Raw genomic sequence first — 57,671 nt, forward strand, 5'->3', positions numbered from 1 at the left:
TTCCTTTCACGGCAGCAGATGTCGCGGCATGAAGGAGCAGGCGCCGAGAATCGAGATTGTCGGCAATGCCGCCGCCGTCGCGGAACGCGCAGCCGCGCTCGTCATAGCGCGGCTGCACGATCGGCGGCCGGTTACCCTCGGTCTTGCGACCGGAGCGACAATGGCGCCGCTCTATGCCCGCCTTGTCGCCGCGACCCGCGCCGGCCTCATCTCATTCCGAACGGTGTCGAGTTTCAACCTCGATGAATATGTGGGCGTCGCACCCCAATCGCCCGGAAGCTTCCATGCCTATATGCAGCAGCATTTGTTTGGGCATGTGGATATGGATGCCGGTCGGGCAAGGATCCCCGATGGCACGGCCGACGACGTCGCCGCCGAGGCCGCGCGCTATGAGGCGCAGATTGCGGCTGCCGGGGGCATCGACCTCCTGCTCCTCGGCATCGGCGCCAACGGCCATATCGGCTTCAATGAGCCAGGTTCGGATTTCGCCTCACGTACCCGCGAGGTCAGACTCGATGAAGCAACCCGCATCGCGAATGCCATCAATTTTCCTGATCCGGCGTCGACTCCCGAACGTGCGATCACAATGGGCATAGCGACAATCCTGGAGGCTCGGAGCATCCTCCTTGTCGCCAAGGGACCGGAGAAAGCAGCCGCCATCGCAGCCGCGATCGAGGGTCCGATCACAGCAGCTTGCCCTGCCTCGGCACTCCGCCTGCACGGCAACGTCGATATCCTTTGCGATGAACCGGCTGCCGCAGCCCTCGCCACGCGGCCCCATAACAACAATCGGAGAAGGGCATGAGCTGGGGACAGCGCGATTTCATGGTGCCGGGGCGCTCGCTGGCAGTGGGCGACCGGGGCATGGCCGCGACCTCTCATCCGGCTGTAACGCTCGCTGCGGTCGAGATCCTGCGCAGCGGCGGTAATGCCGTCGATGCCGCCATTGCCGCGATCGCCCTGCAGGGTGTCATTGATCCGCATATGACCGGCATCGGCGGCGACTGTTTTGCGATCTATGCTCCCGCCTCCGGCAAACCCGTCGCTGTCAACGGCTCGGGCCGAGCGCCGGCGAAGGCCGAGCTCGGCTGGTTTCAGCAACGCGGGCTGGCGTCGATCCCGGACGATTCACCCCATGCAGTGACAGTTCCGGGTGCGGTCGATGCCTGGTGCCGCCTCTCTGGCGACTATGGTTCAAAAAGCCTGGACGAGGTTCTGGCGCCGGCGATCCGCGCGGCCGAGACCGGCTTTGTGGTGACGCCCCGCGCCGCGCTGGATTGGGCACGCTATGCCGATCGCATCGAACGACATCAGACTGGCGTACCGGTCTATCTGCCCGGTGGCGCTGCGCCCGCCGTCGGCAGCAAGCTCAATCATCCCGCACTCGGCGCGACGCTGCGCCGGATTGCACGCGAGGGCCGCGCCGCGTTTTACGAAGGTGCCGTCGCCGAAGAAATCGTCGCGACATTGAAGGCGCTGGGCGGAATGATGCAGCTTGAAGATCTCGCAAGTGCCCGATCGGAGTACGTTGAGCCGATCAGCGCCGACTACCGCGATCATCAAATCCTGCAATGTCCGCCTAACGGACAGGGCGTCGCGGCGCTGCTGATCGCCCGCATCCTTGCCGGCTTCGACATGGCCAGTCCGGCGCTCGGCGAGGCGGATCGCATTCACCTCCTTGCCGAGGCAACCAAGGCGGCCTACCGGCCGCGCGACGCGCTGGTCGCCGATCCGGAATTCCGTCCGCTCGATGTCGACTCGCTACTCTCGGAGGCGTCAGTCGCAGCATTGCGCTCCTCTATCGACCGGAGGCGTGCCAGCGCATCAGCAGATTTCGACATGCCTGTTCATCGTGACACGGCTTACGTTGCAGTCGCCGACCGCGACGGCAACATGGTATCTTTCATCAATTCGCTTTTCTTCGCGTTCGGCAGCGGCATCTACGCCCCTCGCGCGGGCGTGCTATTGCAGAACCGCGGTTCGGGATTCTCCCTCTTCGAAGGACATCCCAATGCCATTGCGCCGCGAAAGCGTCCCTTTCACACCATCATTCCGGGTCTGCTGGCGAAGCACGGCAAGCCGATCATGGCCTTCGGCGTGATGGGTGGACAATACCAGGCGGCGGGACATGTGCAGATCCTGAGCGGCGTGCTCGACCGTGGGCTCGACATTCAGCAATCCTCGGATGCGCCGCGCAGCTTTGCGTTTTATGGCACACTGAGTCTCGAACCCACGATTCCCGGCTCCGTCGCCGACGAATTGATTGCGCGCGGTCATCGCGTGATCTGGGCGGACGAACCGCTCGGAGGTTGTCAGGCCGTGCACGTCGATCATTCCAGGGGCGTCATTCTCGGCGCGTCGGACCATCGCAAGGACGGCGTTGCACTGGCGGCGTGACCAGGATGAGAATGACGTGATGTCGGATCGGGCAGCATGAGCGAGACAACAGAGGCGATCCTGTCGATCGAACGGCTGACGCTGGCGCTGCCCGCCGGCGGGGATCGCGCCTCTGCCGTCGAGGATGTTTCGCTTGCTCTGCATCCGCGACAAATTCTCTGCGTCGTCGGTGAATCCGGCTCCGGTAAATCGGTCTGCGCCTCTGCTGTCATGGGCCTGCTGCCCAGGGCCATTCGCCCGGTTGCAGGGGCCATACACTTTGAGGGGCGCGATCTGCTGAACCTCCCCGCAGCAGAATGGCGGACGTTGCGCGGGCGACGCATCGCGATGATCTTCCAGGAACCGATGACAGCGCTCAATCCCGTGATCAGGATCGGCGACCAGATCATGGAAGCGTTCGAGGCACACGGACAATTCACGCCGACTGAGCGGCAAACCCACTTGCGCGCCCTCCTCGAAGAGGTCGGCATGCGCGACCTCGAGCGGATCATCCACAGCTACCCGCATCAGTTGTCGGGTGGCCAGCGTCAGCGTGCCATGATCGCAATGGCCCTTGCGCTCGAACCATCGATCCTGGTCGCGGACGAACCAACCACGGCACTCGACGTCACGACACAGGCACAGATCCTTCGATTGATCCGGGACATTCAGCAGCGGCGCGGCATGGCGGTGCTGTTCATCACCCACGATTTCGGCGTCGTCGCCGACATCGCGGACCGCGTCGCGGTCATGGAGAAGGGTCGCGTCGTCGAACAGGGGTCCGTGGAGGACGTGCTCGAACGCCCGCAGCATCCCTATACGCGCCGGCTGCTCGCCGCGGTGCCCGGCGGGACCCCGCCGGTCCGGGTCCGGGTCGAGGACGAACCGATCGCCTGCGCCGCGACTGGACTTGCGAAGATCTATCGTGGCAGCGACTGGTTCAGCTCGCAGACCGAGGTCGCAGCCGTAAAGAATGTGACCTTCGAAATCCGGCGTGGCGAGACGCTCGGCCTCGTCGGAGAGTCCGGCTCGGGCAAGAGCACGATCGGTCGGCTGGTGATGCGTCTCACCGACGCCGATGCGGGCGTGGTCCGTATCGGCGAGCTGGATTTCTCGGAGGCTCGCGGTGCCGGCCTGCGGGCCGCCCGCAAGCACGTCCAAATGGTGTTCCAGGATCCCTTCGCCTCGCTCAATCCGCGTCGCCGCGTCGGGCGAATTATCGCCGACGGGCCGATCGCGCACGGCGTCCCGCCGGCGCAGGCCTTCGCGCGTGCCGAGGAACTGCTGGCGCTCGTGGGTCTCGACCCGAGCGCCGCGCGACGCTTTCCGCATGAATTCTCCGGAGGTCAACGCCAGCGGATCGGAATTGCGCGTGCGCTGGCGCTCGACCCGGAGGTGCTGGTGGCCGACGAACCGGTGTCGGCTCTCGACGTCTCTGTCCAGGCGCAGGTGCTTACCTTGCTCGAGACATTGAAGGTACGGCTGCGGCTGGCGGTGCTGTTCATCACCCACGATCTCAACGTCGCGGCCCAGGTCTGCGATAGGATCGCAGTAATGCGCCTCGGAGAAATCGTCGAGATCAGGCCGACGGTAGATCTGCTGGAACGGCCGGAGCATCCCTACACGCAGGCACTGCTGGCCGCGATCCCGGGCAGGCAACGCAGAACGCCCACGTCGGTCTGAACCACCACATTTTCATTGAAGGAGGTCTCTGACATGCAGAAGCTCACGGAACTTCCACTGCTGCGCATGGGCCTTGTCGGCAGCGGCTTCATCGCCGCGTTCCATCTGCAGTCCATGCTCGGCGTGCGCAACGTCAGCGTCGGCGGCGTCTACAGCCGTTCCGCCGAACGGCGGACGCGCATTGCCGACAAGGCGCGCAATCTTGGCCTTGGGCCGGCGCATGTGTTTGACAGCATCGAGGCGATGGCAATGTCCGGCGAGGTCGACGCGCTTTGGCTGTTGACGCCGAACGACAGCCGACTCGACATCATGCGCGAGATCCACCGCGTGACCAAGGCCGGGGCTCCCCTGCGCGCCATTGCTTGCGAAAAGCCGCTCGCCCGCACGCTTGCCGAAGCACGGGAAATGCGCAGGCTCGTCGAAGATGCAGGCCTGCTTCACGGTTATCTGGAGAACCAGCTTTTCTCGACCGCGGTGATGCGCGGCAAGGACATCATCTGGCGGCGGGCCGTACCCGGAAGTGGACGCCCCTATCTCGCGCGTGCCGCCGAGGAGCATTCGGGACCGCACGAGCCGTGGTTCTGGCAAGGCGACAAGCAAGGAGGGGGCGTGCTCTCCGACATGATGTGCCATTCAGTCGAGGTCGCACGCTTCATGCTGACCGCGCCAGGCGCAAAGCGTGACTCCCTACGGCTGCTCAGCGCCAGCGCCACGACGGCCAATCTCAAATGGACGCGCCCCCACTACGCTGCCGACCTCAAGAGGCGAATGGGGGTCGATTTCACCAAACGTCCGGTCGAAGATTTCGCGCGCGGGATACTTACGATGGAAGATACCGACGGGCATCAATTGATGATCGAGGCGACGACCTCATGGGCGTATGTCGGCGCGGGCTTGCGCATCCAGCTTGAATTGCTTGGTCCCGAATATTCGATGGAGTTCTCCTCGCTCTCGACTGGCCTCAAGGTCTTCCTCTCCCGCGCGATCAGCGGATCAGAGGGCGAGGATCTCGTCGAGAAGCAGAATTCCGAGCAAGGTCTGATGCCGGTAGTCGAGGACGAAGCCGGCATCTACGGCTACACCGACGAGAACCGCCATATGGTGGAGGCATTCAGGCGAGGCATGAGTCCGACAGAAACCTTCGATGACGGGGTCGGCGTCATGGAAATGCTTATGGGGCTCTATCGCTCCGCGGAGCTTGGCCGGACGATCCATTTCCCGGATCCCGAACTCGAACACTATGTTCCTCTCGTGGCTCGCTGACGGCATGAAGCCTTGTCCTCCAGGCCGAGGAGTCGAGATCACCGACGAGAAGCTCGGCTTCAACATCGTGTCTTCCCGAGGATGGCGCGCTGCTATTTCGCCAAGCGGAACTTCCCACCCTCGACCTTGATCAAAAAGGCTGAGCGTTCATCATAGCCGTTGTGGTCGGTCTTGCTCATGTTCGACAGCCCGTTGTTGAGATAGACGTTCTCCCCGCGCTCGAGTTCGTCCCGCAGAGCTGCACGAAACTCGGGCGTGCCCGGCTTCGTCGTCTTCAGCGCGTTCGGAGCAGCTTTCCCGATCAGCGCGACGACATCCCAGAGGTGAGCCGCGAACATATTGGGCTTCTGACCGTTCACCGCCTCATAGGCGGTCACGAACTGCTCCGTCGCGTGACGGAACGGGTCTCCCGCCGGAAGATCGGCCGCAATGGTAAAGGCCTCGCCGGCGAAAATAGCGCCTTCGACGGTCGCGCCTCCAAGCTTGATGAACTCCTCGCTGGCCACGCCATGCGTCTGAAAGATATTTCCGGTGTATCCGCGCTCACGGAGCGCCTGTTGCGGCAGGACCGCCGGGGTACCTGCAGAAGCAATGAAGACGGCGTCAGGATTCGTCGACATCACCTTCAACGCCTGGCCGGTGACGCTGGTGTCCGCACGCGCGTAGACTTCATGCGTCGTCACCGTCAGGTCCAAGGTTGGCGCAAGGCGGCTCACCTCCTTATAGTAACCTTCGCCATACCCATCCGAAACACCGATAAAGCCAAGCGTCTTCGCGCCGGATTTCGCGATGTATTTGAGAATGGCGCTCGCCATCAGGTCATCGTTGGGGACGACCTTGAAGGCCCAGGCGCGTTTGTCGTCCAGCGGCTGAACGATGGCGGTGGCGGCCGCCAGCGATAGCAGCGGCGTCTTCGACTCCAGCGCGACGTCGAGCATCGGCATGGTCACCGGCGTCAGAGAAGACCCGACCAGCACATCGACCTTGTCCTGGATCACGAGCCGGCGCGCGTTCTGGATCCCTTTGGTGGAGTCAGACTCGTCGTCCAGGATGATGTAGGTCACCTTCTCTCCGCCGATCTCTTTTGGCAGAGCTGCGACAGTCTTGAGCTGGGGTTGCCCCAACGCAGATCCCGGGCCGGTGGCCGAAATCACAATTCCGACTTTAATTTCCGCATGCGCCGCGTATCCATAAAGTACGCAGGCCAAAACAAGACAAACTCGCGTGAAACCGATCGTCATGCAGCTCCTCCTTGTCCGCCCCGGTACTTCGGCCGGTTGCATCGGCCCCCGCGGGCAGCATCGAGGACCCGGAGGAGATCGTCCGATGTTCAAGCCCTATCCCGGGGTTACGAGCAACCAGGCGAGCGACCCTAAGCGGATCGCAGGGCCGTGTCTGTCCCTATGCCTAGGGACAAGGACCAGCGTCTCAAGCCAGGCGCCGGCCCAAGCCGCAGGAGTACGGTTCGTTGCGTATGTTTTGCTTCGGACTATTGGCCTAACAGCTTCCTGATACCTGTCAAACCGGCACGCAGGAACGGATCTGAGTGGATGTAGAAATATTTGACGCCGCGCTCAAGCGGCTCGGCGCGATGCGAGCGCGGCGCGCCTCGATCAGGCAGAATGGGCACGCGACCTTACCATAGTCCATGGCGGCGGCCGCCGGATGCGGTCAAGCTATCGGCCCGATCGTGCGATCAGGCTACTCAGCCGAGGCGATCATCGATGTAGCGCCTGAGCGCGGACGCGGCATTCAGCATGTGCGCACGCATTCGGCGCGCGGCGGTCTCTCCGTCACCTTCCGCGATCGCCTGCATGATGGCGTCATGCTCGTCGCGGGACTTGCGAATGCGATCGCCCTGCCGCAATTGGGTGCGGCGGAAGGCGCTGAGCCGCGAACGCACGTCCTGCGCCTGCTCGGCGAGAAATGAGTTGTGCGTTGCGCGGTAGATGCATTCGTGGAATTCGCGGTTGAACGCATCATAGGCATCGACATCGTTGGCCTCGACCATCTTGAGCGAAGCGTCATGGAGCTCGATCAGATGGCTGCGCTCGAGCGGCGTCATGCGGTAGGTCGCGAGCCTGACGCACATCGCTTCCACCTCGGCGCTGGTCTCGAACATGTCCATGATGCGCTCCGGCGTCATCCGCGCAACGACGAGGCCGCGGCGGCCGCGCACCTCGACGAGGCCGCTGACAACGAGCTGGCGAAGCGCCTCCCGCACCGGCGTGCGGGAAGCTCCAAAACGATCGGCAAGCTGCTGCTCTTCCAGGGCCGAACCGGCGACGAGCGCACCTGAGGCAATCTCGTCCGTGAGCGCGTTCCGGATGCGATCGGAGAGCAGTCCGCCATCGTCCTCCGCGTCGACTGCGACCTTCAATACTTCTGCCATTCAGCCTCCCGTGATCGCGCGCACCGCGAAGTAAAGGATCGAGGGCGCGACCAGGCATCCGAGCCCGGTGTGGAATGTCGCCGTCAGCGCGCCATAGGGCACCAGACGCCGGTCCGTCGCCGCCAACCCTCCAGACACGCCGCTGACCGTTCCCATCAAGCCGCCAAACACCATCGCACTACGCGGATTGTTCAGGCCGATCATCTTCGCCACAAAGGGCGTGCCGATCATGACGATCACCGCCTTGAATACACCGGTCGCGATCGAGAGCGCAATAACCGGTGAGGATGCGCCGATCGCCGCGCCCGTGACCGGGCCCACGATGTAGGTGACCGCACCGGCGCCGATCGTCGTCAACGATTCCGCGTCAGTGTAGCCAAACGCCGCGGCGACGAACACGCCGAGAATGAACGGCACCACCGTTCCCAGTCCGAGTGCGACCGCACCGATCACCCCGGCCTTGCGTGCATGGACGACATCGACCTCGAAGGCGGTGGCGACGATGGCGAAATCGCGCAGCATCGCTCCGCCCATCAGGCCGATCCCGGCCAGGGCCGGCAGGTCGGCCACGCCCTTCTCGCCGCCGCTGGAGATGCCTCCCCAAAAGGCCAGCGCAAGGCCCAGCATGATCGCAATCGCCGAGGCGTGAATGCGCCCGAAGGTGAGATATTTCGAGATCGCTCCGGAGATCCACATCAGGATTCCGACGGCCGCGAACGCAGTGATCAGCGCATTGGCGGCGAGAATGTGAGACATCATGGTCATCCGATCCTCCCGGACTTGAAGTGGGGCACAGGTGCAGCAAGTGCCTCGGCCTCTCGCGCCTCGATCTCGTCCATGGTCTCGACACGACCGCTGAACCGCCCGATCAGGGCCACCATCGCGAAACACACCGCGACCGCGCCGATCCCCGCAATGACGACGATCGGACCGCCCTTTGCCGCGGCGACCACGTTCTGCTGCGCGGCCATGGCGACCACGATCGGAATGTAGAAGCTGCCCCAGAACTCGACGCCGGTCTTGAGCCCGTGGCTGAGTATGCCGTGCCGCATCAGCCAGAGCCGGGCCGCGATCAAGAACATCATGGCGATGCCGACGCCACCGACATTGGCCTTCACACCGAGGGCGACGCCGAGCAGGTCCCCCAACAGGCCCCCTAAGAGGGTGCAGATCGCGAGCAGCGCTACGCCGGAAATGGTCACGGGCGCCTCCCCTCGGCGAGCAGGGCACGATCCCCAGGACTTGGACTATCTGCATGCATTCGCATCGTAAATTCCCTCCTGTGTATGCGAATATCCATCGCTTATGAGTTTGTGCATACACTAATTGACATTCGAGAGCAATACGCATACATTAAGGCAATCGAAAGCCAACCCCGCATGCCAAGGAGCCGAAATGAGCGATTGGGGTATGCAAAAGGCCGCCCTGGCGGAGCGCCTGGCGGCCGGCGGCCAGCACGCGAAGGGCAAGATGGTGCCCATTGCGAACCTGCCTGCATTCCTGAGGGCGGTGATCCGGTCAGGGGACCGGGTGTGCCTGGAGGGCGATAATCAGAAGCAGGCCGACATCCTCGCCTCGGCGCTCGCGAACCTCGACCCCCAGGATGTCCATGACCTGCACATGGTGCAGTCGGGGGTGGTCCTGCCCGCCCATCTCGACATCTTCGACAAGGGAATCGCGCGACGGCTCGACTTCTCCTATTCGGGCCCGCAAGCGGCCCGCATCGCGCGCATGCTGTTCGGCCGCAAGATCGAGCTCGGGGCCGTGCACACATACCTCGAGCTGTTCGCCCGGTATTTCATCGATCTCACGCCGAACGTCGCACTCATCGCGGCGGTGAGCGCCGACAAGGACGGCAATCTCTATACGGGGCCGAACACCGAAGACACGCCGACGGTGGTCGAGGCGACGAGCTACAAGAACGGACTCGTCGTGGCGCAGGTCACCGAAATCGTCGACAAGGTGCCGCGCGTCGATATTCCCGGCGACCTCGTGCATTTCGTGGTCGAGGCCGGCCGCCCCTTCTATGTCGAGCCGCTCTTCACCCGCGACCCGGCCGCGATCACCGAGACCCAGATCCTGACCGCAATGCTCGCGATCAAGGGCATCTACGCACCCTACGGCGTGCGCCGGCTCAACCATGGCATCGGCTTCAACACCGCCGCGATCGAGCTGCTGCTGCCGACTTATGGCGAGAGGCTCGGCCTCAAGGGCAAGATCTGCACCCATTTCGCGCTCAATCCGCATCCCACGATCATTCCGGCGATCGAATCCGGCTGGGTCGACCAGATCCACTGTTTCGGCTCGGAAGTCGGCATGGAGGATTACGTCGCGGCGCGTTCCGACGTCTTCTTCACCGGGCCCGACGGCTCGCTGCGATCGAACCGCGCCTTCTGCCAGACAGCGGGCCTCTATGCCTGCGACATGTTCATCGGATCGACGCTCCAGATCGACCTCGAGGGCCACAGCTCGACGGTGACGACCAGCCGCATCGCCGGCTTCGGCGGCGCGCCCAACATGGGCTCCGATCCGCGCGGCCGGCGCCACCCGAGCGAACCCTGGCTCAAGGCCGGCGCCGAAGCCGATCCCGACTCCAACGCGGCGCTGCGCCGCGGCCGCAAGCTGGTGGTGCAGATCGGCGAGACCTTCGGCGAGCGCAATGCGCCGCTGTTCGTCGAGCGGCTCGATGCGCTCGATCTGGCACGCGAGCTCAACCTCGATCTCGCGCCGGTCATGGTCTACTCGGACGACGTCACCCACATCGTCACCGAGGAAGGCATTGCCAACCTGCTGATGTGTCGGAGCAAGGACGAGCGCGAGCAGGCGATCCGCGGCGTTGCCGGCTACACCGATATCGGCCGCGCGCGAGATGCGAAGCTGGTCGAACAGCTCAGGCAGCGCGGCGTGATCCGGCGCCCCGAGGATCTCGGCATCGATCCGCTCGACGCCGACCGGCGCCTGCTGGCGGCCCGCTCGATCAAGGACCTCATGCTGGCCTCCGGCGGTCTCTACCGCCCGCCCAGCCGCTTCCGCAATTGGTGAGGAGTTTTGCATGGAAAAGCTCAGCTTCAGACTGACTGCCCCGAGATGCGCCAGCGGCACCCGCACCCAGGCGATCGTCGGCGTCGTCGCCTCCGGCAATCTCGAAGTCCTGCTGGAACGCGTCTCGCCGGCAGATGTCTGCACCATCGACATCGCAACGGCTGCTCATGGCTTCGGCATGGTCTGGGACGCCGTGGTCCGCGACTTCGTCGCCCGCCGCTCTGCCGGGGGCTTGCGCATCTCCATCAATGACGGCGGCGCCAGGCCCGACACAGTGGCGCTGCGCCTCGCACAAGGCGTCCGCAAGATCGAGGAGCCGGAACGATGACAGCGGCCACAGCCAACAATGTCTCGCTGAGCTGGTACGAGGCCAGCGCCCGCCAGCGCATCGACGCGCTCGTCGACGCCGGCAGCTTTGCCGAACTCATTGGCCCCGAGCTGCGCGAGATGAGCCCGCATCTGGCGATCTTCGACCTGCCGGAGCAGTTCGACGACGGCATCGTCGTCGGCCGCGGCCGCCTGGACGGCGCGCCCGTGCTCGTCGCGGCGCAGGAGGGACGCTTCATGGGCGGTGCCTTCGGCGAGGTCCATGGCGCCAAGCTCACGGGCCTCTTGCGCGCCGCGCGTGCGCTTCATCAGGACGTGGTGATCCTGTTCGATACCGGCGGCGTGCGGCTGCAGGAAGCCAATGCGGGCGAGCTCGCCATCGCCGAGATCATGCGCGCGGTGATCGAGGCGCGACGCGCCGGCATCCACGTCGTCGGGCTGATCGGCGGCCGTGCCGGCTGTTATGGCGGCGGCAGCCTGATCGCCGGCAGCTGTTCGCACCTGATCATCTCGGAACAAGGCAGGCTCAGTGTCAGCGGCCCCGAGGTGATCGAAACCAACAAGGGCATCGAGGAGTTCGACTCGCGCGATCGCGCGCTGGTGTGGCGCACGATGGGTGGCAAGCACCGCTACCTGATCGGCGGCGCTGATGCGTACGTCGACGACGAGGCGCAGGCGTTTCGTCAGGCGGCGGTCGACGCGCTCAAAGCCAACAGGCGATGCGACGTGGTGGTGCTCGAAGCCGAGCAGACGCGCCTCGAGCGGCGATTGCAGCGTTTCGGCGAGGCCGAGGACGCCATCGAGATCTGGCAGACGCTTAGCATCGATCAGCCGACCCAGATCCCCGCACTTCCGACCGGCGCATTTCTTCGCGCGGCAGACAACAGGGAGAACGCCGATGACGCTCGATGAAATCCTGGCCAGTCTCTTTCCGAACGGCAGCAAGATCGCAACCACGGGCGCGATAATCGCGGGACAGGCGATCCTTCCCGATGGAGGTCGCGTCCACGTGCTGGGCATCACGCAGGGTCAGCCGCTCGGCGTCGACGAGGCGATCGTGCTAGCAGGGCGCGTGATCGAGATCGTCAAATCGGGTGATCGCGCGCCGATCCTGGTCCTGGTGGATTCCGCCAGCCAGCGCATGAGCAAGCGCGACGAGTTGCTCGGCCTCAGCGAGTATCTGTCGCATCTCGCCAAGACCCTGCTGCTGGCCGAAGCCGAAGGACACCGCACCGTCGGCCTGCTCTATGGCGGCAGCGCGGCCGGTGCGTTCATCGCCACCGCGCTCGCCACGGCTACGCTGGTGGCGCTGCCCGGAGCGCATCCCGCCGTGATGGATCTGCCGTCGATGGCGCGGGTCACCAAGCTGCCGATCGATGTGCTGAAGGCCAAGGCGGAAGCGACGCCGGTGTTCGCGCCTGGCCTCGACAACATGGTGCAGACCGGCGGCATTCACGCCGTCTGGGATGAAAATGCGCCTTTGGCGCCGCAGCTTGCGGCCGTGCTGCAACGGCCGCAGGGAGAGGACGATCGCGCGCGGTTCGGCGCCGAGCGTGGCGGCCGGCGGAAGGCGGCCGAGATCGCCGATCGGGTTGTCACGCTCGCGGCAGCCGCGCATCAGGGGGCGCCACATGGCTGAAACCCTCCAGCGCCATACGATGGTGACGGCCTCGGCCACCGGATGGGCGGCCGCGATGAGCCGAAATCCCGCGCTTGCCAGCGAGCCGATCATCGAGGGCTGGGCGCGCGCCGGCCGCCCGCTCGTGGTTCGCAGGCCGGCCTGCAACGATCTCGCAGGCATGATTCCGCTTGGCCTGCCGCTGCCGCCGAGCCACGGCAAGCGGCGTATCGCCGTCGCGCTCGCCCCCGGCGAACTCATCACGCATGCTCCGCCGCCATTGCTGGCGGATGCGGCAACATCGGCGCCCGCGTCGTGGCGCCAGACCATCGACCTGCTCGTCCGCCTTCTGCCGGAGACGCGCACATTCGGCAGTCTGGCCTGGCAGCATCTCACCGGCCTGCCCTATCTGTCCGATGGATCGGACCTAGACCTGCTCTGGCCGCTGTCGTCGGCGGAGCACGCGAACACCCTGCCGTCCGACATCGCGCGGATCGCAGAGACGGCACCGATGCGGCTCGACGGCGAGATCGTCTATCACGCCGGCGGCGTGCAATGGCGCGAGCTGACCGCCCTTGACGAGGACGAAGTCCTCGTCAAGGGCGCGGCCGGCGTTCATGTCACCACGCGTGCGGCGTTTCTCGCGGGTGGCGCGTCATGAATGTCGCGCTGAGATGGCAAGCGCCGCCGCAACGCGCGCTCCGCGCGGAGCAGCTCGGTCATCTCGCATCGCTGTGCCTAAAGCTCGAAGTCGAGACCTATCCGAAGCCGGGGCTCGTCAGCCACGTCGACAACGGTGCGCATCGCGATATGGACGCCAGGCTCCTGTGCCGAAGTGCCGACACGCTGGCTCCGTTCTTTTGCGACCTCGCAGCCGCGGGCGCCGAGGGCGCCGGCATGGACCGGTTGCGCGCGATCGGGGTTGCGGCGGAGCGCGCGATGTTGGCGGCGACCTCAGGTGTGAACACGCATCGCGGCGCGATCTTCGGACTGGGTCTGCTCTGCGCCGCGGCCGGGTATCGCGGCGCTCTCGGCATTCGCAAGCCGCTCGGCGAATTGGTGTCGCAACGTTGGGGCGACGCCATCTACGCAGGCCCGATATCCCTGCGTAGCCACGGCGCCGTGGCGTCACGTCGCTACGGCGCCGGCGGCGCCAGGGCGGAAGCGGCTTGTGGCTTCCCCTCCGTCTATGACATCGCCCTTCCCGCGCTGCATGCGGCGCGGACGCTCGCGCCTCGGGATGAGGAGGCGGTCCGGGTTCAGACCTGCATGGCGCTGATCGCAGATGTTGCCGACACCAATCTGTTGCACAGGGGCGGAGTTGACGGATTGCGCTTCGCGCAGGCTAGCGCATCCGCATTCCTTGCCGCAGGCGGAATCGGTTGCCCAGGCTGGCGCAAGTACGCCGACGGCATTCACCAGGCGTTCGTCGCGCGCAATCTCAGTCCGGGCGGATCGGCAGATCTGCTCGCCATGGCTCTGTTTGTGGACGCTCTCTTCGTCGATCGGCTGGCCCCCTGATGCTTGCACTGCTCTGCGGCGGACAAGGCACCCTGTCGGACAATATCTTCGATCTCGTCGCCGATCGGCCTGCTGCGGAATCGGTCTTCGCCGCTGCGACCGCTTGTCTCGGCGAAGATCCGCGGAAGTTCATAAGGACGCGCCGCGCGGACGAGCTGTCCGCCAACCATGCCAGCCAGATCCTAACCGTCACATCGGCGCTCGCGATCCACGCCTGTATCGCGGACTTGCTGACTGAGGGCACCGCTGTCACGGGCTACAGCGTCGGCGAGATGGCGGCCTGGAGCGTTGCGGGAATATGGACCGCCGCCGAAGCGTTGCGACTGACCGATATCCGCGCCCGATTGATGGACGGCGTGGCGGGGCCGGATGGGCGGCTCGGCTATGTCCGCGGGCTCGAACGAGCCACGCTCGAACACCTGCTCGAGACGCACCGCTGCGAGATCGCAATCAGGAATCCCGGCCTTCTTGTCGTGGTTGGAGGCGCGGAGTGCGATGTCATCGCCCTCTGTCAGGAGGCGACGACACAGGGCGCCGCCCGCGCCGGTCTTCTCGCCGTTAAAATCGCCTCGCATACGACGCGTCTCGAACCGGCCTGCACGCCCTTGCAGCAAGCGCTTGCGACCAGCAGACGCGCTCCTGTCGCAGACCAACGAACCCTCCTCGCAGGGGATGGCGGCGAGCGCATCTTCTCCGTGACCGATGCGACAGCAAAGCTCGCATGCCAGATCGCGCGCCCGATCGACTGGGCGGCGACGCTGGAGGCTCTCGTAGAGCTCGGGGTCGATCAAGTCCTGGACCTCGGTCCAGGACACGCGCTTGCCGAGATGACGCAAGGCTTCCATCCATCGATCCGCTGCTACGCCGCCGACGGATTTCGCACGATCGATGGTCTGCGAAACTGGGTTGTTTCCGAATAGGCAGGGCGCCCGGCGGCTCGCGATTGAGCGAACGCATGAAATTTCTCGAGAGAACTCGCCCTCGACAAGAGAAGCCTCCAGATACTCACCGCGATCGGTGCTGAAAGCTGTGGTGTTGAGCGACGCCAGGCATTGCCCCATAAGCCCTGTTGGGCCCAAACCAGGGAGCCGCGCCGCCAGGGAGCTCGAGGCCCATTCTGCCTGCTGGCGTCAACTCGCCGCTGGCAAGCGAATAATAGCTGGGGCAGCAGCGCGGCCCACCGAATGGTTAGACTCGCGCTCAAGACGGAGACAAGCCCCAAAGCCATCAGCAGCATGCCAAGCCAGGTCCAAACCCGTCCGTCATCGCCCGCCTCTGCGGCGGAAAAGGCGAGCGGCGCCGCCGAGGCGGCAACCACGTCACTGGCGGCTGGCGCCGCCGCAAGGAGTGCCTCCACGTCGACCTGGCGCGGCGTGAACTCGTCGGCCGTGAGCCGGTCGCGTTTGGAAAGGGGGGCCGGCGACGCGCGGGTTGCGATCCCGGTGGCGAGGACGGGATTGGCATCAACCACCTGCGCGGGCACGGACGGGCTCGGCCGGGACGTATCCGCAGGTGCGGAGCGCGGCAGCTCCGCGCGCGCATCCACCACCGTCTTCCGCTTGCGCGCCGCGGTCTGGTTCTCTTCGGCCGCGGCGACACGATGTTTGGTGGCGCGTTGCTGAACCAGCTTCTTCGCCCTCTCAGTTCCTTCGGCGATCTGGAACCAGCATCTGCGCTGGCCTTCCACCCGATAGACCCAGTGCTGGCCATCGGCGGTCGACTTGCCGGGCCGCGTCAAGCACTCTGCTTCCGCGGAAGCGGGCGCAGGGGCTGTGGCGGGACCGGCATTGAAGAGTTCGGAAAGAGGCGTCGAAAACGCGGATGATGTCGAGAGACCTGCAATAAGCGTAAAAGCGGCGCAATAAACTCGCAAATGACCGGACATGGAAAACCCCGGTGTTGCGCCCCTGCCCGGACGGGAGCGTTGGCCGTGACCTAGGTCGCAATGCGACTTAAATCCGGCAACGCCGTGGATTCATTTTGGCCGCAGGCGATCTGGCCGTCAGCTCGATTGTCCATTTTCGCCATCCCCTCAAGGTCGCACTTTCAAGCATCGGCCCACGCAAAGTTGCAAAGGCTGTTTACCCGAACGGATGTAGCCGATGTTACGGGTGCCAGACGAAGCGCTATATCCGAACTGACGACTGGGCATTCGACCTTCCCGGGATGACAGTCTGTCCGGAGTGCAGAACCCGTCCGATCGCGCGGAGCGATTGCGATGAGGGAGGCTACGATGGATTTTTCGCGGATGTCGGATGGAATCCGGCTGCATCACGCCTCCCATCGCCACGATGGGTACGATGGTGACGACGAAGCGGGTCCGGCACCGAGCGCACCGTTCCTGACTGACGCGGTTGGCGGTGGCGCCCTGGTCCATGGTCCCCGCCCGTTTGCAGGTCAATTTGCAGATTCTGGAGCGCACCCCGCGAGCGCGAACACCCAGCACAATGACTCCGACCCGATTCAATCCAAACATCCCACGTCGGTGGGCGACACGGGCGGCCACGTCGGCAACCACGCTGCGGCGGGCCTGGATGCTTCGTCCACCACGCCCGCTTCCGGCGCATCACATCCCGGGATGGGCATTGCTGCGGTCGAGAGCGGAGCCAACACGGCCGGAAACGGCGGAGATGGCTACTTCTACGGAAGCATCATTCACGCGTCCCTGTTGATCTATCAACCGATCAACATCTCGGTGAGCTTGGGATACGGCTCGGTCGCCCTGGCCAACCAGTCCAACAATTTGAATGTCGATCAGTCCGCTTTTCAGATGGCCGGCGTCGGCGGCCATGGCGGCAATGACAACATTGCATCAGGCGGCAGCGTCAGTACGTCCTTAGGCGCCGGCCTGATCGCGAGCGGCGACAACGGCGCCGGAAACGGCGGCAGCGGCTATTTCTCGGGTGCGATCGTGGACGCTCCCGTGGTGATCTATCATCCGATCAATATTGCGGTGGCAGCCTCGAGCGGCACTGCGCATGCAAGTCAATCGAACACGGTGGACATCGATCAATCCGCCATTCAGATCGCGGGCGTCGGCGGAAGTGGCGGACATGGCAACGTAGCCGTCGGCGGCAGCGTCATGACGCTCGACCCCGGCTGGGGATCAAGCAACGGAGGCGGCGTCTCGGACGTTCAAACGGGCGGAAGCCAGGCCGGCAATGGCGGCGACGGCGTGTTCTACGGTGAACTCGTCCATACCTCGTTTGTAGTGTACAACCCGATCAACATCGCAATCGCGGGCTATGGCTCCAGCACTTACGCGGTCCAGATAAATGATGTCTCCGTGGATCAATCCGCGGTTCAGATCGCTGGCATTGGCGGGCACGGCGGCAACGACAACGCCGCAGCGGGCGGCCATGCAAGCCTTCTCTCCCATAATCTGTGGGGCGGCTCCGATACGATCGCGACCGGTTCGAACAGCGCAGGCAATGGCGGCAACGGCCATTTTGCCGGCAGTCTGATCGACGTCAGCGTCGCGATCTATGCACCCATCAACATCGCAATCGCAGGTCCCCATTCGACGGCCGTAGCCGATCAGGTCAACAACGTGGACATCGACCAGAGTGCGGTCCAGATCGCCGGCGTTGGCGGGGACGGCGGCCACGGCAATCTCGCACTGGGTGGCGATGCCGCGCATCTCTTGTCGGATCTTCACCTGGTGGCATAGCGAAACGTCGCATCGCTCGCATAGCCGATCGCATCGCGGCACGCGCCGTCGCCACTCTTCGCATGCAAAGCCCGCGCAGAGGCGCCGCTCCTGACGAAATGTCGTACTTTCGTACGTAGGCCCACCAAACCGGATGGTGTCCGATTTGACATCTATCGCCATCGCGCGTGGGCGGACCAGACTTGCCGCGCGCGTCCGCCTGATCGGGATGGATGTTGCACGACAGCCAACAAACCGACGGAGGCCTCAAATGATGCCAAAGGCAATCAACATCTCGGATACGATCAAAGTCAAATCGATCGACACCGGTGGTCAAAGTGCCGGAAATGGCGGCGACGGTACTTTCAAGGGAGCCATCATCAGCAAGCCGACTGTCAACTACGATCCGACCAACAAGGCGGAAGGTGCCGACGTGCACGTGAACACCGGCGATCACGTCAAACAGACGGCGGATTGGGATGCCGGCGGCGCAAACGCCAAGGCCTCGTATTTTTCGAAGGCCCATGGCGGAGACGCCGAGTCGAACGGAAGCCAAAAATCCTACAGCGGCTACGATACCTCCAAGGTCTACGCCAATACGGATGCCACCCAGATCAACAAGGTCATGGTGGACCAGCACCAGGAAGTTGTGGCCGGCATCGGCGGCGATGGCGGAGACGGCAACTTCGCATGGGGTGGCGGAGTGACCTTCCATCTCGATACGCTCTAACCAGCCGCTCGTCCGACTGGCGGGACCGGCGGCCGCGGCCGCCGGTCCTGGATTTCACGCCAATGATCTACCGATGCCGTTGCCGGATTGCGTTGGCCATCGGTCAAGTGCGCCGGACCTCGATTTCAGGCGGTGACGATCATGCTGATGCCGCCCATTCGGTTGCCTATCCTGCCGCAGATCAGGACGCCACTGCACGCGGCCCTCCGGTCCTGCGCGGGACCGCTCGGTCTCGTATTCGCGTATAGCTGCAGCTACAACCTGCTCCTGTTTGCGCCCTCGATCTATCTTCTTCAGATCTACGACCGGGTGTTGTCGAGCCGGAGTGGCGACACCTTGCTCCTGCTCACGCTCATTGTCGCGATCACAGTGGTCGTCGGCGGCGTGTTCGATGCGTTGCGGCGCGCCGTCCTGGGACGCCTTGGCGCCTGGCTCGACGATCGCCTTCGTCCTTGCGTGCTTTCGGCCGGCCTCGAATCGGCGCTTCGCAGCGATTGGACACAAGCGTCGGGCGCATATCGGGATCTCACCGTGCTGCGCCAGTTCGTCGAGTCCGGCGCATGTCCGATGCTGTTCGACGCGCTCTGGGCGCCCCTGTTCCTCCTTGTCCTCTTTCTGATCCATCCCCTGCTCGGCGTGGTGGGCGCCTGTTGCGTCGCCTTCCTGTTCGCGCTCACGGTTGCCGGAGAGCTGGTCACCGAAGACGTTCTGCTCAGATCCGGCGCCGCGCTGTCCAGAAGCTGCGGCCGCCTCCAGACTGCAGCGAGCAACATCCACATGATCCGCGCCATGGGAATGTTCGATAGCGCTGCGCGCATGATCCATCGTGACGCGCAGCACGCCCGCAGAGAGCACGATGTGGCACTCCGGCGAGGCGAGATCGTCTCGCTGGCCACCAAGCCGGTTCGCGCGCTGTCGCAGGTCCTGATCATGGGGGCTGCCGCGTGGCTCGTCCTCGATCACGGGAAGAGTCCGGCCATCATCTTTGCTGCCACGCTGATGTTCGGCCGGGCGCTCGCGCCGGTCGAAAGTGCGGTCGCAGGCTGGAAATCACTCGTGACGGCCGTGAGCGCCTGTCAGCGGCTCGGCGCACTTCTCGCCGCATTCCCCGCCGCCCGGCAGCAGAGCGCGGAGGTTTCTCCGCTGCAGGCGCCAAGCGGCCTCGTCGTCGACAATGTCGGCGTGAGGCTTGCGGGGACCAACCATCTTCTGCTGAACGGTGTCTCGTTCAGCCTCATGCCCGGAGAATGCCTTGGCATCATCGGTCCGTCCGGATCAGGCAAGTCCTTGCTCGGCCAGGTGATCGCCGGGCTGTCGATGCCAACGCATGGCCGTATCCTCCTCGACAATACCGACGTCTCGCTGCTTCGCGAGGGCCGAAGCGGCGACCGCCTCGGATATCTCCCCCAGGACATCAACCTGCTCGGCGACACGATCAACGACATCATCGCACGCCTTGAAGATGCCGACCGACGGAAAGTCATCGAAGCGGCCAAGCTCGTCGGTATCCATGGGGCGATCATGGGCCTGCCGCTTGGGTACGACACGGTGGTTCAGAGCGAAGCAACCTTCTCGCGCGGGTATCGGCAGCGCCTCGGTCTTGCCCGCGCCTTTTTCGGCAGTCCACGCCTCGTCGTTCTCGACGAACCCAACGCCAGCCTCGACTATGGGGGCGAGCGAATGCTCCTGGATGCCATCGAGCGCATGAAGCTCGCAGGCGTCATCCTTGTCGTCGTCACCCACAGGATGGGTCTCCTCGCCGCCACGGACAAGATTGCCATCATGGAGGGCGGTGCGGTCGCCGCGTTCGGCGACAGCGAGGACATCTTTGAACGGCACCTGAGCCGACCCCAGGTTACTTCGCAGATAGCGCCATGATCTGGAACTCTCTCACCATATGGACGCATCCCGCCGTCTCGAGACTTCCCATGGTCTGGGACCAGCTCATGCGAGCGCCGGCGAGCCCCCCGCCCGCCCGGCGATCTGGCGTCGTGGTGACCGCAATCGACGATTTCGAGCCTCTGGAATTTCCATGGTGTTCGACGCCCACGCCGACCTCTCCGCGCGGAAGGCTTCGCGGTATCACCGTCGCGGGCAATCTGCTGGTGCTCTGCTTCATGCTGGGGCTTGGGACATGGGCGAGCCTCGCGCCGCTCGAGAGCGCCGCGATCGCCTCCGGCGTCGTGGAATCGGAATCGAGCCGCAAGACGATTCAGCATCTGGAAGGCGGCATCATCAGGAAGATCCTGGTTTCGGATGGCGATATCGTGCGCAGCGGCCAAACGCTGATCGAGCTGGACGACACCCGGGCCGGCTCGGAGATGCAAAGCCTCCAAGGCCAATTTTGGGATGCAGCTGCTCGTGCCGCACGGCTTCAAGCCGAGCAGCAGAGATTCGAGAGGATCGCAATCCCGGACGCGCTGGAACAGGACAGCAGGCAGAGCGAGGTGGCGGCCGCTGCGGTGTCGGCGCAGCAGTTCATTTTTCAGGCACGCCTCCAGGTTCACGAGTCGCAGCTTGCGGTCATTCGCGAACGAAGGCGTCAAGTCGAGAAGGAGATCGAAGGTCTCAAGGCTCAGGAAACCGCCACCGGGCAGCGGGTCGACATCGTTCGGGAGGAACTGGATATGGTCGCGACCCTCGTCAACAAGGGACTCGAACGGCGGCCGCGGCTTCTGAACCTGCAGCGGGAGCTGGCCGACGTCGAGGGCCGCCGCGGCGAGATCGCCGCGCAGATTGCCCGCGCCGGGCAGGTCATCAGCGAACAGCAGGCCACCTTGTTCAAGCTCGAGAGCGAGAGGCAGAACGAGATCGCACAGTCGCTTCGTGAAGCACAGAACCAGATATTCCAGCTCCGCGAGCGGTTGCTTGCGGCCAGAGATCAGCTATCGCGAACGGAGATCAAGGCGCCCGAGGACGGCGTGATAACCGATCTGCGGATTCATACGGCCGGCGGCGTCATCGGAGCGGGCGCTCCGCTCATGGACCTGGTGCCCCGGCAAGACCGTCTCATCGTGACCGCGCGCCTGAGGCCCGAGGACATCGATGTGGTTCATCCCGGCCTCAATGCCGAGGTTCAACTCGTACCGTATAATCAGCGTCGCGTGCCTCGCCTGAAGGGAACCGTCGTGCACGTATCCGCAGACCGGCTGCTCGACAAGCGTACCGACCAGCCATACTACGCGACCAGGATCCGGATCGACGACGGGCAGATCGTCGCGAACGACATCCAGATCGTGCCCGGCATGCCGGTTCAGGTGTTCATCACGACGGGGCGCGGCACCGTGGCTCTCTACGCGCTCAGGCCCCTGCTCGACAGCTTCCGTGGTGCATTCAGAGAGGACTGAAGCGCGATGAGATTGGGGTGAATCGTCATCGCGCCTTCCGGGTCCGGATCATGCATTAGGTCTCCGGCATGAGAGCCACGCCGGGGACGTGATCGCGACTCGGCGCGGGCAACCGGCCGCGCCAGCGGAGCACGGCCTCCGTGCGATTGTGCGCGGCACATTTCCTCATGATATGCTGAATGTGCATTTTGACCGTGCTTTCCGACAGGCCCAATTTGGCGGCGATCAGCTTGTTGGGCAGGCCGAGCTCCAGTTCCGCCAGAACCTGTTGCTCACGAGGCGTGAGATCGGTCACGCTCCTGTCGATAGCCACTCTGGCTCCCTCGTTCATCAGATATGCGGGCGTGAGTCCGCGCGCATCCGGCGGCTCGAAATCCGGTATCCTGTTCATCCCGGCCACGGGCAACGGCCTGTAGGCGCCGCCGACAAGAACTAGGCGCAGGCCGGCTATGGCGATCTCGATCGGTAGCGAGGAGGAAAGAAAGCCGCGCACGCCCCGCTGCATCGCGGCCTGCACGGTCGGCTCGTCCTCGTGGTTTGACAGGACCACAGTGGCGGCGTTGGGACAACACTCCGCAACGAAGGCGAGATCGTCCTCAACCGAGGGATCGCCGATGGGCTTGTCCGCGATACTCAGCATCACCAGACGAACATCGCGGGCTGACGTGCAGTCCAGGCCTTGGACCGATGCCATGTCGAGGATCTCAAGTTCGTCCAACTCCCGCCTGAGGACGTGCAGAATGCATGTACGAGGCAACAGGAGCGGCTCGATGATCACCAGAACCGGCAAGTGAAGCGATTCATTGAGCCGTTTTGAAGCGTTGGTTATGTCGTGCATGATGTCCTCGAGATGAAAAGAACTTCCGCGATATTCCCATTCCGTATTGCGTCTCCCCTGCTGCTGCATTCATCCTGAATGCATCATCACGAGAGCGGCGCAGTGCCGCGTTAGTGCCGTATCCACTGCGGGATCACTCGACACCTGGGGGAAATTCTTTCCGCTCAAATCATCTGGGCGTGTACCGCGCGGTGGCGCAGTCGACGCATCCCTAATTGCAGATATTTCGATACGCCGTTGACGCCGCCGACCCTGACTTGCCGTCGACGACATATGCTTCATCCTCCTTCACGAGATACAGAAACGGCCTCTCGCCAGTCTCGCCGCCTGACGCGCTTCTTCCTTTCACACGGCCGCAAATCGTATCCACGGGGCGTCCAAACATGTTCTTTCGCATTGCGCGCTTCACGTCGCTGAGTTCGACCGTTTCCGGCCCCCTCATCTGCGTCGCGATCGCAACCTTCGCCTTGTCCAGAGCAGGGTCCGGCATTTCCGCGGGCCGTTCGGATGCCGGGACGCTGATGCTCGTCCGCGGGGACGCCGCTTTGGCAAGGTCGGTCGATCCGCGTTTCTTCGGAGATGGCTTTTTGCCGGACCTTGCCGGCGTTGCAGAATTCGATTTGACAGCCGCAGGCTCTTGCGCCAACGCCGTCGGCATTGGCTGCGCGGGTTGGGCGACAGCGAAACAGGGTCGTGACGCGCATCCGAGGAAATACCCTCGGGAAGGCGCAAACCAGCCAAAGCCGATCAGGACTCCCGCCAGCACTCCGACAAAAAGCAGTCCCATCCGATTCCCCTCCTCCGGGAGCTCGGCTCGCACTCGTAACTAGGACTAATTCCGCGCTGGTGATCTATCTGTTGCGCAAAAGCATTAAGCGCCCATTAAGCGCGCGCCGTTGTCGCGCCCATGCCTGGATGGGCGGATTAGATCGGGCTCCAGACCCGTGCCGAAATGACCGCGCCGATTGCCACAATGTAGTCGTTTTTCTGAATTCGGCGGAGATCGCCACGCGAGGAGGACGTTCCCCCGCTTCGGACACGCGATCTGCAGGACGACGGCGACTTCGGCGGTCGGCCGACGACTTATCCGCCAAATCGCTTGATCAGCTTTGAGCCCTTGGCTGCATCGATCTGCTGGCCAGTCAAGTCGGAGCCGGCGCTCAATCCTTTCGTCATGAGGTTCTTGACGCGTTGCGCCGCCTGCTTCTCATTGGAATAGTCGATCTCGACGTGATCGAGACTCATCAGATGGCCAAGCTCGTGAGCCCAGGCGCGTCCATTGGCGTGGTCATTGCCATACCACTGGACGAAGCTTGCCGGCTCGGGTTCGCTATTGGGGTATGAGCTTCCGCCGGCGGATAGATTTTCAATCGAATTGACGAGGTAGATGTGGATGGCATTGTCCGGATCGTGCCGAGAGGCAAGAACACCCAGCAATCGCTGATCATTGCTGCGCGCGCTCTTCGCCATGTCGAGCGGCTTCTCCATCAAGCAATCGCTGATCACGAACGCGATCTTGGCCTTTGACCAGATCGTATTGACCACGTCGAGCGCCTTCTTGGCCGTGTCGCTGCTCCATTGCCCGGGCTCAACGACCCCCCTGTCGGCAAATGGCGTGATGTAAATCCTCAACGGAATGGGCATCAGCTTCTCCGACGTCCGAAATTGCGATCGTGAGCGGTCTGTTTGACCCTTGTTAGCCACAACGGCGACTAACGAGCCACGTTTCGCCCGCCTCGTCGACTGAACGTGAATCGGGTCAGATGAGCATGTGCCCCTGGTGCGCGGGTCGGCCAATCCAGCTGGAAAATGTGTCGCGAAGACCCGGAAGTCTCCGCAAGGAAAGACTGGGGCCGGGCTTACGTTCAGAATGGCCGATGCAGAATCGAACGGCATGCTTGAACACGGCGCTACACGATATCGGCTGAAATCTTCAGGGCAGGAAGAACATGAATGGCATTCCGCCGCCTTCCGGCTTGTTGCTTGCGCTGGCCTCGGGTCTTGCGGGTCTTGCAGGAGCAGCCTCCCTCTCCCTTCGTTCAAGTCTTGCGGACGGGGCCTGACGGACCTTGCGCTTCTCGCATTCATCGTCGCCATTCAGAAAGTAACCCGCCGCGCAGGCAATCTTGACACAACGATCGCCGTCGCGCTTGAGGCCGGATCCGCAAATCAAAGGACAAACCCGCGCCGGCTTGAGCTTGATCGCATCGAGCGCATCGGCGCTCGCGGTCTTGGTATCGAACTTGGTGCCGGCGCTTTGATTGAACAGCTCAAGCGAGCGCCGCGACGCCGCATCCCACTCCCCACTGGCCGATCCCGTGAGGCAGCCGACCCGGCGCAATTCGGTTTGCACCGATTTTGCCAGCTCCGCTAGCGAAGGTGGCGGCACGGGCGCCTGTGGATTGGGGAGCGCTGCCACTTTTGTGTCCGTGTTTGCCTTCGCCTCTTGCGGCTGCCCTGTTGCTGATGGTGCAGCGTTCTTCGCGGCAGGTGCCGTTTCAGCCGCGACACGCCTTTGTTCGGCTTGAGCAGCCTGATGCTGCGCGGTTTCCTTGGCGGCCTCGGCGGCGGCCCGAGCTTCCTGCGCTGCCTTCAGATCCGACGCAGCCTTGGCAAGTTGCATCTGTTGTGCGCCCTCGTTCACGAGCCGCGCCTGCTCCTGCTCGGCCTGACGCGCCTTTTCGGCCGCAGCAACGCGCTTCTCCTCCGCATCGATTTTGGCGAGCTGAAGCTTTGCGAGACTTGCGTAGTAACCATCCGGATACTGGACGATGAAGAAGTTCAGTGCATCCTTGTTGCCAACCTGCAGCGCGAGCTCGTAGTCGCGCCGTATTTCGGATCGCAGCGTTGGCGATGGGACGGCTTCCTTCGCGGCCTCCTTGGCTGGTTCCCTGGTTGGCTCCTTGGCTGTTTCCTTGGCGGGCACCAGCGGCACGTCGTCGCCGCCAAGCGTGCCGTAAACATAGGGCTCCTGCCGATTGCCCGTCGCTTTCATGACGTCGTCGCGAACGAAGCCGAACACTCTGCGCAAATCCAGACCCGGAGTCCCGATATATTTGACCAATGCGGCAGCGTAGGGACTGTTCTTGCTGTTGCCGTCCGACGCTGTCGAGCCAGCCTTGGCGGCGAAGGCGACCAGAGTATTCGCCGTCGCCGGCTCAATTCGGGCAAGGCCCCGGCTGATGGACCGCGAGCCGACCGTCCGTTTCATCTTTTCGGAGAAAGGATTGTTGCGGCAAGCGTCGAGGATCACAAGTCGCAGCTGCCTTGCAGGTTCAATGGCCAGCATGACGCGATCGAGCGAAAACGCCTCATCGTACACATCCGTATCGCGCTCAAGGGTGGCATCGACCGGGATCAGGTAGTTCGCACCTTCGATCTCCATACCATGACCGGCGTAGTAGATGACGGCCACATCGGCGTCGCGAGCCTGATCGGCAAAATCGCGCAGCGTGCGCCGCATCTCGATCGCCTGAAGATCCTGGCGGGTTTGCACAACGTCAAAACCTGCGTTCTTTAGTGTCGCCTCGACAATCGCAGCGTCATTGACGGGATTCGAAAGTGGCGCCGCGTTTTTGTAGGCAGAATTGCCAATGACAAGTGCGACGCGATTCCCCGCCCATGCCGGCTGACAGAAGAAGAGCAGCAGCACAGGAAGAAGGAACAAGATTCGGCGCAAATTCACGAATCCGTGCAAACCCATGGCAATACTACTGTTTAATTATGCGCTTTATCATTCGTGTCGCCACGACAGGTTCGGTTCAATGACAACTCGACGATCCGGAGGGTCCGCGGAATATGGAACCGCATGGGACCGACTGGTGTGGCCGCGCTCGGAGATGTGGCCAGCCAATTGACCTCTCCGGGGGCCTGGCGTCTAGTGAGGCAGATTTTGAGCGAGCGAGATCACTGCTGTGACTGACGCGAAGGTCGGCCAGGAGGGGACAGCCAGGAACCGGATCGCCGGCGGCGTCAATCCCTGGCTGGACTGGACCTCCAGGGTGGCCATCGTGATCGTCTATGGCGGGTCTGCTCTCATTGGCGCCGCCAGCATCCATCGCCTTCCGTTGGGCAGCGTGGACAACTTGCTGATGATCGCAGCCAGTATTGCCAACGTCCTGTTCCTCGGACTCGTTGCACTGACAACCATGACCCGGCTGGTCCCGACAATGAAGTCGAAGGGCGTTGAGATGCGGGTCTCGGCCCTGCTGGGCGCATTTCCGACCGTCGCACTCGCTTTCCTTCCGAAGGCAGAGCTCGGCCCGATCTGGTCGGCTCTGTCCACGACGTTGATCCTTGTGGGGATCTCGCTTTCTATCGTGGTACTCCGCTGGTTGGGCAAATCCTTCAGCATTCTACCGGAGGCGAGGCGCCTTGTGACGGAAGGGCCTTATCGAGTCGTCCGGCATCCCCTCTACCTATGTGAGGGGATTGCGTTGGTCGGTGTCACACTTCAGGTCCTTTCACCACTTGCCGTGCTCATCGCCATCGTGGTTGCGATGATTCAGTGCCGACGAATGATCAACGAAGAGCGGATTCTAAGACTGGCCTTCCCTGAATATGACGTCTATGCCGCGGCAACGCCTTTTCTGATCCCTGCAGGTCTGATCCCCGCGAGACTCGGGCGGCGAGCTCATCAGGCCGGACCGGAGCTCTCGACCAAGGCGGTCGATCCGCACGCCTGACACCGCGCTTCACGTCTCCTCGATGTGCGGCTCAGCGGAACTCGAGTTTGAACCAAGCCGGAGGCCTTGTGCCGCGCTGCCACGAGCAGCCCCCAGAAAAATAACCGTTTTATATCAATATCTTATATTGTGATCGCGCCCTCAGCAGAGCACTGGCGGGCGCCTATCATCCACATGAATCGGCGGACAGCGCCCGGCGCAATATCTTCCATGCCTTTTGAACGCGTCCGCATTTCGCAACAACACATAGGAATGGATCGGGCTCGAGTTTGGTACTGTATGCAGATAGGCAGCCGCCGGTAGCGTACGAATTCAAAAGTCATTTCTTATGCGGCCATCTTCGCGACGTCACCATTCTACGGGCCATAGGTTGGGTGTTCGCCATGAGAGTGTACAGGCACCTTCGAGTTTTGCTTCTTCTCGCCGCTTCGCTGTTCCTGGCCTGTCAGCCAGCCTGGGCGACAAAGCGCGTGGCTTTGGTGGTCGGCAATGCCAACTATCAAAACGCCCCTCTGCTCCCAAACCCGGCCAACGACGCTGCGGCTATCACCGCGACCTTGAAGGGAGCAGGTTTCGATGTGGTTGACTCAAGACTTAACCTCGCCGCGACCGATATGCGGCGGGCCTTGAGAGAATTCGCCGATCAGGCCCGCAATGCCGACATAGCCCTGGTGTACTACGCTGGCCACGGTATCGAGATCGACGGGACAAACTATCTGATCCCGACCGACGCCAGACTCGAACGTGACACGGACATCTATGACGAAGCATTCTCGCTCGACCGCGTCCTGCTGGCGATTGAGCCTGCGAGGCAACTACGCGTGGTGATCGTCGACGCGTGCCGCAACAATCCGTTTGCCGATTCGATGAAACGTACAGTTGCCTCGCGATCGATCAGCCGCGGGCTGGCCAGGGTCGAGCCCACCGTCTCCAACACGCTGATCGCGTTTGCCGCGAAAGCGGGACTAACCGCACTCGATGGCAACAGCCAGAATAGTCCGTACGCGACGGCTCTCGTGAAGTACATCGCAAAGCCGGGGCTCGACTTGCGAAGGGCTTTCGGCTTCGTCCGCGACGATGTCTTGCAAGCCACGGGCAACCGACAGGAGCCCTATGTCTACGGCTCGCTCGGCGGCGAAGACGTTGCGCTTGTTCCGGCTACCAAGGCTGAGGAGCCGATACAGGCGGCCAACCCCCAGTCGGAAATTCGACGTGATTACGAATTGGCCTTGCAGCTCCGCAACAAGCCTGCTCTGAACGCGTTCCTGACCCAACATCCGGACGGATACTACTCAAATCTGGCCAAGCTGCAGCTCAATCAGCTCGACGCCGAGGACGCACGCGTCGCGGCCACGGCGAAAGCGCAGGAGGCCGAGCAGCAGCGAGCTCGCCTGATGTCCCAGGGCGCCCAGCGTGCCGACCAGGAGAAGGCGGCCGCGGATCTGAAGGCTGCGGAAGAGGCCCGGATTGCGGCCGAGAAGACGAAGCAAGCGGCGCAGGAGCAGGCCGCCGAGGCGGAACGGAAACGTACTGCATCCGAATCTACAATCGTCGCTGCACTCTCCGGGAATAAGCCGGCTGTTGAGAGTACCGTCGCGGATAACCCAGCGGCCGCTACGCCCGCTGAGGACAGCAAGACGCCCAAGCTTGCCGCGCTGAGCGACGAGCCGCGCCAGACCGATATCGCAAAGGCCGATCTCTCCAAGTCCGTAGATATCGCCAAGTCTGTACAAGGCGAATTGAGCCGCGTCGGCTGCTTCACCGGCGCCGTCAATGGCCAATGGAATGCGGCCTCACAGCGCTCGTTGGCTCTCTTCAACCAGCACGCGGGAACCAAATTCGACGCCAAGCTCGCAAGTCTCGACGCGCTTGACGCAATCAAGCTCAAGCCGTCCCGGGTCTGTCCCCTGATCTGTGATCATGGCTACAAGGCTGACGGTGACCAGTGCAGCAGGATCACCTGTGCCGAGGGTTCGTTCCTCAACGACGACAATGAATGCGAGAAGCGACCCGGGAAGAAACCGGTTGCAAAGCGCAACACGGACGAGCGTCCGTCACGTGCGGATCGTTCAGCACGCGAGAGGCCGGCGCCGGCAGCCGACGTTCCGCGGCGACAAGCAACTGCGAGGTCCGGCGGCGGCGGTGGTCAGGTCGTTTGCGATCAATCTCTGTGCCGTCAGGTTAGAAGCGGCTGCCACCTCGAATACCGTGGCGGCGGCGGCCCCGGGGGCAACGTGGGTAATGTCGAGTCCTGCAACTAGCAACGCGCAAGGCTGCCACGGCGTCATGGAAGCCCAGGAGGCCGCGCGGATCTTGGTGTCGAGAAGGTGTGACGGGCGGCAGAGCTTAACACTGGGTCATCCAGGTCCGTGCCTGGATTGGCCGAAGCGGAGCGACCTGCGTGGTTGCGTGTGAGCTTGAGCAAAAGGACGCCAACGCCTTTCCCGGGGTGACGCTCTTTACGAAGCGGCAGGCACCCGGCATGAAGCCGACGGCGGTTTATCTTCCGCCAAAGCACCCAACATCTGCCACCAAGTTCGACGTCGTGATCTGGCTTCACGGCTTCTATGTCAAAAACCATGAATTCCTCTTCCACAGCGACCCAGCGCGGCTGCGCGAACAGGTCCGGGATTCCGGCAAGGACGTAGTGCTTATCGCGCCGTTCCTGGGCTACGAATATGCCGTTGGCGACACCTTTGCCGGAAACTACAGCGTGTCTGACCTGGCAACCGCGAACTGGGGCGAACGCTATATCGAGGAGATCCTTGGAGCTCTTGCCAGGTTCCTGGGTCTCTCCTCGACGTCCATTCCTCAGCTCCAGATCGGCAAGCTCATCATCGCATGCCACTCCGGCGGCGGTAACGGCATGCGCAATCTCGTCGGGAGCCTTGGAAAGTATCAGGGCAAGCTGACGGCCTGTTGGGGATTTGACTGCCTCTACGGTGCCAATGCGCGGCCCGATGATGCGACCTTCTGGTACCAATGGCTGTCCGGACAGAGCGGCCGGGCGCTCGAGATCGTGTATGGTCCATCAACTCTGCCGCAATCGGTGAAGCTGGACCTGATCGGGCGTGGGCTGGCGACGACCGATGGCAATCAAACTCAGCCTCAGCGCCCTGCCCTCAAGAACCTCAGCGTAAGCTTGGGTCATCACGATCTATTCCCGGCATTTGGCCAGATGGTCAGGGTCAACGATCTTGACCCGGCTTTCGTGGATCGCTTCATGATACCGCAGGTCGCGGACCAGCCGCGGCATAAGCCAGCGCCGCAGCGCGGGGAATTCCTCCAGCACGCAATTTCCAACGTTCGCAGCGCTTTTCCCTTTCCAAAGGACATTCATTACATGATCGCCCGGGGTGGCTTTTTCAGCCGACTGAGCAAGCTATAACCCAAGCTTCACCGGACTCACTTGATGGAATAAGATTTGACGTCGAACGACCAATTGTTCGTCACCAGCTTTCCGCTGCTGTTGTCCGGCACGCGCAGCTCGCTGGTCCAGGCCGATAGATAGCTCAACGCGTCGGCCTGACCTTCCAGCTTGCGGGGCATGTCCGGCAAATCGAGCAATTGCACGCGTCGCTCGCTCAGGATGGCGATCATCACAGCGGACCCCGTCGGCGGTGCGACGACATATTCAAAACCACGCTGTCGCGCCGCCGGGGCAGGAACAACAAATTCGACACCCGGCTTGACGAGATTGATGTCGCGTTCGTTCGACTGCGCCAATAGCTCGGGGGTCGGAAAGATCTGGGACATCCGCCCTTCCGCGTCGACGTCGACCAAAATGAGATATCCGGTCTTCCTGGCCGTGACGCCGAACGAGACCTTGCCGCCGACGTTGACGGTCTGGCTCGGCAGGATCTGAAGGGACACACTCGCGGCATTGGTCTGCCCGCGCACCGCTTGTACAGGCCAAAGCCAACGTGCGTACGTCGTGCCGACATGCAACGACGCCGTCGGCAATGGTGCTGCGGACGCAGCTCCGCTACCCGCCAGCAGCAGCAGGAATGCGAGCCATGGTCGCGCCTGGCGGATCGGCTGCGATGACGGCATGGCCTGCTCCCCTAAGAGTCAGGGAGCACTGAAGAAGCCGATCGAGGCGATTCGCGCGTCTGCGGGCAAGTAACGCTCGAGACTCTTGATCACTTGCCCCGAGGCGCGACGCCGGTTGAACTGCATCAGGGCTGTCTCAAGATCTACCATGCGTTGCTGCGAGGTCACCGCAACGATCTGTTCCGCACCGAACGGCTCGCCGACCCTGAGCGGTAGGCGCAAACTCGCCGATCGGGCCAGCGCCGCATCAGAACCCACCGGATACAACAATTGGATGGTGCCATCGCCAGACACATTGAACAGCAGCACCGCCCTTGACGCCACATCAGACAGGTCAACTTCGACAGTCTGGCCAGCACGCTGTTGGCGATCGTCTGGCCAGATGCGCATGATCTGCGGCGACCGGGTCGCAATGCGTTTCAGTTCACGAATTGCCGCTGTCCGATCGACTACCGTCGGCAAGTTCGCAACGTCGATCCCGTAGGCGACCACGTCGCCCCACGCGATCACGTCGTGCGACACGGGATCCCAGATCAGGTCGGGATTGTCCGTCGGTTGAACCGCCTGCACGGGAACATCCTTTGGCTTCACGCTTGCAAAATAGCTTGTCTTGCCGTCGAGCGCCGCCAGCCGGATTGGTGCAGCGAGGCGGAGAGGCCCCGGCGCGTCGCCGGTCGGAAGTTCCTTGGTCGCCGCCGCGGCAAGGGTCGGAGTGGTTGGTGCCTTGGCCGTGACAGCCGGTGGCGCGGGCGCCTGTCCCTCGACGGCCCCCCCGGATCCGGCCGGACCAGAGGCAGCTCTCGCGGCCGGCCCCTGAATCAGCACGACACCGCGCGTCAATTCGAAGGCGACGTCGGTATCCGGCGTCTGAGGCGGCGATGATATGGTCACGATGTTCTGGCGCTGGTCCGAGAGCTGATAGACCACCTGTCGAACATTGCTGAAGAGCTCCTTGAGCGTCACCTTCCCATCGTGATTGATGTCTGCGCTCCCCTCCACCGCCCGCGCGACCGCATAGCTGAGAGCCCCGCGCAAGCCATCGATGCCAGGGATGCGGACTTCCGGCGCCTTGGTGTAGCGGTCCACCGCAGCCAGGAACGCCGTGTGGTCAAGATCGAGTTCTGACTTCGGATCGTTGCTGTCCGACACCGGCTTCAGTTCGTCGACCAGCAACGTGTAACGCGGGACCTGCCGGAAGCTCATCTCAGCGGCACGCGGATCGATATCGCGCACCATACCGCCACCGTGGCAGGTATCAGCCACGAAGATCACCCTCGCCCCGCGCAGCTCGAACTGCCGGATGAAATGGTTGAACTCACTGCCCAGAACACGTTCAACCGACCCGGTTGGCGTGGTTTCAAAGCCTGGCAGCAAGAACACGTTTTCCATTCCGTCCGGCTCCGAGCCCTTGACGCGCTCCGGCTCCTGGGTGCCATGACCGGCGATCGACAGAAAGATGAGGTCGTTGTTCTTGGTCCGCTCCACCAGTGCACTGATCTCGCGCAGGACGCTTGCCCTGTCGGCCTGGGCGTTCGTCAGTACGACGACGTCGCCAACCCCCATGTTTTTCAAGCTGGTCACGATGTCAGTGGCGTCAGCGACCGCGCCCTTCAATTTCCGCACGTGCTGATAGTCATCGATCCCAATCACGAGCGCGCGCACCGCCGCCCCGTCCGGATTGCTGATCGACAGTCCTCCTGCCGCATATGCGTGAGGGGTTATCAGCCCGATCAACGCAGCGAGCCCGATGGTGGCGCATAGCTGCCTGATCCCGCAATAAAATCCTCTGGGCATCCGCATCGTGATCCACCTCGACATCATGCCTACCCATTTTGTAGCTCTGGCGACACACCGGGTTCAGCGCCTTTTGCTTGCCGTTTTGCGGCCCGCCGGCGATTGTTCGGTCTCCTGATAGGCGCTCGCTGAAACTGCCGTCTGATCGTCCGCGAAGGCTCGAAAGCGGACCGGAACGTAGCCGCGCGAAAGCAGGCTCGCCAACGGGTAGACGTTGCGGCAGACGCGGCCGTTGCAGCCGCCGGTCGAGGATTCCATCACCTCGGCCTTGCGATCAGGCGTGAACCGCAGGAACAACATCACGTGCGAGCCCGGCTTGTTCAGCGCGTCGCCCGGCCTCAGGTCCCAGGGATTTGCCACGGGGGCTGCGATCGCGGGGATAGCGGCAGTCGTGTAGTGGACGGACAGCCCCCACGCGGCGCTGACGAAGGCCGAACAGTCGACGCCAGCCACATCCGGCCGTGGCGCATTGCGAGTGCACACATTGCCAGCCAGCGTTCCGCTCTCGATCCGCTGCCGGAAGTTCGCGAGCGAACCGTGGCAGCCCCAGCAATAGGGTACGCCGCGGACCTCCTGATTCACCTTTCCCTGCAGATACCACGGCCGACGAACACGGCTGAAGCCGCTGCATTGGCTGTCGGGATCGTTGCCGTAATTCGCCTGCGTCAGCTTCCACTGGATGCCCTCGAACGCAAACGCTGTCTCGATCGCCTGCTGGCGATTGGACGGTCTCACGGCGGCCGACGCGTCAAATTTGACGCCGGATTGCGGTGCCGGCGCGGCTGCCGTTCGCGACGGCCGCACGTCGATAATCGAAGCGTTGGTCAGAGGCCTGAAGCCCACGCCGACCACTTCAATACCGTCCGGTTTGGTCCGCAGGAAATAGACATCGCCATCGCCCGAAACCGTTACGAATCGCCGGGTCAGCGGCGTGTTTTCCAAAGGAAGCTCATAGATTCCTTCGAGACGGCCGTTCGCGGCATAGCGTGCGACGAACGTAGAGGCATTCTTTCCCGATGGCGGGACGTCCTCCGCCAACACATAGAAGCGGTCACTGTTGTCAATCTCGAGAAACTCTACCGTGCCGAGCTGGTTGCGCACCCGGAGGCCGAGCTGGCCGATCGTCTCGTTCGTGACCATGGTCTGGATTTCGACCCGTACGCTGGCATTGCCCTTGTCCGGAATGATGTCGGCGATCACCGAGCCCTTGCTTCGAGTAGCAACATATTGCCGGTCGGGCTGCCGCGTCGTCTTGATGATGGCCGCGCGGGTGTTCTGGTCGAGCAGGTCGGTCGCGCTGCCTGGCGCCTGTGATCCCATCTGGGCAAAAGCCGAGACGGCGACCTGGTCGTCCGCGCCGCGGCTCGAGACCTCTTCAAGCTGGATCACATCACCACCGAGGCCGCGCGTGGATTGCCCCGGCGCCGCCTTCAGCGTCCGTACGCCGCCGTCCCAAACCATGATGTCGTCGTTGTGGACGACGAGATCCGTCGGCTGGACGTCCTTCGGCATGTTGAGGACGTCAGGATCGGAGCTTGGCTGTTTCGGATCAAATTGGAGGATGCGACCGTTGATCTGATCGAGCACAAACAGGTTGCCCTGCCCGTCGGCGCTGAGTGCTTGCGGTCCCGCGAGTTCCACGTCCTCGCTGGCCGGGACGATGCCGACCATGGAAGCAGCCGAACCGCCGGCAAAGCTGCGTACGACAGTATCGTCGGCGTACGCCTTGGTTCCAAGAATGCCAGCGCCAACGATGAAGACCCAGATCCAATGATTTGGACGAAGCATGTTCGCCTCAATGTACCCCGAACCGATCGCCGCGTCGGATCGACTAATCCGAGATGCCGTTGATGCGGCGCGTCAATTAGTGGTGAGCAATCTCAATCACGTTCAATCTATCACTGGACGGTGATAGTCCGAATGTCTTCAGCTTGCGGTGCAAAACATGGCCCGGAATAGATTTGAGCAGGTGAGCGAAGTCCAGCCCGACGCGATCACGCTTGTCCTGAAACGCGACAATGACGGCATCTCCGGATCGATCGTGCTGCCGGCCGCCGCGAGCGGCGGACGGCTGACCACCGACCAGGTCAGCGCGCAGTTGCCGGCTCAGGATGCTTTTCGCGGCGCGATCCGGCTGGCAAACGACGTAAAGCTCGCGCTCGTAGTGTGCGATCCAGACGGGGTCTGGAAGTCCGAGTGGGGCGATCTTTATCAGCCGATCGAATGACCCGCATCGGATGGAACCAGCATATGCTGCGACGCCGCATCGAGACGAGCTTGCCGAACGGACCCTCCCCCCGACCATCGTTCTGGATACGGGCCTTGATGGTCGCGCTGCTGGCTGCGACGGGCTGGCCGGCACGCGCCAACGACTCGGCTGCGGAATTGTCGATCGGCGGGCTCCAGTTCGTACGCACCAATGACGTGGCCATGGAGAGCGAGAACCTTCGTATCGCGCTCGACAGGATTAGCGTTCGCTACCAATTCGCCAACGTCACCGCCAAGCCGGTCACGCTTACCGTTGCCTTTCCGCTGCCCGACATCGACCTGTCGGAGGCTGAGAACATCGCACTGCCGTCAAATGATCCGATCAACTTCGTCGACTTCGAGACCAAGGTCGATGGCAGCCCGGCGCCGCTGACCGTCGATCAGCGCGCCATGGTCGGCAACAGAGATGTCAGTGCCCTACTCCGCGAACTCAAGTTGCCGCTGCTGCCGATTGGTAACCGCGAGATCCGGGTGAACGACCTGCCCGAGGCGACCCGGGCCCGGCTCGTGGACGACGGACTTCTGATACCTGCCGGAATGAGCGACAACGGTCGGCAGCAGTATGCGCCGGGTTGGGTTATCAAGACCTCGGCTGTGCGCCAGCAGGTGTTTCCGCCCATGCGCACCGTCTTGGTCGAACACCAGTACCGGCCGAGCGTCGGCTCCAGTCCCGACACCATCCTGCGCTCGAGCCTGCGCCGCAGCGGCGCACTCGCTCAGGAAGTCGCCCGTTACCGGAAAGAGTACTGCGTCCAGGATACGTTCCTCGCCGAACTCGACAAGCGCGCGGGCAGTAACCAGACCAACAGCGCGAAGCTGCAGGAGCGGCGCATATCGTATGTGCTCAAGACCGGCGCGAATTGGGCCGGGCCGATCCGCTCATTCAAACTGACTATCGACCCAGGCGGCAGCGACCGTTTGGTGAGCTTCTGTCCTGGGCGGCTAAAGGCATCGTCCGCTACTGGAAACATGCTTGAATATACGGCAAGCGACTTCAAGCCGGATGCCGACCTGAAAATCCTGGTGATCGGAACATTCTGAGCGTGCCGGTCAATTGGTGAGCAGCACGTAGCGCGCGGCCGCGATGACGGTCACCTTGTTGCGCTGAGCCTCGCTCAGCGCCTGCAGAAAGAACGTGTCGGCAGCCATCGGTCGCGGCTGGCGCAATGAGTCCAGAACCTGCGGAACCGCCACGACCAACAGCAATTGCGGACCGCTCGCGCGCGCTGTCGGCAGCGTAAACGAAAGTGAGTCGATGCCCGGCTTCAGAAGGTAAGAGAGGCTCTGGACTTCGCCGCGATCCGACACCATGAGCAGCTCCACCACGCGGTTGGCAAAGTTCTCAATGGTCCCATTGAGGGTTTCGCCGCCCTTCAGCTCTGTCGCTGACAGGGTGATGCGTGGCATTCGCGCCTGATCGCTCCCGACCTGGCTCAAGAACTTGACGGCTGGGCATTGCGCCTGGGTCACTTGCCTGACGCCGACCGAAGCTTCGAAACCCTGCTCACGCCGAAACGCTTTGTCGAAGGTGTCGAATGGGGCGGTCGAGGCACCGAACCCTTCGATGACAGCCGCATTTGGGCTCACAGCAATCGGCAAGACAAAGAAGCAGTCACCGCCAGGATATTGGGCCACGTATTTGCGGATGCGCTCAGCTCGCCCCGGCCCATCGAGCGCCGGAGACGGCGTTGCCGTCGGCTGCGCGGACAACTTCTCTGTCTCCTGGCGTCCGGGCTGTGGTCCAGCGGGCTCGACCTTCGGCGGCACCATTGTTCCAGCGAGTTTCGGAGGTGGCGGCAAGACCGCGGTGCCGGGCGCTGACCAGACCAGCTTGTAGAAGGCATATCCACCACCGCCGACCAGCAGCAACAATGCCGCCACGCCCGCCCCCAGCCAGAGGCCGCGCGCGCTCCGCGCGGTCGACGGCATCCTGTCCTGCGACGCCGGCGCCGCGCTTTCCGGCCGCCGTAGCGGATCGAAGCCATATAACGGCGCGGCCGGTGTCCTGGCCGAACCGGTTGGCGTCCAGCTGGCGACCTCCCCCATGGTCGGGCGCAAGGCCGGATCGGGCTGCAGCATCCGCTCCAGCAAAGGCCGGATTCGCATATCCACCGCACCGAGATCGGGCACACGCCGGCGCTTCTCCACCAGTTGAAACTGGCTGCCGCCCATGTCGAGTTTCTGTCCGGTCAGCGCATGGAACAGCACAAGACCGAAGCTGTAGACATCGGATTTCGCAGTCACGTCATTGCCGTACAACCCAACCTGTTCCGGCGATGCGTAATTGTCCTTGCCGGCGAAGCCCGAGCCGATGATGGTCTTGTCACCCATCTGGGTCGACCGCGCGATGCCGAAGTCGATGATCTTGGCCCGCCTGACGTCGTCGAGCGGAACGATGATGTTGTCCGGAGAAACGTCACGATGGATGATGCCGTGCTCATGGGCAGCCTCCAGTCCCGATGCGACGCGCTGCATCAGCCTGATCAGCGCCTCGAAGGCCAACGGCCCATCATCGAGCATGTTCGAGAGCGAGCGGCCATTCACGAATTCCATCGCGAGATAAGGTCGCTGCAGCACCGGCTCCACGGTAAACAGGAAGTAGCGAACGATCGCGTCATGCGGAAGATTGTGGAGTGCCGCGGCCTCTCGACGGAACAGCGCGAGCGCCGCCTCGTTGTCAACCATGTCGGGCAGCAGCATTTTCACCGCAACAGGCGATCCAGTCTGGATCTCACGGCATTTGTAGACCTCACCCATGCCGCCCGCGCCGATCACCGCTTCGATCTCGTAAATGCCGTTGAGACGCGTGCCGGGCGGCACGCCGTGATAGGACGATCGGAACGGATCGTTCGGGGTCATGGTTGCGGCTCCCGATTGAGCGGAGATCTTGTCGCCTCCTGAGATCGTGGCGTCAGTAGTCGCACGATCACAATCGTCACGTTGTCAAGCCCGCCACGATCAAGAGCTAGCGCGAGCATGTCATCGCAAGCCGCCTGGGCGCGTCGCGTAGCCACGTGCTGCAGGATCTCGTCGTCCTGCACGTGCCTGGTCAGGCCATCGCTGCAGATCACGAAGATATCCTCCGGCTCGGCCGGGCCTGTCACCACCTCAAATTCCGGATCATCGGCGACACCGACGGCACGAGTAATGGCATTGCTCGGCCAATCATTCACGTCTTCGCGCGACAGTGCACCTTCGGCGATCAGTTCCTCCAGTTCGCTGTGATCATGCGACACTTGGCTAATTGCGCCACGACTGATCAGGTAGACCCGGCTGTCACCCGCCCATATGCAAGCGTAGTAGCTATCGCGAACGAGCAGAACCGCCGCTGTGGTCCCGACGGTGGCACCCTGTCGTTCATGACTTAGCGCCAGTATCTGCTGGTTTGCGCTGAACAGCCGTTCCTCACATTCCGCCAGCAGGTCTGCGGCTGATTCTGGCGTGCCGATCGCGTCCAGCGACTGCACTACAATGCGACTGGCGAGATCGCCGGCCTCGTGCCCCCCCATACCATCGGCAACCGCCCAAAGGCCAACGTCGGTTCGTACCAAACATGAATCCTCGTTCCGCTCCCGCACCCGTCCGGCATGGGTGACGCTACCAACATCGAACAAGGATGGAATATGCACCATCGCGTGTCATCCATTCCCGGATGCCGCGTGGCCGAGATCACCGGTCAGCAGCGTGATGTAGTGAAACGGATCTGGTAATCCGCGGCAACTCAGCGCCATTGGCGGAAAGCCTTCCCCTCCGGCGGTCCACCAGAAGCTAGCTGCGGCGTAGACCTGTGGGTTGGCGGCGCAAAGTGCTGCAAACGACCCCGCGAAGGCGTCGACCGCCGAAGCCCTCCCCATTGCCGCAGTACCAAGCGACGTGATCGGCGGACCGCCGGCGATGGTCTCCTGCAGTCGTGGCACCGCAAGCCGATCCAGTGCATCGGAGATCTGCTCGTAGGTTGCGGCCCGATCCAGGGTCGAAAGCATGAACGCTTCCACTTGCCCGAACCATTCGTCCTGCGGATCAATGCTCGGCGGCGGCAGCGAGACGGCCTCGCCGGTCACCGCATGCAGGGTCAAAGGATAGTATCGCCCCACCCCGTCGAGTGAGGGCATGATCGCACCCGCCACTGTCGTGCCGCAGATCGCGGCGCCAAGCCAAAACCGCCAGACCGGAGCGGTCAGAAAGGCCTGCTGCCATCCTGGGCCAAGCTGGTGGCGACTTGCTGACAGCGCAGCCTGTACCCACGGCTCCCAGGCTTCCAGGAAGCTGCGCGGGGTCGCGATCGCGATGAAATCGCGCTTGGCGCCGATCTTGCCGAATAGCCCGCAACGCATGGTCATATCCCGGTCGGGCAACGAAACTCGCGCAGCACTGACAGATTCAGCGGGTTGCGCAACGACCCAGTCGAAATTTGATAGTTGAGCTCGCGCCCCGCGACGATGAAAGTCGCGCTGGCCGTTTCCGCTTTCACAACCAACGAGCCCGCCTCCAGCATCCGAAACAACGACCAGGGACCAATGCGCTCGAGCACGGATGGCGCGCCGGTGTCGTTACTAACTGAAATTGCCGTTCGCGGCGCTGGGCCCGGCCATAGGACGGTCGTTGGCGAGTTGCTCTGAGGCGGTGGCGGTGGCGTCGGTTGCGGACCGCCGAACAAGGACGACGTGGCCGGTCCGGGAATGGTTGGGCTCGCAATCGTGGTGCCGCCGATCTCGGTCTTAACGGTCACGCCTGGCCCCGGTGCCCCAGGAGGCCGGATCGCGAAAGAAACGGCGGGCACACCGCCGCCCGTCTGGAAGAACGCATCCCGGATATAGGCCGCATTCTGGAATTGTTTGAGCGTGTCGGGCGAGAACGACCGACCAACGGGGCTCTCCTTGCGCCAAGCCCAGTCCGACCGCGACGTGTCGGCATAAGGTGCCAGGTACTGGGTGAAGAACTTGTCCATAACGCCATTCGGACTGAACAATTTGGCAAAATCCGCCAGCGGGACTTCCTGGCCGCTGCTGCGGACAAACGGGTAGCGGTTGGTCACGGTCTGTTGGCAGACCGGCGTGACCTGATCGCGCAACGTTTGCAGGATTTGCCCGGCGGTTGAAGCCGCGATGCTGCCTTCGAACTCCGCGGCTGCTGCGCGCAGCATGTCGGAGAATGGCGGTGGCATGCGCGAGGCATTGTTGCGGAGCGCTGCGACCTGGGTCTGAAGCGCAGCCGTGGCCTGTGCTGTCAGTTGGGGATTCTCGATGATCAACGTCAGGTTCTGCGCGATGTCGTTCAGGTTCGCGACGGTCGAGTCGATCGGCCGGCGGGTGCTCTCGCCTTCGAGCGCCGCGTGGTAAGGTTTGAACTGTGCCTCGATCGTCGCGCCGGGCGGTCCATCCTGGGCATTCGTGAAGAGTGCCGGCGCCGGTGCGGCAGCTGGCGCCGAAGCGTTCGCCGGCTTCGCCCGTTCCTTGGTCAGCACCGTCTCATCGCGCACCGATTCCAGAATTTGCCGCATCGGCGAGGTCGGCGCCGAAAGCGCCCGCAGCACCTCGTATTTCGGCTTGTCGGCGAGCAGCTTCTTCAGGCGCAGGCTCCCGAGCGCCGTTCGCCAGGTCGTCACGAAATCGTTGGAATAGATGTTGAGCAGATCGCCGGCCAGATTGTCGTACTGCTGGTCGATGGCCGACTGCTGGCCTGCATCACCCAAAACCCATCGCTCCCGCTTCATCCGCTCAGACAATCCGGACAGCCGGGCGACGAACTTCTGATGGAAGCCGTTATACGTGAAGAACTCAGGTACCCGCACCGCGTCCAAAGGCTGCCCCGTCGTGGTTTCGAACACGACACCCATGTCGGGTCCACCATGGCGGCCAGCGATCCAGTCGCCAGCGGTCGATGCGCGCGCCTCCGATTTCAGAAACTCGTAGGCACGTTGCGACACGCTCAGGCGCGCCAAGGAGCTCTGGGCCTGCTTGATCAACCGGCCGTCGAGTTCGACCAGCGGCGGCTGCTCGGTCTCGAGGTCGAACATTGCCACGAGGTTCTCGTCGAGCAGACGCCGCCCTTCCGCGTTGGTGGCGCCAGGATAGAGGTTGTCCGCCCAGTCACGTTGCATCCAGGAGCGGATCAGCTCGCGGTCCGGCGACTGCAGGCCGCCGACCATCAGATAGACCTTGAGCGCCTCGTAGACGAAGGCAGGTTCGTTGATGCGCGCATTGAGCTGCTCCTCGAGGCGATACAGCAGGCGCGGCCGGAACATGCGCTCAAGCGCCGTATGATAGGCCGCCTTCGAGGGCGACAGCAGCCGGGCGTGCTGACTGAGCCCGTAGCGAGCCGACAGAGGCACCGACTCGCCGCGCGATCCGTAGCCTGCCGGGGCGTTGCGCAGCCGGTAGAGTAGCGGAAGCACCTTGTCGAGATCATGATCGGCAATCAGCGTCTGCTTGATAAGTGGTGCGCCGGCGGCCGCATACTCGCTATCCGCCTGCAGGCTTTGCTCGATCAAATCGGAGTTCCGCTTGTAGCTCATCAGCCAAGCTGCGATCAGTCCGATCGAGACCAGGCCGATCAATGACAGGGCCGCGGTTTTCAGAATCAGCGCGCGGCGCACCGCGGCACGGTCGGTCGAGACCCAGTCGGCCTCGCCGATGATGACCTTGGAAATCAGATCGGCGAGGAAGAAGCTCTTGCCCGTGCCCGAATAGGATCCGGAACCGACCTCCTCAGCGCCGAACGTACGTGCCAGCGACCCGATCAATTGGTCGATCGGCGTGCCCTGCTGCGTACCCGAGGTGAAGTAGAAACCGCGCAGGTTCGCGTTCACGTGATAGCGCGTCGGCTCGAAGATCTGGTTGAGGAAGTCGTGGATCTGGGGCTTGAGCCGCGCCATCTGTGCCGGAAAGCCGAACAATTGCACGCGGTGCTGGGGTGTCGGCTCGTCCTGCAGACGGTCGAGCGTCTCCTCGCTCAGGCGCTCCAGCAGACGGTCGAACTCGACCGGGATCTGCCCCACCAGATTCTGGGTCTTGTCTGCGGTCTGGAATGTGGCACCCCAGACCTGGCGGCGGCCGGCCTCCCCGAGATAGGCGAAATACTCGGTGAAGCCGGCAACGAGATCGGCTTTGGTAAATAGCGCGTAGACCGGGAAGCTGACCTTGAGCCTCTGATGCAACTCGAGCAGGCGCATCCTGATGGCATCGGCGTGAAGTGCGAGTTCCTGCTTCGGCAGCGTCAGGATGTCTTCGATACTGATGGCGACAAGGACGCCGTTGATCGGCTGGCGCGACCGGCTTTTCTTCAGGATGTCCAGGAACGCCAGCCAGCTGTCCTTGTCGGCCTTGCTGTTGGAGTCCTGGGTCGTGTAACGGCCGGCGGTATCGATCAGCACCGCCTCCTCGGTGAACCACCAATCGCAGTAGCGCGTACCGCCGACCCCCGCGATCGCTGCGGGCGTCGCCCCGCGCGCGAGCGGAAACTTGAGCCCGGAATTGACCAGCGCCGTGGTCTTGCCGGCGCCGGGCGGACCGATGATGACGTACCACGGCAGATCGTAGAGATAGCCCGACTTGTTGCCGCTGGCGGTCTTCAGCGTCGCGAGCGCATCCTTCATGCGCTCCTTGAGCACCGGTTCATCGCTGACGGGCTGGTCCGCACCAGCGATGCCATCGGCAATCTCCTTGGCACTCTTGCGCCGCTTGAACAGATTGAGGCCAACGATGCCTGCCACGACCGTGGTGAGCAGCAGAATAGCGATCTGCCGGACGATATGGTTCTCCAGCGGCCGCCAGTCGCCGAACGCGATGAAGGGACCGGCGAGATAGATCACCGCTCCGAGCGAGCTGAGCCCTACTCCGTAGAGAACGATGCGAAGAATGTCCTTGGCAAGCATCTAACCGTACCTGTCGCAAACCACCTGACCCGGCGGTATCTGCCTATTCGCTGCGTTCGATAAAGATCTCGACGCGCCGGTTCTTGGCGCGTCCCTCGGGTGTCGTGTTGCTGGCGATTGGCGCATCTGCTCCTTTGCCCTCGACGTCGACGCGCGAACCATCGGTCAAGCCAGGCTTCAATGTCGCGGCAACCGCCTTGGCGCGCTCGACCGACAACTCGAAATTTGTCGGGAAGCGGACTGTGCGGATCGGCGAACTGTCGGTATGGCCAACGACCCGGATCCGTCCCGGCTCCTTGTCGAGGGTTGCCGCGACGCGGAGTGCGATCGGCTTGAAGCCGTCGAGGATGGTCGCCTGGCCCGACGCGAACAACGCCAGGTCGCAGACCCTGATCACGATGAAGCTCGGGGTCTGGTCCGCCGTCATGGCACAGGCGGTGTTCTCCTTCGCGAGCGCGTTGCGGATGCGTTGCAACTGGGTGATGCGATCCGGTGGCGGCGGAGGTGGCGGCGGCGGCGGTGGTGCAACGATCTGGCGCTTGAGCTCGATCGGGCCGGCTGGATGGAGCGCGAGCGCCACCTCGGCAGCATTCTCTGCCCGGCCAGCGAGGAGCGTCCGCAGGACGAAATAGGACCCGGTCAGCAGCGCGGCGACGACAGCCGCGACGAGCCAGACCGGAACGCGCAGACGCTGCCGGCGCCCCGCCAGCGCCTGCCCGCGCCAGTTGGGCGACAGGTCGCTCATCGTCTTCGGCCGGACCCGGCGCAGCAATTCATAGAGGTTACGCTGGATCAGCTGCAGGTTCGCAAGTCCGCCCGCTGACGTCCGGTGAATGCCCTGAAAACCAAGCGCAAGGCAGGCGTGCTGAAGTTCGAGGACCGGATAGTTGACCAGTGGATCAACCTTCAAATGGTCGAGGATCTCGAAGAAACGGACGCCGCCGACACGCTCGCCGAAGAACCGGCTCAGCATCGAATATTGCGTCCAGACGTGGCGCTCCTCGGTCGGGATGTGCTGCACGATATCGTCGGCAGTCGCACACAGGATGTATTTCGCTGTGTTGGCCTGGTGCTCGGATATGCCCGCGGAACGGATGTCCTTCTCGAAGAACTTGATCGCGTCTGCAACCTGCTCCATCAAACTCGCGAATGACGCGCGCATGAGCGCCACCCGCAACCGACCAAGCAGCTGCAGCAACGGGCCCGCAGCGCGCATCACTGGATTAGCATTTGGCGCGACGAGATCGTCGACGCGCAACGGCGGTCCTGGCGGTAGCATGGGCTGCTGCGCCTGGGCTTGCGCGGGTGTCGATATCCATTCCTCAGCGGGATGGCTGGCCGGCGCGGAGGCGTAGTTCGAGCCCTGCGGGACTGGAGAAAATGATGGCGGTGGCGCCGGCGCGCCGGGAGAGGGTACCGGTGATGGCGAATAGCCTGGACGTGCCGCAGGCCCCTCGCCCGGCGGCGGCTGAGAGGTCGGCGCCGGCGGCAACTTCCCGCCGGGGTTGGGACGGATGATCGTCCGTTCGCCCCGACCGAAAGGATTGACCGGCTTGTCCCTGTCGCTCATGGCCTGTCTTCCAGGATGGCCCAAAGATACAGCTCAAGCTCCGGCCAGTCGCCGGAGAAATGCATTCCGATCGAGGCCGCCGTGCTGAACTCGGGCCACAGCGGCGACTTGCGGTCGAGATAGAAATAGACGTGATCCGTGATGGCCCGGATGTGCGGCGGCGGCGTCGGCAAATGCGCCAAGGTCAGGCCCGGCAAGTTTGCGTGCACGATCTCGTTCATCTTGGTGTTCGGCCCGACCTTGAACAGGTGCGGGAAATCGTTCTGGATCTCCACGAGCGGCCGCCGTGCGGCAACCTCCAGCACCAGGGTCGCGTTTCGGAATAGCGCTCGATCGCGGATCGGCGACACGAACGCATTCTGTGCGCGCTCGATGATCTCCAGGCGGATCGCCCGCCGGCCCAATCGCGCGCTCAAGAAGTCCTGGATGTCGCTCACCAAGGGTGTGAAGACGTTCTCGAGATCGTCGTGATCGTAAGCCGGATAGTTGCGCGCCCGCCGTTCCGCCGTAGAAAATGTCGCAAGTTCACCCGCGAATCTCAGCAATTCCTCGTACAGGCGCTCGGGGTGCACGCTGCCGGAGCGCTGGAAATGGGTCAGGACGGGAATGGTACGGTTCAGCACTTGCAGGACCAGATAGTCGACGCTCTGCAACCCACCGCCGGATGACGGATCGACCGCGTAACGCGCCAGCTCGTCGAGTTTAGTCTCAACCCAGCCGATGATGCGGTTGAGCCAGCCATCAATGATCGGATGCGCGGCGCAGATCAGCATCGGCGGCACGAATTTATCGTCGAACAGGATGTTCTTGTCGCGCACCTCGAGAATGCGCGCGATGCCGAGGCCCATGTATCCGGGCTTGCTGCTCTTGCGCAGTTCGAACGACAAGCGCGGATAAGCGATGTCGATCTCTTCCTCGATGCGTAGCGCAGAGGTCGAGTCAATGAAGGTTTCCGAACTACGAACATAACGACTGGCGCTGTCGGTGCGATCCTCGTCGACCTCGCGGGTGTTTGGCGCCGCGACCGGCATCATCAGCCAGACGATCTGGCCTGCGGCCGTCTCCGGCACATCGATCGCTTCGGGAATTTGGCTGTCCGCGGGGATATCGAACGGCGTACCGTCCGGCATGACGCCGGACGCATTGCGCACCGCGAACTTGCTCTGTTCGGTAAGGTCCTTGTCGATCTCCAGCTGGGCAAAGCCCCACGGGTATGGTGTCGTGTAACGAACGCGCTTTTCCAGCAAGTGTTCGATGTAGCGGTCGTTCTGCTGCAGATGATGCGGCCGCAGAAACAGACCTTCCGACCAGAAAACTTTGCTGTACCAAGACATTCCTACATCCACTTAGAAATTGTCGGCAGCCGCGTGGTCGCCGATAGTTTACTTTGAACCGGGCTTGTCACCGCGGTCGTAATAGTTCGAGAAATGCAACATAAAGGTTTCGATCGGCGCGCTGTTGTCGCGGCCAAGATGCGCCTTCCAGCGCGTCAAGAACTCGTCCCAGAGTTTGCCCTTGTTCGTGCCGAGCCAGGAGCTTGCGCCACGCTGAAGCTCGAGCTCGCGCGCCATCAGCGTCGGATCTATGCCCGCAATCAGCTCATGGACAGCGTGCTGCATCGCCATGTAGGTCTTCAACTGATGTGACTTGAGATCACTGAAGCCTTGTGCAAAGGCGCGCTGTGCGTCGAGGTAGCTGCGCGTCGGCGGCCCAAAGAGAATGCGCATCGCTTCTTCCGAGGTCGGCGAGAACTTCAGCGGATTATTTTCGAGGGCTTGGACGGTGGTTTGGCTGGTGCTACGGGTCAGCTGCTTGGCTTGGGTCCGCGCCTGCAGCAGCGCTATCAGATTATCCACGGTCATACGCAAGATGACGCCAAGCTGTTCGGCGAGTTCGGCATCGGACTTGCTGGCAAAGAAATTGTCCGGCAATCCTGCAGCGCGCGCCACCAGTCGCGCGAACTCGGTACCGCCGACTGGCTTGGCCGTGACAGGTCCCTCGTCTGCCGCTTGCGCCGGGCGCGATGGCGATGCTGGCGGCTGGGCAGCGGCTGGTTCATCATCGATCCATACCGACGGCCGGCGTGGGGTCGGCATAATGGGCGGGCGCTCGACTTGCGGTTTCGGCGCGTTGGCTGGACCGGCTGCCCAGTTCATGTCGTCGTCCTGCTCGGACGGTTGGTACGGAGACGCCGGCGGTGACCGTCGGAAAGGGTCTACACCCGGTGCCGGGACGCTCGCCGCCCAATCCAGGAACCCCGGATTGACGGGTCGCGCAGCCTCGCGTGGCTTCTTCAACAGTTGCGGATCGATCGGCGGCGGAACGTCACGATCGGCTGTCCAAAGCTCTCCGTAGTCGGCATGCTGCTGGACCGAGGGTTCGCGCAGTTGCGCCTCATGGTTTGGGCTGGGCCCGCCGGCCTCATTCTCCAGCGAAACTCCGATGATGTAGTGGCCGATCGTGAGTCGGTCACCGTCGCGCAAGCGGTGCGGCCCCCGCATGCGCTGGTCGGTACCATTGAGAAAGGTGCCGTTGGTCGAAACGTCGTGCAGCCAATAGCCACCGTCGCGAAAGTGCACCTCGCAATGCTTTCCGGAAATCGTCCGCGCCGGATCCGGCAGCGTCCAGTCGAGGTGACGGTCCCGGCCAATATCGACTGAACGCCTGCCGGTGACCGTAAACGACACAGGCCCGCCATCCGGAAGGTTCGGCTCGTTCTCGATATTAAAGCGAAGCACCATCACATCGTCTCGTTAGCGCGGAGGGCGCGGTTCGCCGCGTGCCAATTGAATACCATCCTCTAGGCATGACGTCATTATCCGGTCCCGGGAGTCACGGGGGAGCCGGCAGAGGCCGATCAGCAGTGCTGCACGCACCGCCCGCGCGGCCTGATCTGGCTTAGCTTCCACGGGCGCAAATTCCGGGGGAACCACGCTTCCGCCGGACCAGCCGGCCGCCAGCGCCAGCCATGTCGCCGGCTGCTCAGGATCATTGGCATTGCCGACAGCCAGCGCCTTGTTCCGGGACTGCTCGTCCGGTTGCCGGACCCAGGTCTCCACAATATTGAGCGACCTGGTATCGCTGGCGTCGAAATGGTCGAACATCAGTCGCAGAGAGCGACATCCCCAGGCAACTGCTACGCGCCTGGGAAGCAGATAGGCACAGTAAGACACGGCCGGGTGCCAATTCCGCGCATCGGCGGCCTCCTGAAGGAAGTCCAGCGAAGGCTTGTCAGCGTCGGCTTTGCCGACATCATAACGCGCCAAGGGATAGGCCTGAAACAGATCCTGAACCGTACCGAACCGAACTTGTCCCATGACCGTCAACCAACAAGGGTTGGAGTACCGTGGGCGACCAGCGGACCACCGGCAGCAAGCGCCATGCCGGCCTGCGCCGTCATGGCGATCGTCGGCGCGTTGATGACGATGCCCGCCGGGGTCAGGATGATCTGACTAGGACCCACCTGTAGGGTGATGTTCGCATTGGCCATGAGCGTGATGCTGAGGCCTGCATTGACAGACTGGTCCATGGCCAAAGTGATGTGCTGACCACCCAACTGGATATCGAGCTTATCATTGCCGTTCTTGAGCGTGGTGTTGCGCGTGTCGCCGCCAAATGCAGCTTCGCCGATGGTACGTGTCTCGGTGTCGCGGACCGTTACGTCGTGGTCCTTCTCGGCATGCACCGTGATCTTCTCGGATCCCTTCTTGTCCTCGAAGCTCCACTCGTTGAAGCCGCCGCCACCTTTGGTGGAGTCCGACTTCAATCCCCCGATCGTCTTCTTCGACGGCAGATCGTAGGGCAGCTTGTATTCGTCGTTGTACACGGTGCCGATCACCAGGGGCCGGTCCGGATCCCCCTCCAGGAATTCGATAACGACTTCCTGTCCGACGCGCGGGATGATCTGACCGCCCCAGCGCTTACCAGACCAAACCTGAGCCACGCGCAACCGGCACGACCGCTTCTTCTTCCGATCCCAGAAAAAGCGGACATAGATTTCGCCCAGGGACTCGACGTCGATTTCCTCGCTCGAATTATCGTCCTTGGTCACCACCTTGGCCGTCTGGATGCCGTTGATTCTTGGCTTCGGCGTCATCATCAGCGCTCGAAACGGCCGATCACTCGGCAAGAACTCGTAGCTGCCGAAATAGACGTGTTGCCCTGCGTCGCTCGGACCGCCGGTGCGATAGGATTCGATCGAGAACGAGTGCACAGCTCGCACCACGAGGTATTCGACGTTCTGCGAGTCCTTGGAGTGCCTTTCGAGCTTCGTCAGCCCACCGGGGAACAGGTTGACGGCGTCGCCATTGCCGCGGCGACGCCGATCCATCGCTTGCTCTGCCTGGAGCTGGATCTTCGCGTAGCGCTCGCCGTCGGATTTCTCCTTGAACTTCCCGGGATAGTCGTAAAACTCCATCTCCGACCGAGTGTAATGCTCGGAGCCCTTGGCGTCGCTGATCATCTGAGCGTTGGGCTTCTGATAGTTGTAGTCGTTGAGTTCGATCTTGCCGGTACGAAACCGTCGCTCCGATACCCATTCATAGATGTGCTGCTCGCTTCGCCGGTCGGCACCCGCCAGCGGGATGTAGGGAATCGTAGCAAGACCTTTGATCGGACTGTGCGACGATTTGGAGTCCGCCAACACCAGCGTGTGTTTGCCGCCCTCATGCTTGAAGAAGTAGTAGATCCCGTGCTGCTCCATCAGCCGGCACACGAAGTTCATGTCGGTCTCGCGGTACTGAACGCAATATTCGAGCTTCGGACAAGAACCCTCTTCGGTCAGTTTGGATTCATAGTCGGTGAAGCCGCGTTCGTTGAAGACCTCTTTGATGATGTCGGGCGCCTTCTTGTCCTGAAAGATCCGGCAATCGGTGGTCCGCGACAACAGCCATAACCAGGGCCTCAGCACGATCCGGTAGCTGAAATAGTCGTTCTTCACCCCGAGCCACTGGGCCTCCGTCAGAATGCCGCTGAACTCGCGCTCCTTTTCATGCAGCTTTATGGTCAGCGTGCACTGCTGACCGATAGCGCGGTCGAAGTCGAGGTCGGCATCCTCACTGAGACACTCGATGCGATACTCGAACAGTTCGCTGAGACCTTCCGAGCCTTCGAATCCGGCAAAAACCAAAACGTCCTTGCCAAGAGGCGTCTTGAGTTCGCAGAGGCGGGTATCCTGAGTAAGCTGGCCCATGTGGGCTTAAACTCCCTCCTTCGATCGAATGACCCGCTGCAAAAAAGCTGATCAGACGTTATGCAAGAACGGCGGAAATCCTGCGTGCCGCCGGCTGTGCCGGCAAGCCCGCCCCAGGGCTGGGCTTCCTGACGTTCCACAACGGCCGCCAAAGAACTACCCCGGGCCATCAAGTAGTCGGCTCCAAGAGCTTGCCGGTTCACGCGAAAATGGCATGATCTTCGGGAATGAACCAAGGTCGGCAGGCATCTGACCCATAGGTATAGATTCCGGATCATGCACCCCCGCGCGATCCCCTAGTCGCCACGGGCTCGGCAGCGGGGCCGTGATCGAGCAGATGGACGGTCCGCATATGCTTGACGTCGCCTCCCTGACGCAGCCCATTGCCGCTGACGATCCCTGCGGGCCGGATCTCGACGCCATCGGAGACGTCCAATATCTGAACTTCTTCGCAGGTGCGGAATCGCTGCTACCGATGTCGTTCTTCGAGGTCGTCAATGCCAACGGAGAGCGTGGACGCTTCGATCCAAAGGCAGTCGATTTTGCCGGCCAGTTTGCCGCCGCGCAGCCCCTTCTGGCGCGTACCCGCGATCTACGTCTGAACCTGCTGCTAGCCAAGTTTTCAATCCTCAACCGCGATCTCGACGGCTTTCTCTGCTGCCTGAAGGCGACCAACCTGCTGCTGCGCGAGCAGTGGGAAGCGGTGCATCCGAAGGGCGAGGACGGCGACTACGCGCTTCGCGCCGTCACGGTCGAGGCAATCGACGTGTTCCCGACCGTGATCAACCCGCTCCAGTTCCTTCCCCTGATCGAGAACCGCAGACACGGCAACCTCAACTACCGTGCTTATCAGATCGCTCACGGCGAAATTCCCGCCGGCGACGCCGACGCCGACGGGCCTGATCTTGCGGCCATCGAGCGCATCGTCAGCGAGACAGATCTCGACACGCTCAAGGCAGCCAGCGGGCGGTGCTCCGCAGTTGCTGCTGAAATCGCGGGTATCAAGCAAACCTGGCACGAGAAGTTGAACGCGGGGCAACCGATCAGCCTCGACAGGCTCTCTGGCTTGGTTAACGGCATGGCTGCCTGGCTTGCGGGTCTGGTCGCGTTGCGCGATCCGGCCGCGATCGCCGCAACCGCGGAAGATGTCGGTCCTGTCGATACACAGGCGCCGTCAGACACGACCGGGGTGGTGACTTCATCCGCACAGGCATCTGCAGCGCTTGCAGCAGTGGCAGACTATTTTGCCCGAATGGAACCATCCAACCCGGCACTGTTGCTGGTGCGTCAAGCGCAGGAGATGGTCGGCAAGTCATTTATTGAAGTTATGCGGATGCTGGTGCCTGCGCACGTGGAGAGCGCTGCGATCAACATCGGACGCGACAAGGTCTTCGACCTGCCGATCGAACGGATGGCGGAACTCGCCACGTCACTCTCATCGACGGCCGAGAACAACACGCAAGACATTGTATTTTCAGTGGAAAGCAGAGCGCAAGCCTTGGGCCTGCTGGCGAAGGTGGCGTCGTTTTTCCGAACCGCAGAGCCGTCCAGCCCCATCCCCTTTTTGGCAGATCGCGCGCGCGACCTCGCGCAACGAGACTTTCTCAGCCTTTTGAATGATGTTCTTCCTGAGGGAGCGCTTAAAACAATCGACAGATCGCATTGAACCCAGCTTTCGCTCGAGGGCACTAAATGGACACAAGGATGTTTGCCGACCGCAGCAACTTGAAGTCCCCTAGCCGATCTGCGTCGCGCAAATTCGACGTCTAAAGCGATTTCGTAGTGAGGGAACCATGGCTACAGATAGCGGTCAAAAATTCATTCGTCGAAATCGCGCACCACGCGTGCACATCACATACGAAGATCCTTACGACGCCGAACGGCTGATCGAACTGCCGTTCGTCATGGGCGTCCTCTCCGACCTTTCCGGCAATAACCCCGGCGTCGAGAAGGCGAAGGTCGAGGAGCGCAAATTCCTCGAGTTCGACATGGACAATTTCGACAGTCGCATGGCGGCAATCCAGCCCGGCGTGACGGCGCGCGTCGCCAATCGTCTCAGCGACGGATCAGACGAAAAACTTTCGGTCAATCTGCGCTTCAACAAGATGGCCGACTTCACGCCCGTGGCCGTCGCCCGCCAGGTGCCGGCTACAGCCAAGCTGCTCGAGGCGCGCGAACAACTTGCCAACCTGCTGCGCTACATGGATGGCAAGGTAGCCGCCGAGGATCAGCTGAAAAAACTTCTGGCCGATCCTCAACTGATGGCAGCGCTTCGGGAACGCGCGATCAGCCAGTCGACCGAACCTGGCACCGAGAGCTAAGGAAGGAACGGGGACCATGGCAAAAGAAGCTGTTCACAAAGAGAGCACCACCCAGGTCAAGACCGTCGAAGCTGACGAGTTTGCCACTCTGCTGAAGCAAAGCTTCAAACCGCGCACCGAACGCGCAGCGACCGAGGTCGACAACGCGGTATCCACGCTCGTTCAAGAGGCATTGAAAGACTCGAGCGTCATCAAGTCGGACGTGCTCGACACGATCGAGGAGATGATCGCGCGGATCGACCAGAAGCTGACCGCACAGATGAACGAGATCATTCACGCACCCGAATTCCAGGCGATCGAAAGTACCTGGCGGGGCCTCCACTACCTCGTCTTCAACTCGGAGACCGACGCCAACCTCAAGATCCGGGTCATGAACGTCTCGAAGACCGAGCTGTATCGTAATCTGCGGCTTTACCCCGATGCGCGCTGGGACCAGAGCCCATTGTTCAAGCAGATCTACGAATACGAGTTCGGCCAGTTGGGCGGCGAGCCGTTCGGCTGCCTTATCGGCGACTACTATTTCAGCCACCTCCCCACCGACGTGCAGTTGCTGCGCGATCTCAGCAAGATCGCCGGCGCCGCACACGCCCCCTTCTTCAGCGGCGCCGAGCCGACGCTGATGGGAATGGACTCGTGGACCGAATTGTCCAACCCTCGCGATATCGGCAAGGTGTTCGACACGCCGGAATATGCCGCATGGAAGGGACTGCGCGACCAGGACGACTCGCGTTATCTCGGCCTGTGCATGCCGCGCGCGCTGGGTCGCCTCCCCTACGGCGCGAAATCGGAGCCTGTGGAAGAGTTCGCCTTCGAGGAGGAGACAGACGGGCACACCGGCGACAAATACGGCTGGATCAACGCGGCCTATGCGATGGCGGTCAACATCAACCGCGCCTTCAAGGAGTTCGGCTGGTGCACGCGCATCCGCGGTGTGCAATCCGGCGGAGAGGTCATCAATCTGCCGACGCACACATTCCCGACCGACGACGGTGGCGTCGATCTGAAATGCCCGACCGAGATCGCCATCAGCGATCGCCGCGAGCACGAACTTGCAAAGGCGGGCCTCATCCCGCTGATCCATCGCAAGAACACCGACAAGGCCGCCTTCATCGGCGCCCAGTCGCTTTACAAGCCGAAAAAGTATTTCGGCGAGAAGGGCGTGGATGCAACCGCGTCCGACAACCTGTCGTCACGTCTGCCCTACATGTTCGCAGTGTCTCGCTTTGCGCACTATCTGAAGTGCATGGTTCGCGACAAGATCGGATCCATGAAGGAGAAGGATGAGCTGACGGTCTGGCTGCAAACCTGGATCAACGAGTACGTTGATGCCAACCCAGCCCTATCGTCAGAAGCTCAGAAAGCGCGCAAGCCGCTGGCCGCTGCGAAGGTAGAGGTCATAGCAAACGAGGAGAACCCGGGATATTACAACGCGCGCTTCTTTCTTCGTCCGCACTTTCAATTGGAAGCGATGGATGTCGGCCTCAGTCTGGTTTCACGCCTGCCAGGTCCCAGCTCCTGACGCTGCAGCATCGCAACCGTACACACAGAAATTTGAGAGGACCATGCTATGGCTGTCGACATCTTCCTGAAACTCGATCCGATCAAGGGCGAGTCGCTGGACGACAAGCACAAAGACGAAATCGATATTTTGAGCTGGTCGTTCGGCGAGAGCCAGACCGGTACCTTCCACAGCGGATCGGGCGGCGGCGCCGGCAAGGTCAGCGTGCAGGATCTTCACTTCACGCACTTCGTTGACAAAGCCACGCCGGAACTTTTCAAGGTCTGCGCAAACGGCAAGCATATCGACAGCGCGATCCTGACGGTCCGCAAGGCCGGCGAAAACCCGCTGGAATATCTCAAGATCGAGATGAAGCAGGTTCTCGTCACGAGCGTATCGACAGGCGGATCGCACGGCGAAGATCGCCTTACCGAAAACGTGAGTCTGAACTTCGCGAAGGTCAAGATGATCTACAAGACCCAGACGGAGAAGGGTGGCGCCGGAGCTTCGCCGACGTTTGGCTGGGATGTTCCTGCCAACAAGGAATGGGCCTGATTGTCGGCCCCTCGCCTGGCGCCGGTTGCGAATGGCGAACCGGCGCCAAGCGGTGCGATTTTGATCGCACCTCTCGTCCGGCCCGGTTGCGGGCCCGAAAGCCTGCTGGGCGACGCCAAGTCGGACACCAACGTGCGCCCCCCGGGATTGCATGCGAGTTGGGCGTCATGGGGACCGTGAATGACCATTGCACCAAAGAAGGATCGGCTCTCTCCCCCACTGATGCTGGCATTTCGCTCAGCCCATGAAGCGCGCGACGCACGCAAGAAGCTCAATCTACGCGATGAGTCTGGCGAGCGGGTCATTGCAGGGCGGCGGAGCGCGGGCCGATTTCCAATCTCGGAAACGTTGCTCCGGCGCGAGGTCTCCCATGACCTCGAAACGCTCCTCAATACCATTGCCCTGGAATCGACCCTGGATCTGGACGGCCGCGATTGCGTCCGAACCTCAATCCTGAACTTTGGCTTCCCTGATATTGCCCACCGTTCGATCGACGAGGTCGCCGACGACGAGCTCACCGACGCGTTGCGCGAGACGCTCACGACTTATGAACCGAGGCTCGATCGCAACACCATCCGGGTCCGACGCGACGGCTCGGTCGGCCCCGAGCAACTCAAGCTGCGCTTCATCGTTCACGCCGACCTGAAGGCCGAGCCGCTCAACGTCCCCGTGGAGTTCGTCGCCGACGTCGACCTCGACAGCGGCGATATCCAGATCAACCGACTTTAGCATGAACCGCGAATTCCTGGATTTTTACAATCGTGAACTGTCACTGCTCTACGAGCAGGCCGGGGATTTCGCCGAAGAGTATCCCGGCATCGCAGAACGCCTCGGTGGGCTGATCCGGGATCGCTCAGATCCCATGATCACAGGATTGCTGGAAGGTGCCGCATTTCTCGCCGCTCGCGTTCAGCTCAAGCTCAAGCACGAGTTCCCGGAATTCACTGCAAACCTGCTCGAGCAACTGGTTCCGAATTACCTAGCCCCGACTCCGTCGGCCATGCTGGTCACGGCACGCCCCCCCTATGCCGACCCGGCGCTACGCGATGGCAAGAAGATCGCGCGCGGCGCCTATTTCGACGCCACCTATCGCGAGAGAGAACGAAGTCTTTCCTGCCGATTTCGACTTTGCCGCGATATCGCTCTTTGGCCATTTGACGTCACTGGCGCCGAATACTTCTCGACGGCAGGCGCGCTGCAGGCGCTCGGGATTCCCGTCGGCGGCGACGTCATCGCCGGGCTCAGGCTGTCGTTGACCCACCGTACCGCGGCCCGGCTCGATGAGGAGCTGCCGGACGCAGAGGCCAGGGCCAAGCCGGAAACCTGGTTTGCAGGCTGCCGCACGAGCGAACTTCCGATCTACCTTTCAGGCGCGGAATCCGACGCCATTGCGCTTTACGAGCAATTGATCTCGAACTGCAGGGGCGTCTACTTCCGGCATCTCGATGATTTCGGCGATCCGGTTGTGACTCGTGCGCCCCATGACTGCGTGCAGCAGATTGGTTTCGACGAAGACGAGTCGCTGTTTCCCAGCGACAACCGGGTCTTTCGCGGCTCGGAGCTGCTGCGGGAATATTTCATGTTTCCACGCAAGTTCCTCGGCTTCAACCTGACGGGACTTCGCAGCGTGATGCCACGGCTGCGCAGCAAATCGATCGATATCGTCTTCGCTTTCGATGAACACAATTCACGGCTTGCCGCCGCGGTGCGGCCCGATACCTTCAGACTCTATAGCGCGCCGGCAATCAACCTGTTCGAGAAGACGAGCGATCGCATCCCCGTCAAATCGAATACGCACGAGTACCATGTGGTGCCCGATCGCAGCCGCTATCTGGAATACGAACCGCACCAGGTGCTCGAAGTCTACGCGCACTTTCCGGCTGACAAGGACAAGCGGCCGGTGCGCCCGCTGTATTCGGCCGCCGTCGACCGGACCAGCGGATCGGTCGAGGGGCTTTATTTCACCGTTCGACGGTTGCCCCGGCGCCGCACGGTGGGAGAAAAGACGTATGGCGCATCCTCGGACTACACCGGGACGGACATGTTCCTGTCTCTGCTGGAGCCCGGTGAACTTAGCGGCGAAGGTGCGGTCGCCGAACTCAGCGTCCGGGCGCTGTGCTCCAACCGGCATCTCACGGAACACTTGCCGGTCGGCCAGGGCGGCGCCGACTTCCGCCTGCTGGACGATACTTCCCTTGATCTGATGTGCGTCGCTGGTCCCACCCGACCACGCGAACCGATCGTGGCCCAGATGCGCAGCCGCAGCGAGATCGCGAACAGCGGAATCGTCAGCTGGCGGCTGATCAACATGCTGAGCCTGAACTATCTTGGCCTCGTCGAGCGCGGTGGCGGCAAGAACGCCGGAGCCCTGCGCGAAATGCTGTCCTTGTTCGCCGACCAGTTCGACGACGCCACCGAACGCAAGATCCGCGGTGTGCGCAGCATAGAAAGCCGGCCCGTCGTACGGCGGGTGCGCGAGCGCACCGGCAGCGGCGCAGCGCGCGGCCTGGAGATTACTATCACGCTCGACGAGAAGGCCTTCGAGGGCAGCGGCGTGTTCTTGCTCGGAGCCGTGCTGGAGCGCTTCTTCGCAGACTATTCGGGCTTCAATACCTTCACACAGACGGTCGTCTCGACGCCGGAGCGCGGCGAGATCATGCGTTGGCCGCCGCGCATGGGCACGCGGAGACCTCTATGACGCTGATCGACCAGATGAAGGCGGAGCCCTGGCGGTTCGATTTCTTCAATACGCTGCGCCAGCTCGAGCGCGCCAACTCGGATCGACCGCGGATCGGTGACAGTGCTGCACGCCGCGAGGAGTATATCGACCTCGGCCAAGTGCCTTATCTGGAGTTCCCCGCCTCCAACCTTGCGGCCGTCGACGACGTGGGTGGCCGGCTCAGGATATTCGTCAAATTTCTCGGTCTCCTGGGGCCGCAGGGCGCGCTGCCGCTTGCCACCACCGACGAAAGCCTCAGTTGGTGGCTGATGCGGGATGACGCCTTCCCGCGCTTTCTCGATCTGCTCAACGGACGCTTTCTGCAACTCTTCTTTCGCGCCTGGGCGGATGCGCGGCC

At 62.6% G+C, this 57,671-nt stretch carries 49 protein-coding genes (2 of these 49 running past the window's edge); 28 read left to right on the forward strand and 21 right to left on the reverse strand.

Translation table 11 applies throughout. The annotated features are described in order from the left end of the window. The 5 genes in view from IVB46_RS37585 to IVB46_RS37605 are tightly spaced (at most 36 nt apart) and all read left to right on the forward strand, a layout consistent with a single transcriptional unit that may run on beyond the window. Positions 1–32, forward strand: the 3' portion of a protein-coding gene (locus tag IVB46_RS37585) for an ROK family transcriptional regulator (protein WP_247303634.1). Its footprint begins 1,177 nt before the window's first position; 32 of the gene's 1,209 nt are visible here — the last part of the coding sequence; the start codon falls outside the window, past its left edge; its stop codon occupies positions 30–32. Next, on the forward strand, positions 29–805 hold the full coding sequence (gene nagB, locus IVB46_RS37590) for a glucosamine-6-phosphate deaminase (RefSeq protein WP_247344836.1): 777 nt from the start codon (positions 29–31) through the stop codon (positions 803–805). The genes IVB46_RS37585 and nagB overlap by 4 nt, the downstream gene beginning before the upstream one ends. Continuing rightward, complete coding sequence (gene ggt / locus IVB46_RS37595; protein ID WP_247344839.1) at positions 802–2,397, forward strand: gamma-glutamyltransferase; 1,596 nt, start codon at positions 802–804, stop codon at positions 2,395–2,397. Before nagB ends, ggt begins: the two co-directional genes overlap by 4 nt. Positions 2,398–2,433: 36 nt before the next feature. Beyond that, positions 2,434–4,059: an ABC transporter ATP-binding protein gene (locus IVB46_RS37600; protein ID WP_247303648.1), complete on the forward strand. Its 1,626-nt coding sequence runs from the start codon at positions 2,434–2,436 to the stop codon at positions 4,057–4,059. Between the two features lie 33 nt (positions 4,060–4,092). Then, positions 4,093–5,322 carry a Gfo/Idh/MocA family oxidoreductase gene (locus tag IVB46_RS37605; RefSeq protein WP_247344843.1) on the forward strand — a complete coding sequence of 410 codons (1,230 nt, stop codon included), beginning with the start codon at positions 4,093–4,095 and terminating at the stop codon, positions 5,320–5,322. Between the two features lie 92 nt (positions 5,323–5,414). Here the strand turns inward: IVB46_RS37605 and IVB46_RS37610 are convergent, their stop codons facing one another. The 4 genes from IVB46_RS37610 to madL all read right to left on the reverse strand — a co-directional run bounded on the left by IVB46_RS37610 (position 5,415) and on the right by madL (position 8,916). Beyond that, the gene (locus IVB46_RS37610; RefSeq protein WP_247303653.1) at positions 5,415–6,563 is read right to left on the reverse strand and encodes an ABC transporter substrate-binding protein; all 1,149 of its coding nucleotides are present in this window, start codon (positions 6,561–6,563) and stop codon (positions 5,415–5,417) included. 464 nt (positions 6,564–7,027) lie between these two features. Next, positions 7,028–7,714, reverse strand: coding sequence for a GntR family transcriptional regulator (locus IVB46_RS37615; protein WP_085402438.1), 687 nt, complete (start codon positions 7,712–7,714; stop codon positions 7,028–7,030). Further along, positions 7,715–8,479, reverse strand: coding sequence for a malonate transporter subunit MadM (madM, locus tag IVB46_RS37620; protein ID WP_247303663.1), 765 nt, complete (start codon positions 8,477–8,479; stop codon positions 7,715–7,717). It lies immediately after the preceding gene. Further along, positions 8,476–8,916, reverse strand: coding sequence for a malonate transporter subunit MadL (gene madL / locus IVB46_RS37625; RefSeq protein ID WP_247303665.1), 441 nt, complete (start codon positions 8,914–8,916; stop codon positions 8,476–8,478). The genes madM and madL overlap by 4 nt, the downstream gene beginning before the upstream one ends. Before the next feature lie 193 nt (positions 8,917–9,109). Here madL and mdcA point away from each other — a divergent pair, with 193 nt between their 5' ends. The 7 genes from mdcA to IVB46_RS37660 are packed head-to-tail and all read left to right on the forward strand — an operon-like array spanning position 9,110 to position 15,142. Then, positions 9,110–10,756 (forward strand): malonate decarboxylase subunit alpha, encoded by a 1,647-nt coding sequence (mdcA, locus tag IVB46_RS37630; protein ID WP_247303667.1) that lies wholly within the window; start codon positions 9,110–9,112, stop codon positions 10,754–10,756. Between the two features lie 10 nt (positions 10,757–10,766). Then, a complete protein-coding gene (gene mdcC / locus IVB46_RS37635) occupies positions 10,767–11,084 on the forward strand; it encodes a malonate decarboxylase acyl carrier protein (RefSeq protein ID WP_247303669.1) in 318 nt (105 codons plus the stop codon). Then, complete coding sequence (locus IVB46_RS37640) at positions 11,081–11,995, forward strand: biotin-independent malonate decarboxylase subunit beta (RefSeq protein WP_247303671.1); 915 nt, start codon at positions 11,081–11,083, stop codon at positions 11,993–11,995. The genes mdcC and IVB46_RS37640 overlap by 4 nt, the downstream gene beginning before the upstream one ends. Further along, the gene (gene mdcE, locus IVB46_RS37645; protein WP_247303673.1) at positions 11,982–12,722 is read left to right on the forward strand and encodes a biotin-independent malonate decarboxylase subunit gamma; all 741 of its coding nucleotides are present in this window, start codon (positions 11,982–11,984) and stop codon (positions 12,720–12,722) included. The genes IVB46_RS37640 and mdcE overlap by 14 nt, the downstream gene beginning before the upstream one ends. Further along, entirely contained in the window at positions 12,715–13,362 is a 648-nt protein-coding gene (mdcG, locus tag IVB46_RS37650) for a malonate decarboxylase holo-[acyl-carrier-protein] synthase (RefSeq protein WP_247303684.1), read from the forward strand. The genes mdcE and mdcG overlap by 8 nt, the downstream gene beginning before the upstream one ends. Continuing rightward, positions 13,359–14,222, forward strand: coding sequence for a triphosphoribosyl-dephospho-CoA synthase MdcB (gene mdcB / locus IVB46_RS37655; protein WP_247303686.1), 864 nt, complete (start codon positions 13,359–13,361; stop codon positions 14,220–14,222). Before mdcG ends, mdcB begins: the two co-directional genes overlap by 4 nt. Then, positions 14,222–15,142, forward strand: coding sequence for an acyltransferase domain-containing protein (locus tag IVB46_RS37660; protein ID WP_084795019.1), 921 nt, complete (start codon positions 14,222–14,224; stop codon positions 15,140–15,142). The genes mdcB and IVB46_RS37660 overlap by 1 nt, the downstream gene beginning before the upstream one ends. Here the strand turns inward: IVB46_RS37660 and IVB46_RS37665 are convergent. Further along, positions 15,082–16,107 carry a hypothetical protein gene (locus IVB46_RS37665; RefSeq protein ID WP_247303688.1) on the reverse strand — a complete coding sequence of 342 codons (1,026 nt, stop codon included), beginning with the start codon at positions 16,105–16,107 and terminating at the stop codon, positions 15,082–15,084. The genes IVB46_RS37660 and IVB46_RS37665 overlap by 61 nt on opposite strands. Before the next feature lie 348 nt (positions 16,108–16,455). Between IVB46_RS37665 and IVB46_RS37670 the strand changes: the two genes are divergently transcribed. The 4 genes from IVB46_RS37670 to IVB46_RS37685 all read left to right on the forward strand — a co-directional run bounded on the left by IVB46_RS37670 (position 16,456) and on the right by IVB46_RS37685 (position 21,948). After that, the gene (locus IVB46_RS37670) at positions 16,456–17,892 is read left to right on the forward strand and encodes a hypothetical protein (RefSeq protein WP_247303690.1); all 1,437 of its coding nucleotides are present in this window, start codon (positions 16,456–16,458) and stop codon (positions 17,890–17,892) included. Positions 17,893–18,142: 250 nt separating this feature from the next. Further along, on the forward strand, positions 18,143–18,601 hold the full coding sequence (locus tag IVB46_RS37675) for a hypothetical protein (protein WP_028150787.1): 459 nt from the start codon (positions 18,143–18,145) through the stop codon (positions 18,599–18,601). A 141-nt stretch (positions 18,602–18,742) separates the two neighbouring features. Next, positions 18,743–20,479 carry an ATP-binding cassette domain-containing protein gene (locus IVB46_RS37680; protein WP_247304749.1) on the forward strand — a complete coding sequence of 579 codons (1,737 nt, stop codon included), beginning with the start codon at positions 18,743–18,745 and terminating at the stop codon, positions 20,477–20,479. 116 nt (positions 20,480–20,595) lie between these two features. Then, the gene (locus IVB46_RS37685) at positions 20,596–21,948 is read left to right on the forward strand and encodes an HlyD family type I secretion periplasmic adaptor subunit (protein WP_247303691.1); all 1,353 of its coding nucleotides are present in this window, start codon (positions 20,596–20,598) and stop codon (positions 21,946–21,948) included. Positions 21,949–22,003: 55 nt separating this feature from the next. Here the strand turns inward: IVB46_RS37685 and IVB46_RS37690 are convergent, their stop codons facing one another. From IVB46_RS37690 to IVB46_RS37705, 4 genes are all read right to left on the reverse strand, one after another. Beyond that, complete coding sequence (locus IVB46_RS37690; RefSeq protein ID WP_071917291.1) at positions 22,004–22,786, reverse strand: response regulator transcription factor; 783 nt, start codon at positions 22,784–22,786, stop codon at positions 22,004–22,006. Positions 22,787–22,997: 211 nt separating this feature from the next. Next, positions 22,998–23,573, reverse strand: coding sequence for a hypothetical protein (locus tag IVB46_RS37695; protein WP_247344846.1), 576 nt, complete (start codon positions 23,571–23,573; stop codon positions 22,998–23,000). A gap of 296 nt (positions 23,574–23,869) precedes the next feature. Beyond that, positions 23,870–24,682: a hypothetical protein gene (locus tag IVB46_RS37700; protein WP_247303697.1), complete on the reverse strand. Its 813-nt coding sequence runs from the start codon at positions 24,680–24,682 to the stop codon at positions 23,870–23,872. A 37-nt stretch (positions 24,683–24,719) separates the two neighbouring features. Continuing rightward, positions 24,720–26,489 carry a caspase family protein gene (locus IVB46_RS37705; RefSeq protein WP_247303699.1) on the reverse strand — a complete coding sequence of 590 codons (1,770 nt, stop codon included), beginning with the start codon at positions 26,487–26,489 and terminating at the stop codon, positions 24,720–24,722. A gap of 211 nt (positions 26,490–26,700) precedes the next feature. On the opposite strand from IVB46_RS37705, the gene IVB46_RS37710 reads away from it, so the two are divergent. From IVB46_RS37710 to IVB46_RS37720, 3 genes are all read left to right on the forward strand, one after another. After that, complete coding sequence (locus IVB46_RS37710) at positions 26,701–27,471, forward strand: isoprenylcysteine carboxylmethyltransferase family protein (protein ID WP_247303701.1); 771 nt, start codon at positions 26,701–26,703, stop codon at positions 27,469–27,471. A gap of 383 nt (positions 27,472–27,854) precedes the next feature. Beyond that, the gene (locus IVB46_RS37715) at positions 27,855–29,732 is read left to right on the forward strand and encodes a caspase family protein (RefSeq protein ID WP_247303703.1); all 1,878 of its coding nucleotides are present in this window, start codon (positions 27,855–27,857) and stop codon (positions 29,730–29,732) included. A gap of 140 nt (positions 29,733–29,872) precedes the next feature. Next, on the forward strand, positions 29,873–30,859 hold the full coding sequence (locus tag IVB46_RS37720; RefSeq protein WP_166343403.1) for a hypothetical protein: 987 nt from the start codon (positions 29,873–29,875) through the stop codon (positions 30,857–30,859). A 17-nt stretch (positions 30,860–30,876) separates the two neighbouring features. On the opposite strand, the gene IVB46_RS37725 is transcribed toward IVB46_RS37720, so the two are convergent. From IVB46_RS37725 to IVB46_RS37735, 3 genes are read right to left on the reverse strand one after another with little or no spacing between them, the layout of a single operon-like run. Next, the gene (locus tag IVB46_RS37725; RefSeq protein ID WP_135214247.1) at positions 30,877–31,524 is read right to left on the reverse strand and encodes a DUF4384 domain-containing protein; all 648 of its coding nucleotides are present in this window, start codon (positions 31,522–31,524) and stop codon (positions 30,877–30,879) included. An 18-nt stretch (positions 31,525–31,542) separates the two neighbouring features. After that, the gene (locus tag IVB46_RS37730) at positions 31,543–33,324 is read right to left on the reverse strand and encodes a caspase family protein (RefSeq protein ID WP_063981826.1); all 1,782 of its coding nucleotides are present in this window, start codon (positions 33,322–33,324) and stop codon (positions 31,543–31,545) included. Positions 33,325–33,381: 57 nt separating this feature from the next. Continuing rightward, positions 33,382–35,106: a hypothetical protein gene (locus IVB46_RS37735; protein WP_247303705.1), complete on the reverse strand. Its 1,725-nt coding sequence runs from the start codon at positions 35,104–35,106 to the stop codon at positions 33,382–33,384. 157 nt (positions 35,107–35,263) lie between these two features. Between IVB46_RS37735 and IVB46_RS37740 the strand changes: the two genes are divergently transcribed. After that, complete coding sequence (locus IVB46_RS37740; RefSeq protein ID WP_166343409.1) at positions 35,264–35,545, forward strand: hypothetical protein; 282 nt, start codon at positions 35,264–35,266, stop codon at positions 35,543–35,545. Positions 35,546–35,643: 98 nt separating this feature from the next. Beyond that, the gene (locus tag IVB46_RS37745) at positions 35,644–36,627 is read left to right on the forward strand and encodes a DUF4424 domain-containing protein (RefSeq protein ID WP_247304752.1); all 984 of its coding nucleotides are present in this window, start codon (positions 35,644–35,646) and stop codon (positions 36,625–36,627) included. 9 nt (positions 36,628–36,636) lie between these two features. Here the strand turns inward: IVB46_RS37745 and IVB46_RS37750 are convergent, their stop codons facing one another. Genes IVB46_RS37750 through tssI form a run of 9 tightly spaced genes read right to left on the reverse strand, consistent with a single transcriptional unit; the run spans position 36,637 to position 50,220 of the window. Beyond that, positions 36,637–38,445, reverse strand: a complete 1,809-nt coding sequence (locus tag IVB46_RS37750) for a serine/threonine-protein kinase (protein ID WP_247457201.1) — start codon at positions 38,443–38,445, stop codon at positions 36,637–36,639. Further along, positions 38,442–39,218, reverse strand: a complete 777-nt coding sequence (locus IVB46_RS37755; RefSeq protein WP_135214242.1) for a protein phosphatase 2C domain-containing protein — start codon at positions 39,216–39,218, stop codon at positions 38,442–38,444. The genes IVB46_RS37750 and IVB46_RS37755 overlap by 4 nt, the downstream gene beginning before the upstream one ends. A 6-nt stretch (positions 39,219–39,224) precedes the next feature. Continuing rightward, positions 39,225–39,926, reverse strand: coding sequence for a type VI secretion system-associated protein TagF (tagF, locus tag IVB46_RS37760; RefSeq protein WP_346016157.1), 702 nt, complete (start codon positions 39,924–39,926; stop codon positions 39,225–39,227). Further along, positions 39,923–43,459, reverse strand: a complete 3,537-nt coding sequence (gene tssM / locus IVB46_RS37765; protein ID WP_247344854.1) for a type VI secretion system membrane subunit TssM — start codon at positions 43,457–43,459, stop codon at positions 39,923–39,925. Before tssM ends, tagF begins: the two co-directional genes overlap by 4 nt. A gap of 43 nt (positions 43,460–43,502) precedes the next feature. Further along, the gene (gene tssL, locus IVB46_RS37770) at positions 43,503–45,029 is read right to left on the reverse strand and encodes a type VI secretion system protein TssL, long form (RefSeq protein WP_256468690.1); all 1,527 of its coding nucleotides are present in this window, start codon (positions 45,027–45,029) and stop codon (positions 43,503–43,505) included. Beyond that, the gene (gene tssK / locus IVB46_RS37775; protein ID WP_247303726.1) at positions 45,026–46,363 is read right to left on the reverse strand and encodes a type VI secretion system baseplate subunit TssK; all 1,338 of its coding nucleotides are present in this window, start codon (positions 46,361–46,363) and stop codon (positions 45,026–45,028) included. Before tssK ends, tssL begins: the two co-directional genes overlap by 4 nt. A gap of 48 nt (positions 46,364–46,411) precedes the next feature. Beyond that, positions 46,412–47,770, reverse strand: coding sequence for a type VI secretion system-associated FHA domain protein TagH (gene tagH, locus IVB46_RS37780; protein WP_247303728.1), 1,359 nt, complete (start codon positions 47,768–47,770; stop codon positions 46,412–46,414). 12 nt (positions 47,771–47,782) lie between these two features. Next, entirely contained in the window at positions 47,783–48,346 is a 564-nt protein-coding gene (locus IVB46_RS37785) for a hypothetical protein (protein ID WP_038935432.1), read from the reverse strand. 5 nt (positions 48,347–48,351) lie between these two features. Further along, positions 48,352–50,220 carry a type VI secretion system tip protein TssI/VgrG gene (gene tssI / locus IVB46_RS37790; protein WP_247303731.1) on the reverse strand — a complete coding sequence of 623 codons (1,869 nt, stop codon included), beginning with the start codon at positions 50,218–50,220 and terminating at the stop codon, positions 48,352–48,354. A gap of 352 nt (positions 50,221–50,572) precedes the next feature. On the opposite strand from tssI, the gene IVB46_RS37795 reads away from it, so the two are divergent. The 7 genes from IVB46_RS37795 to tssG form a co-directional block, all read left to right on the forward strand. Next, positions 50,573–51,886 carry a type VI secretion system ImpA family N-terminal domain-containing protein gene (locus IVB46_RS37795; RefSeq protein ID WP_247304755.1) on the forward strand — a complete coding sequence of 438 codons (1,314 nt, stop codon included), beginning with the start codon at positions 50,573–50,575 and terminating at the stop codon, positions 51,884–51,886. 127 nt (positions 51,887–52,013) lie between these two features. Beyond that, entirely contained in the window at positions 52,014–52,541 is a 528-nt protein-coding gene (gene tssB, locus IVB46_RS37800) for a type VI secretion system contractile sheath small subunit (RefSeq protein ID WP_028150766.1), read from the forward strand. 16 nt (positions 52,542–52,557) lie between these two features. Next, a complete protein-coding gene (tssC, locus tag IVB46_RS37805; RefSeq protein WP_071911365.1) occupies positions 52,558–54,060 on the forward strand; it encodes a type VI secretion system contractile sheath large subunit in 1,503 nt (500 codons plus the stop codon). A gap of 48 nt (positions 54,061–54,108) precedes the next feature. Beyond that, positions 54,109–54,594 (forward strand): type VI secretion system tube protein Hcp, encoded by a 486-nt coding sequence (locus IVB46_RS37810; protein WP_014493489.1) that lies wholly within the window; start codon positions 54,109–54,111, stop codon positions 54,592–54,594. 180 nt (positions 54,595–54,774) lie between these two features. Beyond that, positions 54,775–55,323: a type VI secretion system baseplate subunit TssE gene (gene tssE, locus IVB46_RS37815; protein ID WP_175627381.1), complete on the forward strand. Its 549-nt coding sequence runs from the start codon at positions 54,775–54,777 to the stop codon at positions 55,321–55,323. A gap of 1 nt (position 55,324) precedes the next feature. After that, positions 55,325–57,292 (forward strand): type VI secretion system baseplate subunit TssF, encoded by a 1,968-nt coding sequence (gene tssF, locus IVB46_RS37820; RefSeq protein WP_247303733.1) that lies wholly within the window; start codon positions 55,325–55,327, stop codon positions 57,290–57,292. Continuing rightward, a protein-coding gene (gene tssG / locus IVB46_RS37825; RefSeq protein ID WP_247303735.1) for a type VI secretion system baseplate subunit TssG crosses the window boundary here: on the forward strand, positions 57,256–57,671 show its start. Its footprint extends 649 nt past the window's final position; the window shows 416 of its 1,065 coding nt (coding positions 1–416); it begins with the start codon at positions 57,256–57,258; its stop codon lies off the right edge, out of view. The genes tssF and tssG overlap by 37 nt, the downstream gene beginning before the upstream one ends.

The sequence above is a fragment of the Bradyrhizobium sp. 61 genome, from assembly GCF_023073075.1.
Classification (GTDB): Bacteria; Pseudomonadota; Alphaproteobacteria; order Rhizobiales; family Xanthobacteraceae; genus Bradyrhizobium; species Bradyrhizobium barranii.

What these genes read in the sequence shown, in the direction of transcription:
- IVB46_RS37615 (WP_085402438.1), bottom strand. Translation starts at nt 7,714, where the DNA reads ATGGCAGAAGTATTGAAGGTCGCAGTCGACGCGGAGGACGATGGCGGA.
- IVB46_RS37605 (WP_247344843.1), top strand. Translation starts at nt 4,093, where the DNA reads ATGCAGAAGCTCACGGAACTTCCACTGCTGCGCATGGGCCTTGTCGGC.
- IVB46_RS37745 (WP_247304752.1), top strand. Translation starts at nt 35,644, where the DNA reads ATGGTCGCGCTGCTGGCTGCGACGGGCTGGCCGGCACGCGCCAACGAC.
- IVB46_RS37600 (WP_247303648.1), top strand. Translation starts at nt 2,434, where the DNA reads ATGAGCGAGACAACAGAGGCGATCCTGTCGATCGAACGGCTGACGCTG.
- IVB46_RS37670 (WP_247303690.1), top strand. Translation starts at nt 16,456, where the DNA reads ATGGATTTTTCGCGGATGTCGGATGGAATCCGGCTGCATCACGCCTCC.
- tagH (WP_247303728.1), bottom strand. Translation starts at nt 47,770, where the DNA reads ATGGTGCTTCGCTTTAATATCGAGAACGAGCCGAACCTTCCGGATGGC.
- IVB46_RS37680 (WP_247304749.1), top strand. Translation starts at nt 18,743, where the DNA reads ATGCTGATGCCGCCCATTCGGTTGCCTATCCTGCCGCAGATCAGGACG.
- tssM (WP_247344854.1), bottom strand. Translation starts at nt 43,459, where the DNA reads ATGCTTGCCAAGGACATTCTTCGCATCGTTCTCTACGGAGTAGGGCTC.
- IVB46_RS37730 (WP_063981826.1), bottom strand. Translation starts at nt 33,324, where the DNA reads ATGCGGATGCCCAGAGGATTTTATTGCGGGATCAGGCAGCTATGCGCC.
- IVB46_RS37750 (WP_247457201.1), bottom strand. Translation starts at nt 38,445, where the DNA reads ATGACCCCGAACGATCCGTTCCGATCGTCCTATCACGGCGTGCCGCCC.
- madM (WP_247303663.1), bottom strand. Translation starts at nt 8,479, where the DNA reads ATGACCATGATGTCTCACATTCTCGCCGCCAATGCGCTGATCACTGCG.
- IVB46_RS37640 (WP_247303671.1), top strand. Translation starts at nt 11,081, where the DNA reads ATGACAGCGGCCACAGCCAACAATGTCTCGCTGAGCTGGTACGAGGCC.
- tssF (WP_247303733.1), top strand. Translation starts at nt 55,325, where the DNA reads ATGAACCGCGAATTCCTGGATTTTTACAATCGTGAACTGTCACTGCTC.
- tagF (WP_346016157.1), bottom strand. Translation starts at nt 39,926, where the DNA reads ATGACCATGCGTTGCGGGCTATTCGGCAAGATCGGCGCCAAGCGCGAT.
- IVB46_RS37675 (WP_028150787.1), top strand. Translation starts at nt 18,143, where the DNA reads ATGATGCCAAAGGCAATCAACATCTCGGATACGATCAAAGTCAAATCG.
- IVB46_RS37740 (WP_166343409.1), top strand. Translation starts at nt 35,264, where the DNA reads ATGGCCCGGAATAGATTTGAGCAGGTGAGCGAAGTCCAGCCCGACGCG.
- IVB46_RS37725 (WP_135214247.1), bottom strand. Translation starts at nt 31,524, where the DNA reads ATGCCGTCATCGCAGCCGATCCGCCAGGCGCGACCATGGCTCGCATTC.
- IVB46_RS37610 (WP_247303653.1), bottom strand. Translation starts at nt 6,563, where the DNA reads ATGACGATCGGTTTCACGCGAGTTTGTCTTGTTTTGGCCTGCGTACTT.
- IVB46_RS37755 (WP_135214242.1), bottom strand. Translation starts at nt 39,218, where the DNA reads ATGGTGCATATTCCATCCTTGTTCGATGTTGGTAGCGTCACCCATGCC.
- tssK (WP_247303726.1), bottom strand. Translation starts at nt 46,363, where the DNA reads ATGTCTTGGTACAGCAAAGTTTTCTGGTCGGAAGGTCTGTTTCTGCGG.
- IVB46_RS37690 (WP_071917291.1), bottom strand. Translation starts at nt 22,786, where the DNA reads ATGCACGACATAACCAACGCTTCAAAACGGCTCAATGAATCGCTTCAC.
- IVB46_RS37785 (WP_038935432.1), bottom strand. Translation starts at nt 48,346, where the DNA reads ATGGGACAAGTTCGGTTCGGTACGGTTCAGGATCTGTTTCAGGCCTAT.
- mdcC (WP_247303669.1), top strand. Translation starts at nt 10,767, where the DNA reads ATGGAAAAGCTCAGCTTCAGACTGACTGCCCCGAGATGCGCCAGCGGC.
- tssL (WP_256468690.1), bottom strand. Translation starts at nt 45,029, where the DNA reads ATGAGCGACAGGGACAAGCCGGTCAATCCTTTCGGTCGGGGCGAACGG.
- tssI (WP_247303731.1), bottom strand. Translation starts at nt 50,220, where the DNA reads ATGGGCCAGCTTACTCAGGATACCCGCCTCTGCGAACTCAAGACGCCT.
- IVB46_RS37795 (WP_247304755.1), top strand. Translation starts at nt 50,573, where the DNA reads ATGCTTGACGTCGCCTCCCTGACGCAGCCCATTGCCGCTGACGATCCC.
- mdcE (WP_247303673.1), top strand. Translation starts at nt 11,982, where the DNA reads ATGACGCTCGATGAAATCCTGGCCAGTCTCTTTCCGAACGGCAGCAAG.
- IVB46_RS37810 (WP_014493489.1), top strand. Translation starts at nt 54,109, where the DNA reads ATGGCTGTCGACATCTTCCTGAAACTCGATCCGATCAAGGGCGAGTCG.
- IVB46_RS37660 (WP_084795019.1), top strand. Translation starts at nt 14,222, where the DNA reads ATGCTTGCACTGCTCTGCGGCGGACAAGGCACCCTGTCGGACAATATC.
- tssC (WP_071911365.1), top strand. Translation starts at nt 52,558, where the DNA reads ATGGCAAAAGAAGCTGTTCACAAAGAGAGCACCACCCAGGTCAAGACC.
- mdcG (WP_247303684.1), top strand. Translation starts at nt 12,715, where the DNA reads ATGGCTGAAACCCTCCAGCGCCATACGATGGTGACGGCCTCGGCCACC.
- IVB46_RS37705 (WP_247303699.1), bottom strand. Translation starts at nt 26,489, where the DNA reads ATGGGTTTGCACGGATTCGTGAATTTGCGCCGAATCTTGTTCCTTCTT.
- IVB46_RS37715 (WP_247303703.1), top strand. Translation starts at nt 27,855, where the DNA reads ATGAGAGTGTACAGGCACCTTCGAGTTTTGCTTCTTCTCGCCGCTTCG.
- nagB (WP_247344836.1), top strand. Translation starts at nt 29, where the DNA reads ATGAAGGAGCAGGCGCCGAGAATCGAGATTGTCGGCAATGCCGCCGCC.
- IVB46_RS37695 (WP_247344846.1), bottom strand. Translation starts at nt 23,573, where the DNA reads ATGGGACTGCTTTTTGTCGGAGTGCTGGCGGGAGTCCTGATCGGCTTT.
- IVB46_RS37665 (WP_247303688.1), bottom strand. Translation starts at nt 16,107, where the DNA reads ATGTCCGGTCATTTGCGAGTTTATTGCGCCGCTTTTACGCTTATTGCA.
- mdcB (WP_247303686.1), top strand. Translation starts at nt 13,359, where the DNA reads ATGAATGTCGCGCTGAGATGGCAAGCGCCGCCGCAACGCGCGCTCCGC.
- IVB46_RS37700 (WP_247303697.1), bottom strand. Translation starts at nt 24,682, where the DNA reads ATGCCGTTCGATTCTGCATCGGCCATTCTGAACGTAAGCCCGGCCCCA.
- ggt (WP_247344839.1), top strand. Translation starts at nt 802, where the DNA reads ATGAGCTGGGGACAGCGCGATTTCATGGTGCCGGGGCGCTCGCTGGCA.
- mdcA (WP_247303667.1), top strand. Translation starts at nt 9,110, where the DNA reads ATGAGCGATTGGGGTATGCAAAAGGCCGCCCTGGCGGAGCGCCTGGCG.
- tssB (WP_028150766.1), top strand. Translation starts at nt 52,014, where the DNA reads ATGGCTACAGATAGCGGTCAAAAATTCATTCGTCGAAATCGCGCACCA.
- IVB46_RS37735 (WP_247303705.1), bottom strand. Translation starts at nt 35,106, where the DNA reads ATGCTTCGTCCAAATCATTGGATCTGGGTCTTCATCGTTGGCGCTGGC.
- tssE (WP_175627381.1), top strand. Translation starts at nt 54,775, where the DNA reads ATGACCATTGCACCAAAGAAGGATCGGCTCTCTCCCCCACTGATGCTG.